Source organism: Nocardia sp. NPDC005825 (assembly GCF_040630175.1).
Taxonomy (GTDB): domain Bacteria; phylum Actinomycetota; class Actinomycetes; order Mycobacteriales; family Mycobacteriaceae; genus Nocardia.
The window spans coordinates 171,964-213,722 of sequence record NZ_JBEXXC010000013.1 but is presented as its reverse complement, the minus strand read 5'-3'; the positions used below and the strand labels follow the sequence as shown (position 1 = coordinate 213,722).

Here is a 41,759-nt window from a genome sequence, read left to right as displayed (position 1 = left end):
GCCCGGTCCCATTCCGAACCCGGAAGCTAAGGCCACCTGCGCCGATGGTACTGCACTCGACAGGGTGTGGGAGAGTAGGACACCGCCGGAACATCCTTCGCGATAAGGGGACCCTCTTGGGTCCCCTTATCGGCGTTTAAGCACCCGGTGCCGCGTTGACGCTCGAGGCAGCGTGATTGAATTTGGGGTAGGTGGATCGCCCACCCGCCCTCCTCACGCGCTCTCCAGCGCCGTGGCCGGGTACCGCAGGCTACAAAGTACAGAGAGGGATCACCGTGGCGGAGCAGAACGACGGCCGCAAACCCTTCCGCCGCAATGACGGTGGATCCGGACAGGGCGGCTACGGTCGGCGCGAGGATGGCGGACGCCGCGACCAGGGCCGGCCGTCGTACGGCGGTGGTCCGCGTCGCGAGGGCGGCGGCAGTCGTGAGGGCGGCTTCAACCGTGGTGGCGGCGGTGGCTTCAACCGCGGCAAGGACAATGAACGCGGCGGCTTCAACCGCTCCGAGGGCGACCGCGATCGCGGCGGCTATCGGGGCGAGAGCCGGACCGGTTCCGACCGTGACGGCGGAAGCCGGGGCGGTTACAGCCGCGGCGACCGCGACGGTGGTTTCAACCGGGACCGCGGTGACCGCCGTGAGGGCGGGTCCAGCCGTGGTGGGGAGCGTCGTGAGGGCGGTTTCAACCGTGGCGGCGGTGACCGCCGCGAAGGTGGCTTCAACCGTGGCGGGGAGCGCCGCGAGGGCGGCTTCAACCGCGGCGGTGGCGATCGTCGCGAAGGCGGTTACGACCGTGGCGGCGAACGTCGCGAGGGCGGTTTCAGCCGTGGCGGCAGCGATCGTCGCGAGGGCGGTTTCGATCGCGGTGGTGACCGTCGTGAGGGCGGTTTCAATCGTGGTGGGGAGCGCCGCGAAGGTGGATTCAGCCGCGGTGGCGGCGAACGTCGCGAGGGCGGCTTCAACCGTGGCGGCAGCAGCGATCGTCGAGAAGGTGGGTTCAACCGCGGTGGGGAGCGCCGCGAGGGCGGTTTCAGCCGTGGCGGTGGCGATCGTCGCGAGGGCGGTTTCGATCGCGGTGGCGATCGTCGTGAGGGTGGCTTCAATCGTGGTGGCGGTGACCGTCGCGAGGGTGGCTTCAGTCGTGGCGGCGGTGAGCGTCGCGAAGGCGGTTTCAACCGTGGCGAGCGTCGTGAAGGTGGATTCGACCGTGGTGACCGCGGGGATCGTCGTGAGGGCGGGTTCAACCGCGGCGGCGAGAACCGTGGTGGCGGACGGGGATTCGATCGCGATCGTGGTCCGCGCGAGGAGAAGAAGAGCTTCGCGCGCGACGAGGTCGGCGCGACCGGCGGTGCGGACGCCCGCGAGGACAAGGGTTTCGAGCGGGCCGGGAACGGTTCGGGCGAGCGGTCGTTCGATCGCGGTGAGGACCGTCGCCGGGGCGGCGAAGGCGCGCGGGCCGGTGGTGGCCGGCCGGGCGAGCGGCGGTCGGGTCGTCCCGACGAGCCGGGTCTGCCGGACGACGTGCAGCCCTCCGATCTCGAGCCGGCGGTGCGGCGCGATCTGCTGAGCCTGGACAAGAGCAATGCCGAGACGGTGGCCCGGCACCTGGTGATGGTGGCGCAGCTGCTGGACGAGGATCCGGAGCTGGCGCTCGAGCACGCGCGGGCGGCGCGGCAGCGGGCCGGCCGGATCGCCGTGGTGCGCGAGACCGCCGGTGTCGCGGCCTATCACGCGGGTGAGTGGGCCGAGGCGCTGTCGGAGCTGCGGACCGCGCGGCGCATGTCGGGTGGTTCGGGTCTGCTGGCCGTGATGGCGGATTGCGAACGCGGCCTGGGCCGTCCGGAGCGCGCCATCGAGCTGGGCCGCAGCGACGAGGCCCGTGCCCTGCAGGGCGACGAGGCGACCGAGCTGCGCATCGTGGTGGCGGGCGCGCGCATGGACCTGGGGCAGTTCGACCAGGCCGTGGTGACGCTGCAGACCGCGGAGCTGGATCCGGCGCGCTCGGGTTCGGCCGCGGCGCGGCTGTTCTACGCCTACGCCGAGGCGCTGCTGGCCGCCGGTCGCGAGGACGAGGCGCTGACCTGGTTCATGAACGCGGCCTCCGCGGACCACGACGGCGAGACCGACGCCGAGGAACGCGCCGCCGAACTCTCCGGCGAGGGTGACGACGACGGCGCGGACTGGACCGCGGCCTTCGACGAGGACGCCGAAGACGATGCCGAGGACGCCGAGGACGAATCGGATTCGGCTGCGGCGGAGCGGGATTCCGAAGACGATGGACCGGAGAAGTCGGCGAAGCCCGCCGAGGGCTCCGAGAACTAGGACCGGCAAGTGAACTCGACCGTGCGGCAGCGCCACAGCGCAGCCGCACGGTCGTTTCTGTTTCTGTGCACAGTGAGAGGGACGGCGTCATGCGATTGCGGGATCGGTTCGAGGCCCTGCTACTGGATCTGGACGGGACGCTGTTCCGCGGCCACGAGCGGATTCCCGGTGCGCCGGAAGCGCTGTCGGCGGGCGCGCCCGAACAGCGGCTGATGTATGTCACCAACAATGCGAGCCGCTCGGCGGACGCGGTGGCGCTGCATCTGCGCGAACTGGGTTTCGACGCGCACGAGGACGAGGTGGTGACCAGCGCGCAGGCGGCCGCGCGGCTGCTGGCGCAGCGGATCCCGCCGGGGTCCACGGTGCTCGTGGTCGGCACCGACGACCTGATGTCGGAGGTGGAGAACGTGGGCCTGCAGGCGATCCGTCGCTTCGACGGCGCGCTGCCCAGCGCGGTGGTGCAGGGCCATTCGCCGCAGACCGGCTGGCCGGATCTGGCCGAGGCCGCCTACGCGCTGCAGCAGGGCGCACTGTGGGTGGCCGCCAACACCGATGCCACCCTGCCCACCGAACGCGGTCTGGCGCCGGGCAACGGGTCCATGGTGGCGGCGTTGCGGCACGCGTCGGGACTGGAGCCGATCGTGGCGGGCAAGCCGTACGCACCCTTGATGGAGGACGCGCTGGAACGCGCGGGCACCCGGGACGCGCTCGTGGTCGGCGACCGCCTCGACACCGACATCGACGGCGCGCACACCACCGGGCTGGAGTCGTTCATGGTCCTCACGGGCGTGAGCACGCTGGAGGATCTGCGCACCCAGCCCGCCGATCGCATGCCGACCTATATCGCCGAATCCCTGGATGCCCTGAACCATCCGGTGGCCGACCTCGACCCGGTGGTGCCGGGGGAGGGCGATATCGCCGAGGCGATCGCCGACTGCCTGGCGAAGGCGCCCGGCCGCGCGATCACCATCCGGTCCGTCTGATGCGCCGCGAGGTATAAAGCCTCACAATGGTTTTCGCGCCTCGAACAGGGTGCGTGCCGAATGCGCGACGAAGGGTCCGTCCTGCACCATCTGCCGATGCAGGTCGTGCAGGCGGTCCCGATACTCCGCGACGGTGAATCCGGGCACCATCCAGATGACCTTGCGCAGGAAGTACACCACCGCGCCGATGTCGTTGAACTCCACGCGAAGTCGTTCCGGCCGGGCCTGCAGGATCTCCAGCCCCGCAGCCCGAGCCGCGGCGGCCTCGGCGTCGGGATCACGGGTGCGGCGGGCATCGGGCTGCGGGCCGAGGAAGTACTCGACGAGTTCGAACACACTGGCCGGGCCGACATGCTGCGCGAAGTAGGTGCCGCCGGGTTCGAGCACCCGCGCGATCTCGCTCCACCAGACGGTGGCGGGATGCCTGCTCGTCACCAGGTCGAACGCCGCATCGGCGAACGGCAGGGGCGGCTCGTCCGGGTCGGCGACCACCACCGCGCCGCGCGGATGCAACAGCCGGGTCGCCTTGGCCAGGTTGGGCGGCCACGACTCGGTGGCGACCATGGTCGGCGGGAACACGGCGGCCTCGGCGAGCACCTCGCCGCCGCCGGTCTGGATATCGAGGGCGGCCCGCGCGACCGCCAGGCGCGCCGCCTGCTGCCGCTGGAATCCCCAGGAGGGCCGCTGTTCGGTGGCGCGCCCGGCGAGCCAGGAGAAATCCCACCCGTCCACCGGGGCCGCGTCGGCCTCGGCGATCAGTTCCTCGAAGTCGCTGTCCATTTGCCTCATCCTGTCAGCCGCCCCCGACGGTGGTCGGCGCGGCCGCCCCGGTCGGCGGGTGGATCGGGATGCGGCGGGGTACGTGTGTTCGAATGCGGGTTCGGGTAGCGTTATCGCCACGATGACTATGCCCATGCCTCGACCGCCGATTCCCGCGCCGGGACAACACCCCGGCACGCCCGGAGCGCAGCCCGGTATGCCGGGTCCCCGCCCGGGCGCGCCGCTGCCGGGACAGCATCTGGCGGGCGCGAATCAGGAGTTCGCCGACCCGGATCGGGTCCGGACCGAGGTGGACGCGCTGCTGGCCGAATTGTCGGCGGGCGCGCCGAATCCCGGCTTTCCGGGTGCGCCGAGCGTGCATTCGGAGGGCACCGACATCGTGCGGCGGGCCAAGATTCTGGAGCAGGCGCACGAGGTGCTGGTGCAGGCGCTGGCCACGGTGGACAAGATCTGAGGTGGCCAGGCGCGCGCGGGTGGACGCGGAACTGGTTCGCCGCGGATTGGCGCGGTCGCGGGAACACGCGGTCGAGCTGATCAACGCGGGCCGCGTCCTGATCAATGGGTCGGTCGCCACCAAACCGGCGACCGGAGTCGAAACGAGCACCCCGCTGCTGGTGCGGGAGCAGCCCGACGAGGTGCAGTGGGCCTCGCGGGGTGCGCACAAGTTGCTGGGCGCGCTCGAGGCGTTCGAGCCGCAGGGCGTGTCGGTGGACGGCAAGCGCTGTCTGGACGCGGGCGCGTCCACGGGTGGTTTCACCGACGTGCTGCTGTCGAAGGGCGCGAAAGAGGTGGTGGCCGCCGATGTCGGCTACGGCCAGCTGATCTGGCGGCTGCAGAACGACGACCGCGTCCAGGTGCACGATCGCACCAATGTGCGGGCGCTGACGCCCGAACTCATCGGCGGCACCGTCGATCTGGTGGTCGCGGACCTGTCGTTCATCTCGTTGGGGCTGGTGCTGCCCGCGCTGGCCGCCTGCTGCGCGCCGGGCGCGGATCTGCTGCCGATGGTGAAGCCGCAGTTCGAGGTGGGCAAGGAACGGGTGGGTTCCGGTGGCGTGGTGCGGGATCCGGCGTTGCGCGCCGAGGTGGTGCGCGAAGTCGCCGCCGCGGCAGCGGCCCTCGGGCTGCGTACCCGTGGCGTGACGGCCAGCCCGCTGCCCGGTCCGTCCGGGAACGTCGAGTATTTCCTGTGGCTGCGCAAGGAGTCCGCGCCGGTCGGGCCGGATGCGGCCGAACCGGTGGCGACCGGCGACGCCGCGGGCGTCGGTGCGGCCGCCTACGATGCTGACGAGGCGACGCGTGTGGCGGCGCTGATCGAGCGTGCGGTGCAGGAGGGTCCACAGTGAACGCGGCGAGCCCGGCCAGGGAAGTGCTGCTGGTCGCGCATCCGGGACGCCCGGAGATCACCGATACCGCGCATCGGGTCGCGAAGATCCTGTGCGGGGCCGGGATCGGGCTGCGGGTGCTCGAGGACGAGGCCTACAGCACCCGCTTCGACGTCGACGACGACGGCGCCTCCAACGGCTACCCGATGCGGGTGATGACGCACGACCTGGTCGCCGCGGTCGGCACCGAGATGGTGCTCGCGCTCGGCGGCGACGGCACCTTCCTGCGCGCGGCCGAACTCGCGCGCGCCGCGTCGGTGCCGGTGCTCGGTATCAACCTGGGCCGCATCGGTTTTCTCACCGAAGCCGAGGCCGAACACCTCGACGAGGCGCTCTCGCAGGTGGTGCGGCGCGACTACACCGTCGAGGAACGCATGACCATCGACGTCTCCGTGCGCGTCGACGACACGGTGGTGGAACGCGGCTGGGCGCTGAACGAGGCCAGCATCGAGAACGCGGCCCGCATGGGCGTGCTCGAAGTGGTCCTCGAGGTCGACGGCCGCCCGGTGTCGGCGTTCGGCTGCGACGGTGTGCTCATCGCCACCCCGACCGGGTCCACCGCATACGCCTTCTCGGCCGGCGGTCCGGTGGTGTGGCCGGAACTCGAAGCGCTGCTGGTGATTCCGTCCAATGCCCACGCCCTGTTCGCGCGACCCCTGGTGACCAGCCCGGATTCGCTGATCGCGGTGGAGACGGTGGCGACCGGACACGACGCGATTGTTTTTCTCGACGGCCGACGCACCCTCGCATTGCCGCGGGGCGGCCGGGTCGAGACGGTCCGCGGGACCGAACCGGTGCGGTGGGTTCGGCTCGATTCCGCGCCGTTCGCCGACCGGATGGTGCGCAAATTCCAGTTGCCCGTGACAGGCTGGAGAGGCCGACAGCGGACGGAGAGCACGAGTGCTGACAGAGATCAGGATTGACGGGCTGGGCGTAATTTCCACCGCCACCGCACAATTCCACGAAGGTCTGACCGTTTTGACGGGTGAGACCGGTGCGGGCAAGACCATGGTGGTGACGAGCCTGCATTTGCTCAGCGGCGCCCGCGCCGACGCGGGCCGGGTACGCCTGGGCGCGTCGCGAGCCGTGGTGGAGGGGCGTTTCACCGTCGACGAGGTGCACGACGGCGCCATCGGCGAGGTGGAGGATGTGCTGGAATCCACCGGGGCCGAACGCGATGACGACGGCAGCATCATCGCCGTCCGCACCGTCGGCAGCGACGGCCGCTCCCGCGCCCACCTGGGCGGCCGGTCCGTACCCGCCTCGGTGCTCTCGGATTTCACCGGTCCGCTGCTGACCGTGCACGGCCAGAACGACCAGCTGCGCTTGCAGCGCCCCGACCAGCAGCTGCACGCATTGGACCAGTTCGCCTCGGACGCGGTGGCCCCGCTGCTGGCCAAGTACCAGAAGGCGCGAAAGGCCTGGCTGGACAAGCGCAATCAGCTGCTGGAGCGCACCGCGCGCAGCCGGGAACTGGCGCTGGAAGCCGATCATCTGACCCAGTCGCTGGCCGAGATCGACGCCATCGCACCCGAACCCGGTGAGGACGAGCATCTCGTCGGCGAGGTGCGGCGGCTCTCGGACCTGGACTCGCTGCGCGAGGCCGGTTCCATCGCCCACGACGCGCTGGCCGGTCCGGCCGATTCGCCGGGTGAGGCGGCGGGCGCGCTGGATCTGCTCGGCACCGCCCGCGCGCGCATCGAATCCTCCGACGATCCGAAGCTGACGGCGCTGGCTCCCCGTCTGGGCGAGGCGATTTCGGTGGTGGTGGACCTGACCACAGAGCTCAGCTCCTATCTGTCGGATCTGCCGTCGGATCCGGGCGCGCTGGAGTCCATGCTGACCCGGCAGGCCGAGCTGAAGACACTGACCCGCAAGTACGCGCCCGATATCGACGGCGTCATCAAGTGGGCCGACGAGGCGCGCACCCGGCTGTCCTCGCTGGACGTGTCCGAGGAGGCCCTGGCCGCGCTGGCCGCCGATGTCGAGACCGCCGCCGAGAAGGTGCGCGAGACCGCCCGCAAGCTGACCGCCGCGCGCGGCAAGGCCGCCGGCAAGCTGGCCAGTGCGGTGAGCACCGAACTGGGCGGCCTCGCCATGGGCCGCGCCCGGCTCGAGGTCGGCGTCGGTCCGATCCTGGCGGGCGTACAGGATTCGGCACCGCTGGTCATCGACGGTCAGGAACTGCACGCCGGATCGACGGGCGTCGACGAGGTGGAGTTCCGGCTGGCCGCGCACTCGGGCGCGCATCCGCTGCCGTTGAGCCGCAGCGCTTCCGGCGGTGAGCTCTCCCGGATCATGCTGGCGCTGGAAGTGGTGCTGGCCAGTTCCGAGCACGGCACCACCATGGTGTTCGACGAGGTCGACGCCGGTGTGGGTGGTCGCGCGGCGGTCGAGATCGGGCGTCGCCTGGCGCGTCTGGCCCGCACCCATCAGGTCATCGTGGTGACCCACCTGCCGCAGGTGGCCGCCTTCGCCGACACCCACCTGGTGGTCGACAAGCTCGATGACGGCCAGGCCGTGAAGTCGGGCGTGAAGGCGCTGACTCAGGACGAACGCGTCGTGGAGCTGGCTCGCATGCTGGCGGGCATGGGCGACACCGAAACCGGTCGCGCGCACGCGTGGGAGCTGCTCACCACCGCGCACTCCGAGAAGGTCGGCGCGGCCGCCTCCGGCGAATAACGCGTCCCCCGAACAGAAAACCGGCCGGGACCCGACAAGGGTCCGGCCGGTTTTTCGTGCGTTGTCGCGTTACTTCACGGCTTTGCGCACGCCGCCGATGAGGGCATTGGTGAGGGCGCGCAGGCCGGGCTCGAGGATCTGGGCCGGCAGCGGGAGGCTCGGCTCGGACTCCATGGTGTAGACGACCCGGGTGCCGCCGGGCGCGTCGGAGAAGGCGATGGTGCCGACGTGCCGCTTGACCGGGGCGCCCGCGATGACGCGGTAGACCATGCGCTCACCGGGGACGAGCTCGGTGGTCTCCTCGGTCGGGCCGATGCCGGCGATGCCGAGCTGATACTGGGCGCCGACGCCGGACGGGCTGCCGATGCCCGGCTTCTTCAGCGAGACCTTGATGGGCAGAAAGGCATTGAGGCTGTCGCGCTCGGAGAAGAGTTTGAACACGACGTCGCGGGGGGCGGGAATGACGGTGTCGACCGTGGTGCTGGCCATGACGGCATTGTCTCCTTTCGTGCCGGTATTCGGAGCATATCCTTACCGGCCGGTAAGAAGATAGCCGCGAACCGGACAACCTGCGGCCACCGGGACTCGAGCAACATTTCGGCGATCAAATGATGATGCTGACCGGCGCGCCTCCACCAGTGGTTGAGAGTTTGGGGTGATCATCGGTCGCTATGAAGATGATGGGCCTGCTGTCGCGCAATACCGAAACGCTGCCGGGTCTGACCGGGATGGCCCGGGTGGACCGCAATACCAGGCGTTTGCTGCAGCGCGTGGGCCCGGGGGATGTGGTCGTCCTCGACGAGTGCGACCTCGACCGGCTCACCGCCGACCGCCTGGTCGAGGCCCAGGTCGCGGTGGTGGTCAACGCCTCACCCTCGATCTCCGGGAGATACCCGAACCTGGGTCCGGAAGTGCTGGTGGCCAACGGCATTCAGTTGCTGGACGCGGTCAGCTCGGACGTGTTCAAGAAGATCAAGGACGGCACCAAGGTGCGCGTCGAGGGCGGTGTGGTCTACGCCGACAAGCTCGCCAAGAAGGAGCCCGAGGCCCTCGTGGAGGGCATCGAACTCACCGAGACGACCATCGCCGAGCGCATGATCGAGGCCCGCAACGGGCTCGCCGACCACCTGGAAGCGTTCTCTGGCAACACCATAGAGTTCATCCGCACCGAGTCCTCCTTGCTCATCGACGGCATCGGCGTGCCCGATGTCGAGGTCGAGATGAAGAAGCGGCATGTCGTGGTGGTGGCCGACGGTCCCGAGCACATCGAGGACCTCAAGCGGATCAAGCCGTTCATCAAGGAGTACGCCCCGATCCTGATCGGCGTGGGCCGCGGCGCGGACACGCTGACCCGCCACGGGTATCGCCCCGACCTGATCGTCGGCGATCCGGAGGAGATCACGGCCACCACGCTCAAGTGTGGTGCGGAGGTGATCCTGCCCGCCGACACCGACGGCCACGCCAAGGGGCTCGAGCGCATCCAGGATCTGGGCATCGGCGCGACCACCTTCCCGTCCTCGGGCGCACCCTCGGATCTGGCGCTGCTGCTGGCCGACCACCACGGCGCGTCGCTGATCGTGACCGTCGGCGCGGCGGCCTCATTGGACGACTTCTTCGACCGCGGTCGCCGCGACTCCAACCCGGCGACCTTCCTGACCCGTCTCAAGATGGGCACCAAGCTCATGGACGCCAAGGCCGTGGCCTCGCTGTACCGGCACCGGGGTTCCGGCTGGGCGATCGCGCTGGTGGCGCTGGCGGCGCTGGTGGCCCTGGTGGTCGCGGTGCTGGCCACGCACATGGGCGGTGAAGCGGTGACCTGGATGTCCGACACCTGGGATCGCGGATGGCACTGGGTGGAGCGGCTATTGGACCGGCAGAGGTAGAGGACCGAATGATTTCTTTTCGCCACCACGCGATTTCGATCGCCGCGGTATTCCTGGCCCTGGCGGTGGGCGTGGTGCTGGGCACCCGGGCGCAAGGCAACGGGTTGTTCTCCGGCGAGCGGCAGCAGGTCGGCGACCTGCGAGCCGAGAACGGGCGGCTGACCGAACAGGTGAAGGCGGCCGACGCCTTCCTGTCCGGCGCGTCCGGCAAGCTGCTGACCGGGGCTCTGGCCAATCGGTCGGTGCTGATCTTCACCACGCCCGACGCCGACAGCGGCGACGTCGACGCGGTCAGCGCGGCGCTCACCACCGCCGGGGCCGCGGTCACCGGCCGGGTCGGCCTTTCCGGCGCGTTCACCGACTCCTCCGAAGGCGATCGGCTGCGCACCGCGCTGGTGAACATGGTGCCCGCGGGCGCGCAGCTCAAGGTCGACGCCGTCGACCAGGGCAGCCTCGCGGGCGATCTGCTCGGGCAGGTGCTGCTGGTCGATCCGGGGAACGGGCAGCCGCGCGGCACCCAGCAGGAGCGCGGCCTGGTCCTGGAGACGCTGCGCGGCGGCGGCTTCCTGACCCCTGTCGGGGACGTGCAGCCCGCCCAGCTGGCCGTGGTGGTCACCGGGGACGGTGCGCGGGCCGAGGAGAACAACCGGGGCACCATCATCGCCCGATTCTCGGCTGGGCTGCGGTCTCACAGCGCCGGTGTGGTGCTAGCGGGTCGCTACGGGGCCGCCGAGGGGCCGGGCGCGATCGCCGTGGCCCGGTCCGAGCTCGGGCTGTCGGCCGTCACCACCGTCGACAACGCCGATCGCGAGATCGGGCGGATCACCACCGTGCTCGGGCTCACCGAGCAGCTGAACGGCGGTACCGGTCGTTACGGCACGGGTGCGAAGGCGACCTCGCTCACAGTCGCCGCCATGCCGCACTGACCGCGGTGAACACAAAGCCAACGCCGAGCACCGGAAAGGTTGCCCGCGACACGCGGAACCGAGTCGATCGCGCGCGGCCGAACACGCGTGGCATGCGATCAGCCTCCGCAATCCGTGTTACCGTGAAGACCCGTGGGTAATTCACGGATTCCGGCGCGCGCGGCCACGAAACACATCTTCGTCAGCGGCGGTGTCGCCTCTTCACTCGGTAAGGGTTTGACCGCCTCCAGCCTCGGTCAGCTGCTGACCTCGCGCGGTCTGCGCGTCACGATGCAGAAGCTGGATCCGTACCTGAACGTCGATCCCGGCACCATGAACCCCTTCCAGCACGGTGAGGTGTTCGTGACCGAGGACGGCGCGGAGACGGACCTCGACGTCGGCCACTACGAACGGTTCCTGGACCGCGATCTGTCCGGGGACGCCAATGTCACCACCGGCCAGGTGTACTCGAAGGTGATCGCCAAGGAGCGTCGCGGCGAGTACCTCGGCGACACCGTGCAGGTGATCCCGCACATTACCGACGAGATCAAGAGCCGCATCCTCGCGATGACCGGTCCCGATCTGCACGGGCAGGCGCCCGATGTGGTGATCACCGAAATCGGTGGCACCGTCGGCGATATCGAGTCGCAGCCGTTCCTCGAGGCGGCGCGTCAGATCCGCCACGAGGTGGGTCGCGAGAACTGCTTCTTCCTGCACGTCACGCTGGTGCCCTACCTGGGCCCCTCGGGCGAGCTCAAGACCAAGCCGACCCAGCACTCGGTGGCGGCGCTGCGCAATATCGGTATCCAGCCCGACGCGCTGATCCTGCGCTGCGACCGCGATGTGCCGCAGCCACTGAAGAACAAGATCGCGCTCATGTGCGACGTGGATGTGGACGCCTGCATCTCGACGCCGGACGCGCCGTCGATCTACGACATTCCGAAGGTGCTGCACCGGGAGGGCTTGGACGCGTACGTGGTCCGCAAGCTCGGGCTGCCCTTCCGCGACGTGGACTGGACGGTCTGGGGCGATCTGCTGGACCGCGTGCACAACCCGCGCGAAGAGGTCACCGTCGCGCTGGTCGGCAAGTACGTGGACCTGCCCGACGCCTACCTGTCGGTCACCGAGGCGCTGCGCGCGGGCGGTTTCGCCTCGCGGGCCAAGGTGAACATCCGCTGGGTGCAGTCCGACGAGTGCGAGACCGAGGCCGGCGCCCGCTCGCACCTGGCCGATGTCGACGCCATCCTGATCCCCGGCGGCTTCGGCATCCGCGGCATCGAGGGCAAGGTGGGCGCCATCCGGTTCGCCCGCGAGCACAAGATTCCGCTGCTGGGCCTGTGTCTGGGCCTGCAGTGCGTGGTCATCGAGGCGGCGCGCTCGGTGGGCATGAAGGACGCCAACTCGGCGGAGTTCGAGCCCGACACCAAGTTCCCGGTCATCTCCACCATGGCTGATCAGGAGCAGATCGTGGCCGGTGAGGCCGACCTGGGTGGCACCATGCGCCTGGGCGCGTATCCGGCTGTGCTGCAGAAGGATTCGCTGGTCGCGCAGGCGTACGGCGAGACCGAGGTCTCCGAGCGGCACCGCCACCGCTACGAGGTCAACAACACCTACCGCGACAAGATCGCCAAGAGCGGCCTGAAGTTCAGCGGCACCTCCCCGAACGGCCACCTGGTCGAGTTCGTGGAATACCCGCAGAACCAGCACCCGTTCCTGGTCGCCACCCAGGCGCACCCGGAACTCAAGTCCCGCCCGACCCGCCCGCACCCGCTGTTCGCGGCGCTCATCTCGGCGGCGCTGGATTACAAGGCCGCCGAACGGCTCCCGGTCGAGATCCCGGCCGAGGCCCCGGCCCCCGAAGGCGAGAAGGTCTCCAAGTAGCCCTCCGCCGGCTTGCCACCCGACACCGCCCGAGCGTCCAGTACGCCCGGGCGGTGTCGTTTTCCGGGCCTGCCCGAGCTTCCGCTCGGATCGAGAGCCCGGCTCCGAGTGGCTCGTGGGCAGTCCCATTCGGTTGACGGGCCGTGGTAATCGCCGGAGTGGCGTCGGCCACGGCAGCGCGGGTGGCGGGCCGAGTGTGGCCGGGCGGGGCGGGGATTCGCGCTACGGTTCTGGGATGACGTCCTCCGGTCCGGTTCCCGGTTCACACGAATTCGATGTTCTGTCCAGTCGCACCGTGTATTCGGGGGCGATTCTCGCGCTGCGGCTGGACCAGGTGGTCATGCCCGGCGGGAAGGTGGCCGAGCGGGAGGTGATCGAGCACCACGCGGCGGTCGCGGTGGCGGCGCTCGACGAGGACGAGAATCTGGTGCTGATCAATCAGTATCGGCATCCGATCGGGCGGCGGTTGCTGGAGTTGCCCGCCGGGTTGCTGGACAAGCAGGGGGAGGATCCGCTGGAGGCGGCCAAGCGGGAGCTGGCCGAGGAGACGGGGCTGGCGGCGCGGGAATGGGCGGTGCTGGTCGATGTGGCGCTGTCGCCGGGGTTCACCGATGAGGCGCTGCGAGTGTATCTCGCCACCGGGCTGTACGAAACCGACCGGCCCGACCCGGAAATGGAGGAGGCCGACCTCCAATTGCTGCGGATGCCCCTGGCGGAAGCCGTGCAGGCCGCGCTGGCGGGGGAGATCACCAATGCCACCGCGGTCGCCGGAGTCACCGCGCTGATGACGGCTCGCGCCTCCGGGGCGGTGCTGCGGCCCGCGGACGCGCCGTGGCCCGGCATGCCGACCGCGTTCCTGGACCGCAAGGCGCGGGGGCACGCGGAGTAGATCCCGATTGGGAAACTTGTTCTGTTTGCCGGGGTTTGGCTGGGGAAGTTCGTCGGTGGCTGCTGCAATGATGTGACCCGTGCTGAAGCGGCAGATCGACGCGTACCTCGACCACATGGCGGTCGAGCGCGGCGCCGCGCGCAATACGCTCAGCGCCTACCGCCGCGATCTGGGGCGATATCGGCACTTCCTGTCCGAGCGCGGAGTGGAAACGCTTGCGCGCGTGGCCGAATCGGACATTGCCGATTACATGGTGTCATTGCGGTCCGGCGACGCCGAGCATCCCGCGCTGGCGGCGTCCTCGGCGTCGCGGGCGCTGGTCGCGGTGCGCGGGCTGCACCGGTTCGCGACGGCGGAGGGGATCACCGACGCGGATGTGGCGCATCCGGTGAAACCGCCGACGCCCGCCCGCAGGCTGCCGAAAGCCCTTCCTTACGACCAGATCTCACGGCTGCTCGACGCGGCCGGCGGTGATATCGCCGACGGTCCGCGCGGGCTGCGGGACCGGGCCTTGCTGGAATTGCTGTACTCCACGGGCGCGCGCATCTCCGAAATCGTCGGCCTGGACGTGGACGACATCGACACCCCCGAGCGCGCGGTCGTGCTGCGCGGCAAGGGCGGCAAGCAGCGCATGGTCCCGATCGGCCGTCCCGCCCTGGCCGCCCTGGACAACTACCTGGTCCGGGGCCGCCCCGAACTGTCCGCGCGCGGCCGCGGCAACAGCGCCCTGTTCCTCAACCATCGCGGCGGCCGGCTGTCGCGCCAGACCGCTTGGCAGGTCCTGCAATCCGCCGCCGAGCGCGCGGGCATCGCCGCGCAGGTGTCGCCGCACACGCTGCGCCACTCGTTCGCGACCCACCTGCTCGACGGCGGCGCGGACGTCCGGGTCGTGCAGGAACTCTTGGGCCACGCCTCGGTCACCACCACGCAGATCTACACCCTGGTGACGGTCGGCACGTTGCACGAGGTCTGGGCGACCGCGCACCCGCGCGCCCGGTGAGAGTGCCGCACGGGTCCCGAAGGACGGCGCATTTGCGCCATACCCGTATCCTCCAATTCCGCCGATTCCGGTTTATCCGGTGCTTCGGGCGCGGAACATGACCCTGAACCCGTAACCTGCTGTGCCACAGTGCAACGAGAGGTCCCGGACCGGTCCTCGGCCCGGCTCGGGCGTCTGTACCGGGTCTGAAGTGCAGGTTTAGGGTGCGTGTCCGAACGTTGGTCTCGCGCGAACAGGCGGTAGCGTCTAGGAGGAACCCGATCGCACACGCGGCCGGGTGCTTCGTCCATTCCAGGCCGGTGGGCGAGGCAAGGGCAGGAACGTCGAAGGAGCAGCGGACGTGACGACTACCGGTGGTGCGGGCCAGCGGATCGAAACCGCCGCGCAAACCCTGTGGGAGGCACCCGATGTGGTGCACGACGCGAAGCAGGTCGGTCCCACCGGACGCCCGCTGCGCGAGATCCCCGAACCGCCCGAACCGGACCACACCGGCCCCGCGCTGATCGTCGCCATGTGCAATCAGAAGGGCGGTGTCGGCAAGACCACCTCGACCATCAATCTCGGTGCGGCGCTGGCGGAATACGGGCGCAAGGTGCTGCTGGTGGACCTCGATCCGCAGGGCGCGCTGTCGGCGGGACTCGGTGTGGCGCATCACGATCTGAACGTGACCGTGCACAACCTGCTCGTCGGGCCCGGCAAGGTGAATCCCGACGACGTGCTGATGAATACCAAAGTCGACGGCATGGATCTGCTGCCCAGCAATATCGACCTCTCGGCCGCGGAGATCCAGCTCGTCAACGAGGTCGGCCGCGAGCAGACCCTGGGCCGCGCCCTGGCGCCGCTGCGCGACCGCTACGACTACATCCTCATCGACTGCCAGCCGTCGCTGGGCCTGCTCACCGTGAACGCCCTGGCCTGCGCCGACGGCGTCATCATCCCCATGGAGTGCGAGTACTTCTCGCTGCGCGGACTGGCCCTGCTCAACGACACCGTGGAGAAGGTGCGGGACCGGCTGAATCCGGCGCTGACCCTGTACGGCATCGTGGTCACCATGTTCGATGCCCGCCTATTGCATTCGCGCCAGGTCATGACGCGCGTGGTCGAGGTGTTCGGCGACCTCGTGTACGACACCGTGATCTCACGGACCGTCCGCTTCCCCGACGCCAGCGTCGCGGGTGAGCCCATCACCACGTGGGCGCCGAAATCCGGTGGCGCGGAAGCCTATCGGGCCATGGCCCGGGAAGTCATCCAGCGGTCGGGCCGTTGAGCGATCCTCTCGACTCGGCGTCCGGCCACGACCCCGCGGACGCGGATACCGGCATGCCCGGGGACGGGTCGCCGGTCGTAGGCGACATCGTCGGTGCTGGTGAGGATGTTTCCGGTGAGGACCTCGCGGATGCGGACCTGACCGGTGAGGACCCGGCCGGTGTCGTCGCGGACATCGCCGGAGCGGGTGCGGACGAGACCTCCGAGAACGCGGCCGCGCCCGGTTCGTCGGTGGTATCCGATATCGCCGGATCCGGCGCTGTGGCGAAGCCCGCCGCCCCGGCGGGCACCGCTGTGGCATCCGAAAGTTCGGACAACGCGGGCAAATTCCATCTGAAGCTGGCCAATTTCGAGGGCCCCTTCGACCTGCTGCTCCAACTGATCAGTTCGCGACGCCTCGACGTCACCGAGATCTCGCTGCACAAGGTGACCGACGAGTTCATCGCCCACACCAAGGCCCTCACCGCCCGCTTGTCCGAGGTGAAAGGCCTGCGCGCGGACAAGGTCCTGGACCAGACCACCGAATTCCTGCTCATCGCGGCCACCCTGCTGGATCTGAAGGCGGCCCGGCTGCTGCCCTCGGGCGAGGTGTCCGACGAGGAAGACCTGGAGTTGCTGGAGGCGCGCGACCTGCTCTTCGCGCGGCTGCTGCAGTACCGCGCGTTCAAACAGGTCGCGGAACTGCTGGGCGAGCTGGAGGCGGCGGCGCTGCAACGGTATCCGCGCGCGGTGTCGCTGGAGGAGCGGTATCTGGCGCTGTTGCCCGAGGTTACGCTGGGGGTGGACGCCGCGGGATTCGCGGAGGTCGCGGCCACCGTGTTCCGGCCACGTCCGCGACCGCGGGTGGGGCTGGATCACATCCACGCCCACGCCATCTCGATCGCCGAGCAGGCCGCGCTGGTGCTGGAGATGCTCAAGAACGCGGGCGCGGGCGGTTGGACGACCTTCCACGAACTCTGCGCCGACTGCGAGCTGCCGATCCAGATCGTGGCCCGCTTCCTCGCGCTGCTCGAGCTCTACCGCGGCAAGACCATCGAGTTCGACCAGCCCGACCCGCTGGGCCCGCTGTCCGTCAGCTGGATCGGCGAGCTCGAGGACCAACCCGCCCAACCGGTGACGATTGAAGAGGACTACGGGTGACCGAGGTGCACAACATGGATGACGACGTGCAGGACCAGCCCGCCGGCAGCCAGCCCGCACCCCAGCCGACCCTGGCCGAGCAGATCATCGCCGAAGCGGCCGCGGCAGCCAAGGCCCGCGCGGCCGGACCGGAGACGACCGAGTCCGAGGCCGTCGCCGACCCCACGCCCGAGGTTGCCGCCGAGACCGCCGAGTCCGCGCCGGACGCCGATATCACCGGGACAGCGGCCGACATCACACCGGCCGAGGCCGAAGTCACAGTGACCGCGACCGAGGTCACAGTGCCCGCGGACGAAGTCACGGCACCGGCGGACGATGTCGCCGCGCCCGCGGAGGCGGAGCAGGCCCCCGCGCCACCCGCCCTGGCGGTCGATCCTCAGGAGTTCGACGACGAGGACGAGCTGTCGGAGGCGGAGTTCCGGTCCGCGCTGGAGGCCATGTTGCTGGTGGTCGACGCGCCCGCGCCGACGGAACTGCTGGCCTCGGCATTGCGGGATCACCCGGTCCGGGTGGAGGCCGCGCTGCGGGAGATGTCGGCGGAGTTGACCGCGCGGCGCAGTGGCATGGATCTCAGGTTCGTCGGCGACGGCTGGCGGTACTACACGCGGACGGAATTCGCTCCCTACGTGGAACGTATGCTGTTGGACGGCGCACGATCGAAACTGACTCGCGCGGCTTTGGAAACCATGGCGGTGATCGCGTACCGTCAACCGGTTACCCGAGCACGCGTGAGCGCGGTGCGCGGCGTGAACGTGGATGGCGTGATCAGGACCCTGCTGGCGCGGGGGCTGATCGCGGAGGCCGGAGCGGACCCGGAGACCAACGGCACTCTGTACATCACCACCGAGCTGTTCCTGGAACGGATCGGGCTTGCGTCACTGGCGGATCTGCCGCCATTGGCCCCGCTGCTCCCGGGCGTCGACCTGATCGACGAGATCAATGAGAGCTTGGAGACCGACCCCCGGTACACCAGGCTGAAGAAACCGGCCGAGGCGAATATCGACCTCGGCACCGAAGACTGAAACAAGGACAACGTGAATACACCCGCTCGCCGAGATGGCACACCGGATCGTAGGAAACGTGGCAGCGAACCGCCCCGTGGCGGTTCCCGCGCCGCCCGAGGCCGGACCGGAGACGACCGGTCCAGCGGCGGCAATTCTTATGACGGAGCCCGTGGCGGCTCCACGTCGCGCGGCTCGCGCGGCGACTCGCCCTCCTGGGGCGGCAATTCCCGCGGTGACTCCCGCGGCGGCTCGGGTTCGTACGGCCGTGACTCGGATCGCTCGCGCGGTGGCGCCGGTTCGTACGGTCGTGATTCCGACCGTTCGCGCGGTGGCGCTGGTTCGTATGGCCGCGACTCCGACCGTTCGCGTGGCGGTGCCGGTTCGTACGGTCGTGATTCCGATCGCTCGCGTGGCGGTGCGGGTTCGTACGGCCGCGACTCCGACCGTTCGCGCGGTGGTGCTGGTTCGTACGGCCGTGACTCCGATCGCTCGCGTGGCGGTGCCGCTCCCCGCGGCGAAAGCCAGTGGGGCGCAAGCGGTTCCCGTGGCGGCGCGCCCGCTCGCGGCGGCTCGGGCTCCGGCGTCGGCGGCCCGGGCGGTAACTCCGCGCGCGGCAACCAGTCTCGCGGTATCGGCGGCGGTCGCCCGCTGGCCCCGCACACCTCGCCGAACACCACCGGCAAGAAGAAGACCCCCAAGCCGGAGCGCAAGATCGTCGCGCCGGTGCTGATCAGCAATGCCAAACCCGCCCGGCACCAGCACGTGGACTTCGAGGAGCGGGCTCCGAAGAAGCTGCCGTGGGGTGAGGGCGAGCGTCTGCAGAAGGTCCTCGCCAAGGCCGGTGTGGCCTCGCGTCGCGTGGCCGAGGACATGATCGACGCCGGTCGCATCGAGGTGGACGGCAAGATCGTGCGTGAGCAGGGTCTGCGCATCGATCCCGAGACCGCGGTGGTCCGGGTCGACGGCGTGCGCGTGGTGATCCGCTCCGAGCAGGTGTACCTGGCGCTGAACAAGCCCAAGGGCTGGCAGTCGACCATGTCCGACGAGATGGGCCGCCCGTGCGTGGGCGATATCGTGGCCGAGCGGATCGCCGCCGGTCAGCGCCTGTTCCACGTCGGACGCCTGGATGCCGACACCGAGGGCCTGCTGCTGCTCACCAATGACGGTGATCTGGCGCATCGGCTCATGCACCCCTCCTTCGAGGTATCCAAGACCTACCTGGCCACCGTGAACGGCGAGGTCCGCAATCGCGAGGTCGGCAAGCAGCTCAAGGACGGCATCGAGCTCGAGGACGGGCCCGCGTCGGTGGACAAGTTCCAGGTGCTCGAGGTCGGCAACGGCAAGTCGCTGGTGAAGGTGGTGCTGCACGAGGGTCGCAAGCACATCGTGCGCCGCCTGCTGGACGCGGTCGGGCATCCGGTGACCGCGCTGGTGCGCACCCACGTCGGGCCGATCGCGCTCGGTGATCAGCGGCCGGGCACGCTGCGCGTGCTGGGCCGGGACGAGGTCGGGAAGCTCTACGAGGCGGTGTCGTTGTGAACGGTGTGGGATCTCTGATCGATGCGGCCGGCGTGCTGACCGGTTCCGCGCAGCTGGTCGTGGCCATGGACGGCCCGTCGGGCACCGGCAAGTCGAGTGTGTCGCGCATGCTGGCGACCCGGCTCGAGGCCAGCTACCTCGACACCGGCGCCATGTACCGGGTGGCGACGCTGCGCGTGCTGCGCAGCGGCGTGGACCTGGACGACGCGGCCGCCATCGCGATCGCGGTGAAGGAACTGCCGCTGACCATCGGCACCGATCCGAGCCGGGAGGTCATCCTGCTCGACGGTGAGGACGTCTCCGGTGAGATCCGCGGCAACGCGGTCACCCGGGCGGTGTCGGCGGTGTCGGCGGTGCCCGAGGTGCGCGAGCAGCTGGTCGCGTTGCAGCGGGAGCTGTCGGCGGCGGCGGGTCGAATCGTGGTGGAGGGCCGGGACATCGGCACCACCGTGCTGCCCGCGGCGGACGTGAAGATCTACCTGACCGCGTCGGCCGAGGCCCGCGCGCAGCGCCGCAACGCGCAGAACATCGCCGAGGGGCGGGGTGACGATTTCGCGGGTGTGCTGGCCGATGTGCAGCGCCGCGACACCCTGGACTCGACGCGCAAGGTGTCGCCGCTGCGTCCCGCCGAGGACGCGGAGCTGGTCGACACCAGCGAACTGAACAAGGACGAGGTCATCGACGAGCTGTATCGCGTGGTGGCCGCACGGATTTCGGCGGGAGGCGCGCAGTGACGCAGGACACCTTCGCCGGTGATGGGATCTGGTCGGACGAATCCGACTGGGACATCGCCGAATTCGAGGGCGAGCAGGACGCCGAGCACGTTCCGCTGCCGACGGTGGCCATTGTCGGCCGCCCCAATGTCGGCAAGTCGACCTTGGTGAACCGGATCCTGGGCCGCCGCGAGGCGGTCGTGGAGGACATTCCGGGCGTGACCCGGGACCGGATCTCCTACGAGGCCACCTGGGCCGGTCGCCGATTCCTGGTGCAGGACACCGGCGGCTGGTCGCCCGATGCCAAGGGGCTGCAGCAGTCGGTGGCCCGGCAGGCCGAGGTCGCCATGAACACCGCCGACGCGATCGTCGTGGTGGTGGATGTGACCACCGGCGCGACCTCCGCCGACGAGGCGGTGGCGAAGACGCTGCGGCGCAGCAAGACTCCGGTCATCCTGGTCGCCAACAAGGTCGACAACCAGAAGCTGGAGGCCGACGCCGCCGAGCTGTGGTCGATGGGTCTGGGTGAGCCGCACATGATCTCGGCCGCGCACGGTCGCGGTACCGGTGATCTGCTGGACGAGATTCTGGCGAAGCTGCCCGAGACTCCCCGCGAGGGCACGGGTCTGCACGGCGGTCCGCGCCGTGTGGCGCTGGTCGGCAAGCCGAACGTGGGCAAGTCGTCGCTGCTGAACAAGCTCGTCGGCGAGGAACGGTCGGTGGTCCACAATGTCGCGGGCACCACCGTCGACCCGGTCGACTCGCTGGTCGAATTGGGCGGCAAGCCGTGGCGTTTCGTGGATACCGCGGGTCTGCGCCGCAAGGTGAGCAATGCCTCGGGCCACGAGTTCTACGCCTCGCTGCGCACCAAGGGCGCGATCGAGGCGGCCGAGGTGGCGGTCATGCTGATCGACGCCTCCGAGCCGGTCACCGAGCAGGACCTGCGGGTGATCTCCATGGTGGCCGAGACCGGCCGCGCCCTGGTGATCGCCTACAACAAGTGGGATCTGGTCGACGAGGACCGCCGCGAGATGCTCGAGCGCGAGATCGACCGCGAGATGGTCCAGGTTCGCTGGGCCCAGCGCGTCAATATCTCCGCGCACACCGGTCGCGCGGTGCAGAAGCTGGTCCCCGCCATGGAGACCGCGCTGGACTCCTGGGACAAGCGCATCTCCACCGGCCGCCTGAACAACTGGCTCAAGGAGGTCATCGCCGCCACGCCGCCGCCGATGCGCGGCGGCCGCCTCCCGCGAGTCCTGTTCGCCACCCAGGCGTCGACCCGGCCGCCGACGTTCGTGCTCTTCACCACCGGCTTCCTCGAGGCGGGCTACCGCCGCTTCATCGAGCGGAAGCTGCGCGAGGAGTTCAACTTCGACGGTTCTCCGGTCCGGGTCAATGTGCGCGTCCGCGAGAAGCGCGACCGCAAGAAGTAACCCGACCCACCCTCGGCATCGGCCCGGGCGACGGCATCCGCGTCGCCCGGGCCGATTCGTCTGTCTAGAGGGCCATTTTGCCGTTGTCGACGGTGTAGACGGCGCCGTGCACGGCGGAGGCTTCCTCGGAGCAGAGGAAGCTGATGATATTGGCGACCTGCGCGGGCTCCATGAGGCCGCGGGGGCTGGCGGTCTTCAGGATGAGCTGGTAGTCGGGCTCGTCGGGGAAGGTGAAGTTCTCGAGCATCGGCGTGATCATGCCGCCGGGGCAGACGGCGTTGATGCGGATGCCGGCGCCGTCGAACTCCAGGGCCATGGCCCGGGTGAGACCGATGAGGCCGTGCTTGGCGGCGCAGTAGCCCGCCGAGTAGGCCTGGCCCTCCACGCCCGCGATCGAGGCCACGTTGACGATGCAGCCGGTGCGTTCGAGCAGGTGGGGGAGGGCGGCGCGGGACAGGAAGAAGGGCGCGCTGAGGTTGACGGCGAGGTCGTGCTGCCATTCCTCGTCGGTGACCTGACCGGTGTGGCGCATGGTGTGCGCGCCCGCGGCGTTGACCAGGATGTCGAGGCCGCCGAAGCGGTCGACGCAGGCCCGGACCACCTGATCGGCCGCCGCCGGATCGGCGAGATCGGCGGCGTGCCAGGCGGTTTCGGGTCCGTCGAAGGTGTCCTTCAGACGCGCCTCGTCGCGGCCGACGCCGAGCACGCGCGCCCCGCCCGCGATCAGCTGCTGCGCCACGGCCCGGCCCAGACCGGAGGAGGCTCCGGTCACCACCGCGACCTTGCCGTCGAATCGACCGCCACCATTGCCCGACATACCCGTCTCCCATCGATCGCCGGGTGGCCGGAAGCCGCCGCCCGCTGAAACGGGTTCTAAATTAGCCGGGTGGCGCGGCCGGGGCGACCGCGCCATCCGGGGTGTGGGTCAGACCAGTTCGGGGACGCGGAGATGGGCGAGGGCCAGTTCGAACTCGGCGACCTCGGTGACCGCGATACCGGCCTGGGCGGCGGCAGCGGCCCGCATGTCCGCGGCTGCCTGGGCGGTGCGGGCCAGGGCCTCGGCGCTCTCGAAGGTGGCGCAGGAGACGCCGCGCCCGGCGGTGCGGTCGACCAGCAGGCTGACGCTGCAGAAGCCGTCCATCTGTTCCATCGCGGGCATGGCCATCGAGCGGAAGACGTCGATCGCCGAATCGATGCGATCGGCGTCGGCTCGGGTCCAGGTCAGGCGGGCGCAGGCGCCCTCTTGCGCGTGGTGGAGTCGGTGCAGCGCGGCGATCTCCCACTCCTCGATGAGCGGGCCGTCGCCGCCGAAGTAGTCCCGTGCGCGGTTGCGCAGCGGGCGCACCCGGCTGGCGCTGTCGTGCATCGCGTTCTCGGAGTCCCACGCCGTGGTGAGGATGCAGCGGCCGGACTCGCGGTCCAGCAGCAGCGACAGACCCACCCAGCCGGGTATTTCGGCCAATTCTGGCATCACTTCATCGCGCATGAATGCAATCCCGGCATCGACAGAGGACAGCTGCGCCTGAATCGTGTTAGAGCGTGCGAACACGTTCGATCCACCTCCTCGGTTACGGGGGCAGCGCCCGGGGTGACGCCACCGACGCCTCCAGCCTGCTCCAGCCCGTTCGCCGTGGCAATACCGGGGCATACCTGGAGCAACCGGACGGGGTGCGCGGTCTGTCGCAGGGTGTGCCGGGTGAGCGCCGGACGGTAGCGTCGCCGCGGTTCGCGGCGACGAGCGAACCCCGTCCCGGGCGTTGAGCGAACCCGTGCCGGGGAGCTGAGACGGCGGTTTCGAGCGGGTAAGGTTCGGGGGAATGTGCGGGGTGTGAAGGACCGAATTGTGCGTGCGGGTACGGAATTCGCGGGGTATCTGATCGAGCGGAGGCTCGGCGGGGGCGGGATGGGGGAGGTCTTTCTCGCCCGGCATCCGCGGCTGCCCCGGTTGGTGGCGATCAAGGTGCTGGCGCGGGAGCTGGTGACGCAGCTCGAGACGCGGTCCCGGTTCGAGCGGGAAGCCGAACTCGTTGCGCGGCTGGACCATCCGAATATCGTGGGCGTACACGATCGGGGCGTGTCGGGCGGGCGGTTGTGGATCGCCATGCAGTATGTGGACGGCGGCGACGCCTCCGCGCTGGACCCGTTCACCCTGCCCGCCGCCGAGGCCGTGCGGATCATCGGGGAGACGGCCAAGGCGCTGGACTACGCGCATTCGATGGGCGTGATCCACCGGGACGTGAAGCCCGCCAATATCCTGCTCAGCCGTGATGCCGCGGGGCAGGAGCGTCGAATTCTGCTGACCGACTTCGGAATCGGGCGGTTGCGCGACGACTCCGCGCAGATCACCCGCACCGGGATGCTGGCCGCGACCATCACCTACGCGTCACCGGAGCAGCTGTCGGGGGCCGCCCTGGATCAGCGATCGGACCAGTACTCGCTGGCCTGCACTCTGTTTCGGCTGTTCACCGGGTCCACGCCGTATCAGGCGGAGACGGCGGCGGCGGTGGTCGCGGGGCACCTGCAGCATCCGGTGCCGAAGGTGACCGATCGGCGGCCCGAGCTGCCCGCCGCGCTGGACGCGGTGTTCGCGCGGGGGCTGGCCAAGCGGCCGGAGGACCGGTTCGACACCTGCCGGGACTTCGCCGACGCCGCGGCGCAGGCGCTTTCGAGCGTCTCCGCGTCGACCATGCCGCCGCTGACGGTGGCCGGGACGCCGCGGCCGGGAGCGGCGACGATCGGATCCGAGGGCGCCACGGCCGCGACGGTCACGCTGTCGCGCGGCGGCGACCCCACCGTGCTCGACGACCCGCGACTGCGGCCGGAACCGGCGACCGCCGCCCGGGTGCGGTCCGGTCGATGGTTGGCGGCGGGAGTCGGCGCGCTGGTGGTCGCCGTCGCCGCCGCGGCGGGAATCATCTGGGCGGCACAGGGTTCCGGGCCGTCCGGTCGCGCCGATCCGGTGAGCGTGGCCGGTCCCTACCCGGCCACGTACCCGGGTTTCGTGCCGCTGACCCAGATCGACGGGCTCGGCGCCAAGGTGGTCGCGCCGGTGTCGGTGGCCGACCCCGCCAATGACGGCCGTCTGCCGTGCGACCCGGCGACCATCGCGGCGGCGCTCCCGCTGACCGGCCCGGACGCCGCACTCGGCCGGACGGTGCTGGGCGCGGTGAAGCTGGCCGTCGATCAGTTCGTGAAGGGCGGAAACCCGCAGGGCGGCAACAAGATCTGCCCCATCACGGTGCGCGAGTTCGACACCGCCGGGGACCAGGCGAGGGCGGCGCGGGTCGCCGAGCAGATCGCCGCCGACGACTCGGTGGTGGCGGTGATCGGTCCCGCGCTGTCGAAGGAGGTCATGGCCGCCGGGAAGACCTTCGACGCGGCCGGACTGCCGTTCCTCACCCCGGTCGCGACGAATCCGCTGCTGGCGCAGTCGGGCTGGAGCGGTTTCTTCCGCGGCCTGGCCAACGACAATGCCGAGGGCCCGGCGCTGGGTCGCTACCTCACCAATACCGCCCGGTTCTCCCGGGTCTGCGTGGTGCGGGACAGCGGCGGCGGTTTCGGGGTGTCGCTGGCGGGCGCGGTGGTGGAGGGCCTCGGCCCGGCCTCGGTGCCGGCGTGCGAGGTCAGCGTCGATCTCGGCGGCGACACCGAGCAGGCCGTGTCCGCCATCGCCGCCGTGAACCCGGACGCGGTGTTCTACGCGGGCTATCCGGCCGCCGCCGCGACCCTGCTGGCCAAGCTTCGGAAAGCCGATGTCACAGCGACTTTCGTACTCGGCGACGGGAGTTACGACCCCGCGTTCAAGTCCGCCGCCGGGTCGGCGGCCACCGGCACCCTGGTGGCGTGTCAGTGCGGTCCGGCCACGCAGCGCTTCCTCGACGAGTATCGCGACGCCACCGGGACCGCCGCCAATCCGTACGCCGTCGAGGCCTACGACCTCACCGCGATCGTGCTGCGGGGCATCGTGTCCGGGCACGGCGGCCGCACCGAATTGCGTGACTATCTGCACGGCTACCACGGCGACGGCCTGGCCCACACGTATGCCTGGTCCACCGGCGGCGAACCGGCCGAGCCGCGGATCTGGCTGTACCGGCTCGCCTAGTCCGTTCGCTCGGACTCGGGGGCAAGGGGTTTCGGCTGTGCCGGCTCGTCGTGTTCCGGCCGCAGGCGGCGCAGGAGCAGCATGGCCGCCAGGCAGCCGGCGCCGAGGCCGATGGCCGTCCACGCCGCGCGATCACCGGCCGTGCTGACGCGGTCGGGCAAGGACGGCAGCGCGTCGCAGCCCCGGTATTCCAGGGTGAGCGCCGCGGTCGGGACCATCACGACGCCCAGCCCCAGGACGGTGCTCGCGGCCAGGCGGGTGGTGACCGCGCCGAAGCTGTATCCGGCCAGTCCCGCGTAGAGGCATCCGCCGAGCAGCGCGGCCCACGAATCATGGTGCTGCGCGCCGGAAGCCAGCAGCGCGAAGACCGACAGCCCGATGCTCGCCGCGGCGGCGGCCACCGGCTGCGGGCGGGGCAGCAGGATCCCGGCGAACAGTCCGAGCGCCATGATCGCGAGCACCGGCGCGAGCTTCCAATGGGCGTGGACGGTCGCGAGGGCGCCACCGGTCGCGGTGAGTGACACCGCGAGCAGCGTGAGGGTGCCGTCGCGGCCCGGCAGCAACAGGGCCGCGATGAGGGCGGCCGCGACCACGACGACGAGCCAGGCGGTGATGGCGATCCAGCTCTTGGTGCCCGGGGTGAGGCGTTCGGAGACCACCGCGATGGTCGCGATCACCACCGCCGCGGCCACGATCGGCGCGAACGGCAGCTGCACGGACGTCGGATGCGTGGTGCTGGCCCGCCCGCAGACCACCGCGCACACCGCGAGCAGCACCGCCGCCAGCACCGCCAGCCAGTCCGGCGGCAGATCCACGAAGGCGCGTTCGAGCACCGACAGGTTCCCGTTCTCGGCGGCGATGGTCTCGATGTGGCGTCCGAGCAGGACACCGGTGAGCCCGCCGAGCAGGTAGCCGACCGCGGGCGGCCGATACCGCAGCGCCGCCGCCCCGGCCGCGCCGAGCAGCACGCCGCCGGCGAGCGAGTCGAGGAAGTTGGCGGTGGCCAGGGTGGCGGAGGTGGAGGTGACCAGCACGTGGTCGGTGGCGAGGACCAGCGCCGCGGAAGCGCCGGTGGCCCACGCGGTCCGGTCGCCGAGCATGCGCACGAGAACCGCTGCCACCACGGCGAACACCGCACCGGTTGCGGTGGCCCGGGGCACGGTGATGGTCAGCAGCGTCATCTGCATGGCGGACGAGTCGGTGCCGCACCCGGCGTCGTAGGGCACGATCAAGGCCATGCCCGCGACCGCGGCGGCGATGCCTCCGCCCAGTGTGTCGAGGGCCGCGCGATAGCGCTGCACGGGCGGCTCCCTGGAGTCGAGGTGACAGAACAGTTACCGTGCGGCAACCGTAACAGTGCGTGGGCTCGCCGGGACAGTGCGCGGGCTCAGCGGGCGGGGCGGCGGGCCGCCCGGTCCACCGCGAAATCGCGGAACCGGCGTACCGCCTCCGACGGTGTCGCGGTCGCCGACCAGATCAGCCCCACATCGCGCGACGCCCCGGCGTCGGCGAGCGGGACCACGGCCAGGTCCGGCGGCGGCGGTTCCTCGGCGGGCACCAGCGCCACCCCGAGCCCGGCCGCCACCAGTCCGTGCACCGTCACCAGGTCACTGGCCTCGAAGGCGATCCGCGGCCGGATCCCGGCCGCCGCGCACAGGTCGTCGAAGATGCGCCGCATCCCGAATCCCGGATGCATGGTGATGAATTCGGCGTCGGCCAGCTCGCTCAGCCGGGTCCGGCGCTGCCCGGCCAGCCGGTGATCGGCCGGGACCGCCAGCACCAGCGGCTGATTCAGCAGCGTGTGCCACCCGATGCCGGGCTCGCTCGGCCGCGGTGAGACCAGGGCCAGATCGGCCTCCCCGTCGAGGACCTGGCGCGTGATCGTCTCGGCCGCGCCCTGGAACAGCCCGAAGTCGACCCGCCCGGCCACGCGCCGGAATTCGGCGATCAACTCCGGCGCCAGCCGACTGCCGAAGGAGTGCAGGAACGACAGCCGCACCACCCCCTTGGCCGGATTGACCCGGTCGGCGACGGCCTGCTCCCCGGCCCGCAGTTCCGCGCGGGCGCGGCGGGCGTGCTCGTAGTACAGGCGGCCGTACTCGTTGAGCCGGATGCGCTTGCCGTGCCGATCGAACAGGGGAGCGCCCAGTCGCCGCTCCAACCGGGCCAGCATCCGCGACAGCGTCGGCTGGGCCAGATGCAACCGGTCGGCCGCCGCGCTCACATTCTCGGTTTCGGCGAGTGTCGTGAACCACTCCAGATCCGCGCCGAGCACACCGCCTCCTCGCTATATACCGCAGCAGCATGAGCCTACCGACCATGATGCATTTCCGATCTAAGCGCCGGTCACGCACCCTGGATCCCGTACCCGATCCATCCTGGAGGCCCCGATGACCAGCGCCGATCAGCCAGTGCGCACACCGCGTCCGATCGCCGCGCTCACGCCCGCGGCGTCCGTCGCGCCGCGGCCCGCGACCGATCCGGAGCTCACGGCGCAGCGCGAATTCACCCTGCCGGACGAGCAGGCCGCCCCCGCCGATCGCCGGGAGCCGGACGGGTCCGCCGAGTTCGCCGGAGCCCACGAGAAGCGGGTCACCGTGGCGCTTTTCGCGGCCGGGCTGACCACCTTCGCGGCCATGTACTCCACCCAGTCACTGCTGCCGAGTCTGTCGGCGGCGTTCGGGGTGTCGCCCGCGCACGCGGCGCTGGCGGTCTCGCTGACCACGGGATTCCTCGCGCTGGCGATCATTCCGGTGGGTGTGTTGTCGGAGCGGATCGGCCGGACCCGGGTGCTGATCGGGTCGGCGGTGGCGGCCGCGGCGCTCGGGCTGCTGCTGCCGTTGTGCCCGACGATGGACGCGTTGCTGGCGGTGCGCGCGGTGCAGGGTGTCGCGCTGGCCGGGGTGCCGGCGGTGGCGATGGCGTATCTGGCCGAGGAGGTCGGCGCCGGCGGGCTGGGTTCGGCGATGGGGGTGTACATCGCGGGGACGACCATCGGCGGACTGTCGGGCCGGTTGATTCCGTCGCTCGCGCTCGGGCTGACGTCGTGGCGGTGGGCGGAGTTGACGGTGTCGCTGGCGGTGGCGGCGGGCGCGGTGTGGTTCGCGCGGACCCTGCCCGCCTCCCGCCGATTCGCCGCTCGCCCGGCCGGTTTCGGGACGCTGCTCGGCGATCTCGCCCGGCAGGTGCGCGCTCCGCGCCCGGCCGCGCTGTTCGGGCTGGCCTTCCTGCTCATGGGCAGTTTCGTATCGATCTACAACTACCTCGGCTACCGGCTGACCCACCGCCCGTTCGGTCTGTCCGAGGCAATGGTCGGCCTGGTGTTCGTGCTGTACCTCGCGGGCACGGCGGCCTCGGCCTACGCGGGCCGGCTCGCCGATCGCCGTGGCCACCACCGGATCCTGGTCGTGTCCCTGGCCCTGATGGTCGTCGGCCTGGCCGTGACCATCCCGGATCACCTGAGCACGGTGCTGATCGGCATCCTGCTGCTCACCACCGGATTCTTCGGCGCGCACACCGCGGCCAGCGCCTGGGTCGGCGCGCTGGCCGAGAACCGCGGCGCCGCATCGTCTCTCTACATGTTCGCGTACTACCTGGGCAGCGCGGTGGTCGGCAGCGCGGCCGGGATCGCCTACGCGGCGGGCGGCTGGATCGGCCTGGTGGGCTGTGTGGCAGTGCTTTTCGCGGTCGCCGCGCTGCTCACCGCCACGCTGTCGCCCCGGGGCCCCGAGCGTGGCGGGACCCCGGAGCCGCGGCTGTCAGGGCAGCGGGTTGGCGTTCAGCAGTGACCACATGCGGTTGTTGACGTCGGTCGCGGCCGCCGAGCCCGGGGTGGGCCACAGGTGAGCCTTCGTCGCGTCATCGGTGGTGTGGTACAGCCGGTACAGCACCTGGGTGCCCGACGCGCACGAGTAGCGCTCGCCCTTCACCACCGCGGTCCCTGTCTCCGCGGCCGGGGTGGCTCCGCAACCGTCCTTGGTACGCCACAGGTCTCGATGCTGCTCGGCGACGATCTGCCACACGATGGGGTCGTTGTCGTTGAGCATCACGCCGAACGACAGCTTGCGGGTGGTCGGGCAGTCGTTGGCGTCCCACGCGCCGCTGGGCCCGGCCCACACGGCGGCGGAGGCGACCAGATCCGAGGCGGAGCACGCCATCCGGGAGGTCATCTGCCCGCCGTTGGAATGTCCGATGAAGTGCACGCGCTTGGGGTTCACGCAGTAGTCGTTGCCGATGGCGTGGACCAGGCTGCGCAGGAACGGAACGTCATTGGCGGGGTTGGAGGCGCTGAACTCCCAGGCCCATTTGTCCGCGGCGCCGTCGTTCTTGCCGCCCTGGGGGTAGGCGACGATGAACTTCTTGCTCTGCGCGACCGCGGTCCAGCCGGTGGCGGTCTCGAAGTGCGTCGGGTTGTCCTGGCCGCCGTGCAGCGCGACCACCAGCGGCGCGGCCCCGCTCAGCCCGGAGGGCACGAAGAGCCGGAAGGGACGGTTGACCCCGTTCTTGTCGGGCAGGGTCAGCGCGAGGGTGCCGCCGGTGGCCGCGCTCGAGCATCCCGCGGGAGATGGCGGCAGGGGGTCGTCGCAGGTCAGGCCGCACGGGGGCAGGCCGACCGCGTTCGCGGGGGCGGCCGCGACACCGGTCATCGAGAGTGCGAACAGTGCTCCGACCGCGGCCATCGCCAGCGCTCTGAATCTGAGCCTCACTGTAATCACCTGTCTGTCAAGCAGTTTCGTGGGACTGTAGCGACAAGAGATCTTTTCGTTCAGGCTCTCGAGCTGATATAGCTGGAATCTGCTAGCGCGCCGGCACGAACCGGTGGCCTACCGTGCGCCGGTGTTCGCGTCGATGAAGACCTGGTAGCCGTCCAGCAGCCGGTCCAGCGCGAACCCGAAATCGGCTTCCTCCCAGTGCATGTCGTCGCTCTCGAAGGCGCGATTGGTGAGCGCGCTGGTGACGGCGGGGAAGCGCTGCGGGTCGAGGACGGAGATGAGGATGCCGGTGTAGTCCTGGTCCTCGCTCTGGCGGATGGCGTCGCGCAGGAACCGGGTGCGGCCGATCACGTAGATCGAGAGATTCACCAGCAGTTGGAGTTTGAGCGCCTCGGGGATGTCGACCTCGGCGAGAGCGTTCATGCCGGTCTCCAGCCAGGCCATATTGTTCGGGCCGAGCGGGGGAGTGGTCATCGGGATGTCGAGCCACCAGTCGTGGGCGCGGATGGCGTGGAACTCGGCCCAGGCCCAGGCTTCCAGTCCGGCGCGCCAGCCCGCGGGCAGTTCCGGGGTGTGGTCGAAGATGCGGTCGTGCAGCAGCACCACGAGGGTGTCCTTGCTGTCGACGTAGCGGTACAGCGACATGGTGGTGAAGCCGAGCTCCTTGGCGACCCGTGCCATGGAGAGCGCCGCGTAGCCCTCGGTGTCGGCGATGGTCATGGCCGTGTCGAGGATCTGCTCGAGGCTCATGCCGCGCCGGGGGCCGCGGCTGCCCGCCTCGTCCAGATCCCAGAGCAGTTTCACCGACTTGGGCAGGGCTTGCGGCTCGGGCGTCATCGGACCTCCTGTCGTGGGTTCGGTTTCCATCTTGCGCCATCGAAGAAACTGTGTAGCCTATAAACAGAGTATATGGCATACACAGTTTCTGAACGGAGCTCTCCATGACCACATCCGGATCGGGGCCCGCCATCGAGGTGAGCGGCCTCGTCAAAGCCTTCGGCGACCAGCCCGTGCTGCGGGGCATCGACGTCACCGTGCCCGCCGGGACGGTGTTCTCCCTACTCGGTCCCAACGGCGCGGGCAAGACCACCATGGTCCGCATCCTCACCACCCTCGAACGCGCCGATGGGGGAGTGCTGCGGGTCGGCGGCCACGACCCCGTGCGCGCGGCCGACACCGTGCGCGCGGCCATCGGCGTCACCGGGCAGTTCGCGGCGGTCGACGAGATCCTCACCGGCTCGGAGAACCTGCGGCTCATGGGACGGCTGCTGCACCTCGGATCACGCGAGACCGCCCGGCGCACAGCGCGATTGCTGGAGCAGTTCGAGCTCGGCGAGGCCGCCGGCAAGCGCGCGGGCTCCTATTCCGGCGGCATGCGGCGACGCCTCGACATCGCTATGAGCCTGATGGGGCAGCCCCGCATCGTCTTCCTCGACGAGCCCACCACCGGACTGGACCCGCGCAGCCGCCGCGAACTGTGGCGGGTGATCCGAGGCCTGGTGGCCGACGGCGTCACCATCTTCCTCACCACCCAGTACCTGGAGGAGGCCGACCAGTTGGCCGACCGCATCGCGGTGCTCGACGGCGGCCGCATCGTGGCCGAGGGACGCGCCGAGGAGCTGAAGCGCCTGGTGCCCGGCGGGCACCTGCGGTTGGGCTTCGCCGACGAGCACGGGCTGGCGGCGGCCGCGCGAGCGCTGCCGGTGGCCGAGATCGACGGCGAGGAGCTGGCCTTGCGGGTGCCCTCGAACGGCAGTGTCGGCGATATCCGCAAGCTGCTCGGCCATTTCGACGATCACGCCGTGGCCATCGACCACTTGTCCATTCACACACCCGATCTCGACGACGTCTTCTTCGCCCTCACCGGCAATACCGTGAAAGGTGCTGCGTAATGCGTACTCTCGTGCACTCCGCCCAGGACTCCGCCACCATGGTCGGCCGCAATCTGCGCCACACCCTGCGCAGTCCGGACACCATGATCATGACCATCGCCGTGCCGGTCAGCATTCTGCTGATGTTCGTGTACGTATTCGGCGGCGCGATGAATGTCGGCGGCTCCTATATCGACTACGTCGTACCCGGAATCATTCTGCTGTGCGCGGGATTCGGCTCGGGCGCGACCGCGGTGGCGGTGGCCACCGATACCCACAGCGGCATCGTGGACCGGTTCCGCGCGATGGCGGTGTCCCGCAACTCGGTGCTGACCGGGCACGTGCTGGAGAGTGTGCTGCGCAATCTGCTCACCAGTTCGCTGGTGGTGCTGGTGGCCGTGGCGCTCGGCTTCCGGCCCACCGCGGACCCGCTGCGCTGGCTGGCGGTGGCGGGGGTGCTGGCCTGCTTCGTGGTGGCGCTGTCCTGGATCGCGGCCGCGCTCGGGCTGCTGGCCTCGAATCCCGAGGCGGCCAACGGTTTCATGTTCTTCTTCATGTTCCTGCCGTACGTGAGCAGCGCGTTCGTGCCGACCCAGACCCTGCCGAGCTGGCTGCGCGGTTTCGCGGCGCACCAACCGGTCACCTCCGTCACCGAAACCGTGCGCGGTTTGCTGATGGGTACGCCGGTGGGGGATTCCGCGCCGACCGCGCTGGCGTGGTGCGCGGGTCTGGCTCTGGCCGGGTACCTCGCGGCGGGCGCGCTGTCCCGTCGCCGGACGGCCTCCTGAGATATGTCTACGCCGATATGCGCATCTACGCATGGCATCTCGGGTGAGCCATCTTAAGACGAATGCGGTGTGCGGAACCGGGGCAGTGAGATGAATGTTGGGTTTCGCACACTTCCTAACAAGCAAACGCTTGGGTTGATAACGTCGATGGTGCAGGAGGACGGTGACGGGCATCTGTCGCAACGCAGCGACGTCCGTACGCTGAACCGGACCGCGCATGCGCGGCCGTCGGAGCTAATCAATGGGGATCTGACCCGGGGGCAATTCAATTCGGCTCGACGTTGTTTCGAAAGCGTCGCGCGATGTCGTTGCGTGCTGCCCGTCCCCGGCAAAGCAATCGACAGGAATGGCTGATGACCGAGAACAAGGTAATCCCCGACCCGAACCACCCGCTGCTGCCGCTCGCGCGGGCCTACACCGACTACTTCACCCCCACGGTCGTCGGCGTGGAGAATCTGCCGACTTCCGGGCCGGCGCTGGTGATCGGCAATCACTCGTCCATCTACTGGGCCCCGGAGGTGTGGATCACCTTCATGGCCATGCTGGAGCACCGCCCCGACGAGCCCAGCTACGGCGTCGCTCACGACATCCTGCTGCGCGCACCGGTTCTCGGTGACAGCCTGCGCCAGTTCGGCGTCATCGCGGCCTCGAAGGAATCCGCAGCCAAGGGGCTCAAGGACGGCGGCGCGGTCATGGTCTACCCCGGCGGCGACTGGGAGGCGTGCCGCCCGTGGACCGATCGCGGCAAGATCGACTTCGCCGATCGCAAGGGCTTCATCCGGCTCGCACTGGAATTGGGGGTTCCGGTGATTCCCGCGGTCGCCAACGGCGGTCACGACTCGATCTTCGTGCTCAGCCGCGGCGAGCGCACCGCCAAGCTGCTGCAGCTCGACAAGCTGGTGCGCGCCAAGGTGTTTCCGTACACCCTGGGCCTGCCCTTCGGCATCGCCCCGATCCTGCCGCAGCTGCCGCTGCCGGCCTCGGTGACGGTGAGCTTCCTGCCCGCCCTGGACTGGTCCACCGAGCCCGGCGACCCGGACGACTCCGCCCTGGTTGACGACTACTACACCCGCACGGTCTCGACCATGCAGACCGAGCTGGACCGGCTGCGCGCCGAGACCCCGAACCCGGTGGTCGCGGGCCTCAAGAAGCACGCGGCGGGCTTGCCCGGACCGCTGAAGGGTCTCGCCGACCTGCTGTGAGCGCGCGGATTCGCTGTAGGGGGACAGCGGATTTCGCCGGATGAGCCATCGAGGATGCCGCACGCGGGCCGAAGCCGCGGGCGGCATCCTCGTTCCGTATCCGGCCGCGATATCCCTCCGGCGCTGCGGACACGCTTCGGCCGCCCGATGTGGTTAACTCGCGGCAAGCGCCCGGGCGGCGACTACCCGGGCCTCGAGCCGGGCGTCCGGAACGCATCCACCGTCCCCGGACGTTGCCTCAGGGAGCCGAGAGGGTGGAAGACATGGCGCGCCTTGTGCATTCGGTAGGTCCCGCGGTGGCGGCGGTGGGGGCGCTCGCGGTGGCGCTGGTGGTGCCGCCCCTGTTGTCGGACGCGGTGCCGACCCGGGTGACCGACCTGGACGAGGGGACCGGCATCACGCTGACCGCGTCCGGTATCGGCGCGGTGCACGGCGGCGAGGATCCCGCCAATGCCGTCTTCTTCCGGGTGCCCGAGCCGATGCGGCGGCAGGCCACCGGTGACGAATCGGTGGTGATCCTGAAATCCGTGGACGGCGAGCGGCGGCTGTCGGTGTCGGTGACCGACGGCATCACCGATTTCCCCACGGCCGCACCCCGCATGCTTCTACCCCTGCGCGCGGCGGGGGTCGCTGCGCGCTTTGACGGAGGAGTCGTCGACGAAGGCGAATTCCACGGTCTCACCTGCGAATTGCCCGATAAGCCGGGCGGCGTGTGCGCGGTGGTCGCGAGCGGCGACGTGGGCGTCACCCTGCTGGCCACCGGACCCACCCGCGAGGCGGGCCTGCAGCTGATCACCGAGGTGCTGAGCTCCGGCAAGGCGGTGGAGGCATGAGCTGGTTCCAGCCGCGTTCGGCATTGTTCTGGGTCTACTGCGTGGCGGTGGTGATGGGGCCGTTGCTGTTCCTGACGCAGGCGGCGGGGCAGGTGTGGTTCGCGGGTGCGGCGGCGCTGGCGGCGCTGCCGATCACGGCGCTCACCCTGCTGGTCATCGGGCGGATCCTGTTCGCGCTGGACCCTTTCCGGGCGCGGCGGCACCTGATGGCTCCGCTGGTGATGGGCGCGATCTGGGGTGCGACGGTGTGGACCGGGCTGGCCATGTGGGCCAACGATCATCTGAGCCGGGCGGTCACGAATCTGTTCGGGGACCGGTTCGCGATCAGCTGGAGTGCTGCGATCACCGCGCCGATCGACGAGGAGTACATCAAGGCGATCGGTATCGCGGTGGTGGCAGTGCTGTTCCGGTCGCGGCTGACCCGGCCCATGCACGGGCTGCTGCTGGGCGCGGCGGTCGGGCTGGGCGCGCAGATCGCGGAGGACTGCCTCTACAGCACGCAGACCGCGTTGTCGTCGCCGCAGACGCCGGTGGCGGACGTGCTGCTGGTGGCGGTGCTGCGGCTGGTCACCGCGCTCACCTCGCACTGGGCCATGTCGGCGCTGGCGGGGGTCGGGATCGTGGTGGCGCTGGTCCGTACGGACCGGTCGTGGCTGTGGCGGTTCGGGATGTTCGCCCTGTTCTACGGACTGGCGTTCACCATGCACGTGCTCTTCGACGCCCCGCGCCCGCCGGGTCCGCCCTTGGTCTCGACCTACCTGCCGATCCTCATCGACCTGGTCATCTTCGCCCTGGCGTACGCCTGGGTGCTGGCGAGCGAGCGGCGCTGGTTCCGCGGGCTCATCGCCCGCCCGGCCGCGCGCGCCATCGGGTCGGAGGCGGCGCTGGCCCCGCTGCTCACCTACCGCCGCCGCCGCGAAGCCCGTGCGGCGCTGCGGCATTCGACGGGCTGGACGCGCAAGCAGGCCCTCGCCTACGAACGTGATCTGGTGGATCGCATCACCGATCTGGATATCTCCGGGCAACCGGGGTTGACGGGTGATGTCGGTCCCGGATCGGGCGGGATCCCGCAGGGGCGGGTGGTCCGTTACCACTGGTAGGTGATTTAACGCGTGCCGGTTACCTGCGTCGAGATAACTGGACGCTAGCGTGGGTCAGTATGAGTGAGGGTCAGACGCCGCCCGCCGACCCCGCGCGTCGGCCGGTGGACGCGTTGCTGGAGCGTCGTCAGCAAGCGCTGTGCAACTACCTCGACGCGAGCGCCGACATCGCCGGCACCCGGATCCGCGCGAACCTGAACGGGTGGCACAAGTGGCTGGCCAAGCTGCCCGGCTCGCCGACCGCTCGTGCCACGGCCCGCCGCGACGCTCTGATGCGGGATCTGGCCGTGCACGGTGTCGGCGCGGACGATCATCGCTGGGGTGTGCTGTCGGGCGGATTCGTGCGCAGTCTCGGCGCGCCGCTGTGCCTGGAGGACACCCTCGCCGAGCTGACCGAGCGCCACAGCGCCGAGCACCCGCACTGGACGCGCCGCTTGGAGGAGCTGGCGCGCGCGACCGGGGAGGCTCGCCCGATGGCCGCGGTGGGGGATCGGGCCGTGGTCGCCGACCTCACCGAGGAGCTGCTCGCCATTACCCGCTCCGCCCCCGATGAGGCCGCGCGGCAACGGCTTTCCGATCATCTGCCCGGCGTCCTGCGGCCGGTGCCGTCCGACATCGAGTCGCTGCGCCGCGACGACAAGCTCGCCGAGGTGGTCTTCGACATCTACGCCGACACCATCAAGCTCGACAACATCACCGTGAATCCGGAGCTGCGCGGCACCGGTCTGGGCACCGCGATCCTGCAGCACCTGTGCCGCGCCGCGGACGCCCATCACCTGTGCATCGTCGGCCAGCTGGTCCCGACCTTCCGCGACGACGACTCCGCCGTGCCGGTGCTGGCGAAATGGTGCCGCCACCAAGGGTTCTCGGTCAACGAGCGGCTGGGCGGCCGCATCGTCCGCACGCCCATGAGCGTTCCGGGCGCCGCGGCCATGTAGCCGCCCCGAAACGCCGAACGCCGCATACCGATCGTCGGTATGCGGCGTTCCGCGTGGAAGCCTGGGTCAGATGCCCATGCCCGAGGCCAGCATCGGCCACGAGTCGTGCAGGGCCTCTTCCCAGTACGGCCAGTAGTGGGTGCCCACCGGGTCGTAGCGGAAGGTGCCCGGGATCTGCAGCGAGTCGAGCTTGCTCTGCAGGTTGTGGGTGCAGGCGTTGACCGCGCCCTCGATGATCATGCCCAGCGCCAGGTTCACGTCACCCTGCACGCCGGGGGCGGACTTGGTGTAGAACTCGACGTCGCGCATGAGCGGGATGCCGCTGCCGCTGGAGACGTAGAGCTGGGTGCCGCGCAGCTTCTCGGCATTGATGACCGGGTCGTTGGCGGCCCACAGCGGGCTGTCGGCCGGGCCGTACATGTTGGCGGTGTTGCCGCCCGCCCAGGTCTCGACGGCCAGCTTCACGAACTGGCGGCCCATCGGGTCGGCGATCTGCGCGCATCCGCTGTAGGCGGCCACGGACTTGAACAGGCCCGGCTTGGCCTCGGCCAGCTGCAGCACCGAGGTGCCGGAGGTGGACAGGCCCGCCAGCGAGTTCAGGCCGGTGGAGCCGAGGGTGGCGTCCAGCAGCGGCGGCAGTTCCTGGGTGAAGAACGTCGTCCACTTGTTGACGCCGAGCTGCGGGTCGGTCTGGATCCAGTCGGCGTAGTAGCTGCCGCGGCCGCCGATCGGCTGGATGACATTGACCTGCTTGTCGGACAGGAAGCCCAGCGCGTTGGTCTGCGCGGACCAGCTGGCGGTGCCCTCGCCGGCGTCGAGGCCGTTGAGCAGGTACAGGTTGGGGGCGGGCTGCGATTCGTCGACCGGACGCTGCACGTCGACGGTGATGTCCCTGCCCATGGCCGCCGAGTAGACCTTCAGATGCCAGGTGCGGCCCTCCTTGGTCACCGAGGAGACCGAGGAGGCCTTGTCCTGGTCGGCCGATCCGGTGCCGGCGGCGAGGCCCACGGACAGGATGGCGGAGAGGGCGACCGCGGCGGTGCGCAGGGCGGTCCGGTTACGTAGTGCAGAGAGCTTCATCGAAGAGCTGATCCCAGTTCTCGGGCCGTGCTCGGCCGCATGTAGATCGGTGCCGGGTCCCGGATGTCCCGGTTTCCCCGCACGCTATGTCTTGTGTCAAGGCAAAACTGTTACCTGACAAATCGTCCGGGCGGTAGTCCCCAATCCGCCGGGCACGTCGTCACGGGGCTGTCGGCCCAGCGTGCGACCATCGAGGGGTGACGAGCAAACCCGACGAGGACCAGCGCCTACGGGACCTGGCGCGCCTGCGGCGGGTGCGGGACCGGATCGATCGCGAGTACGCGCAGCCGTTGGACGTGGAGGCGCTCGCGCGCGACGCGCACATCTCGGCCGGGCACCTGAGCCGGCAGTTCCGGGCCGCCTACGGCGAGTCGGTGTACGCGTATCTGATGACGCGGCGCATCGAGCGGGCCATGGCGCTGCTGCGGCGCGGGGATCTGAGTGTCACCGAAATCTGTTTCGCGGTGGGTTGTTCGTCGCTGGGCACGTTCAGCACCCGATTCACCGAACTGGTCGGTGTGCCGCCGAGTGTGTACAAGCAGCAGATGGCCGACGCGCCCGAAGGCATGCCGTCGTGCGTGGAGAAACAGGTGACTCGACCGATCAGGAATCGAGAAGCCCAGGCAAGCGGCTCGCAACTAGCCTGATCGACATGGACATCACCATTCTCTCGAGCTTCCTCCCGCACAATGACGCGGACGCGGCGCTCGCGTTCTACCGCGACGCGCTCGGCTTCGAGCTGCGCAAGGATGTCGGCTACAACGGCCTGCGCTGGCTCACCGTGGGCCCGCCCGATCAGCCCGGAACCTCCATCGTGCTGCACCCGCCCGCCGTCGATCCGGGCATCACCGAGGACGAGCGCAAGCTCATCGTCGAGATGATGGCCAAGGGCACCTACGGCAGCGTCCTGCTGGCATCCAAGGACGTCGACGCGGCCTTCGAGGCGTTGCAGGCGAACGACGCGGTCGAGATCGTCCAGGAGCCGACCGACCAGCCCTACGGCGTGCGCGACTTCGCGGTGCGCGACCCCGCGGGCAATATGGTCCGTATCCAGCAGGTGCCCTAACCGCTTTTCCGCCCGACCGGTCCCGCCCCGCAGATGGAGACACGCATGGCCTCGAGCAAGTCCACGAAGAACGCCCTGCCCGCCGCCGACGCCCACGATCTGATCCGGGTGGTCGGCGCCCGGGTGAACAACCTCAAGGACGTCTCCGTCGACCTGCCCAAGCGGCGGCTCACCGTGTTCACGGGCGTGTCCGGTTCGGGCAAGAGCTCGCTGGTCTTCGACACCATCGCCGCGGAGTCGCAGCGGCTGATCAACGAGACCTACAGCGCGTTCGTGCAGGGCTTCATGCCGAGCCTGGCCCGCCCGGACGTGGACGTGCTGGAGGGCCTGACCACCGCGATCAGCGTGGACCAGCAACGCATGGGCGGCGATCCGCGCTCCACCGTGGGGACCACCACCGACGCCATGGCCATGCTGCGCATCCTGTTCAGCCGCCTGGGGCAGCCGCATATCGGTTCGCCGCAGGCGTTCTCGTTCAATGTGGCCTCGATCAGCGGCGCGGGCGCGGTGACCGTGGAGAAGGGCGGCAAGCAGGTCAAGGAGCGGCGCACCTTCTCGGTGACCGGCGGTATGTGCCCGCGCTGTGAGGGCCGTGGTTCGGTCAACGACATCGACCTGACCCAGCTCTACGACGACTCGAAGTCGTTGCGGGAGGGGCCGTTCACGATTCCGGGCTACAGCATGGACGGCTGGTTCGGGCGCATCTTCATGGGCAGCGGGTTCTTCGATCCGGACAAGGCGCTCGAGAAGTACAACAAGCGTGAGATCGCCGATCTGTTGTACAAGGAACCGACCAAGATCAAGGTCGAGGGCATCAACCTGACCTACGAGGGTCTGATCCCCAAGATCCGGAAGTCGATGCTGTCCAAGGACATCGACTCGCTGCAACCGCACATCCGCGCCTTCGTCGAGCGCGCGGTCACCTTCCAGATCTGCCCCGACTGCCACGGCACCCGGCTCAGCGAGCTGGCCCGCTCCTCGAAGATCGACGAGATCAGCATCGCCGACGCGTGCGCCATGCAGGTCAGCGATCTGGCCGACTGGGTGCGCGGGCTGCGCGATCCGGGCGTCGCGCCGCTGCTCGAGGCGTTGCGGCAGGTGCTGGACTCGCTGGTGGAGATCGGGCTGGGCTACCTGAGCCTGGACCGCGCCTCGGGCACGCTGTCGGGCGGAGAGGCCCAGCGCGTCAAGATGATCCGCCATCTCGGGTCCGCGCTCACCGACGTCACCTACGTGTTCGACGAGCCGACCGTGGGCCTGCACCCGCACGACATCCAGCGCATGAACGATCTGCTGCTGCGCCTGCGCGACAAGGGCAATACCGTGCTGGTGGTCGAGCACAAGCCGGAGACCATCGCCATCGCCGACCACATCGTCGACATCGGCCCGGCCGCGGGTTCCGGCGGCGGCACCGTCTGCTTCGAGGGCACCGTCGACGGACTGCGCGCCAGCGGCACCATCACCGGCCGCCACTTCGACGACCGGGCCGCGCTCAAGGACGCGGTGCGTGAGTCGAAGGGGGCGCTGCCGATTCGCGGCGCGACCGCCAACAACCTGCAGCAGGTCGACGTCGACATTCCGCTGGGCGTGCTGGTGGTCATCACCGGTGTCGCGGGCTCGGGCAAGAGCTCGCTGGTGCACGGCTCGATTCCCGCCGGTGAGGGCGTGGTGTCGGTCGATCAGGGCGCGATCAAGGGATCGCGGCGCAGCAACCCGGCCACCTACACCGGCCTGCTCGAGCCGATCCGCAAGGCCTTCGCCAAGGCCAATGGCGTGAAACCCGCACTGTTCAGCGCGAATTCGGAGGGCGCGTGCCCGACCTGCAACGGCGCGGGCGTGATCTACAGCGACCTGGCCATCATGGCCGGGGTCGCCACCGTGTGCGAGGAATGCGAAGGCAAGCGCTTCCAGGCCGCGGTGCTCGAATACAAGCTGGGCGGGCGCGACATCAGCGAGGTGCTGGCCATGCCGGTCGCCGAAGCCCTGGGCTTCTTCGCCGAGGGGGAGGCGAAAATCCCTGCCGCCCACAAGATCCTGGAACACCTCAACGAGGTCGGGCTGGGCTATGTGAGCCTGGGCCAGCCGCTGACCACGCTCTCCGGCGGCGAGCGGCAGCGTCTGAAGCTGGCCACCCACATGGGCGAGAAGGGCGGCGTCTACGTCCTGGACGAGCCGACCACCGGTCTGCACCTGGCCGATGTGGAGAACCTGCTCGGATTGCTGGACCGCTTGGTCGATTCCGGTAAGACGGTCATCGTGATCG

36 protein-coding genes, 1 rRNA gene and 1 pseudogene (1 of these 38 running past the window's edge) are annotated in these 41,759 nt (G+C 69.9%); 29 read left to right on the top strand and 9 right to left on the bottom strand.

Annotated features, from left to right (window positions below; translation table 11 throughout):
• The 3 genes and pseudogenes from rrf to ABZ382_RS29940 all read left to right on the top strand — a co-directional run.
• Positions 1–91 (top strand): 5S ribosomal RNA (rrf, locus tag ABZ382_RS29950); the annotation flags it as partial.
• Positions 92–1,430: 1,339 nt separating this feature from the next.
• Positions 1,431–2,159, top strand: a pseudogene (locus tag ABZ382_RS29945) (hypothetical protein); the annotation flags it as partial.
• 251 nt (positions 2,160–2,410) lie between these two features.
• A complete protein-coding gene (locus ABZ382_RS29940) occupies positions 2,411–3,304 on the top strand; it encodes an HAD-IIA family hydrolase (RefSeq protein WP_357095756.1) in 894 nt (297 codons plus the stop codon).
• 21 nt (positions 3,305–3,325) lie between these two features.
• Here ABZ382_RS29940 and ABZ382_RS29935 read toward each other — a convergent pair whose 3' ends face one another.
• Positions 3,326–4,084, bottom strand: a complete 759-nt coding sequence (locus tag ABZ382_RS29935; protein WP_357095753.1) for a class I SAM-dependent methyltransferase — start codon at positions 4,082–4,084, stop codon at positions 3,326–3,328.
• A 196-nt stretch (positions 4,085–4,280) separates the two neighbouring features.
• Between ABZ382_RS29935 and ABZ382_RS29930 the strand changes: the two genes are divergently transcribed.
• From ABZ382_RS29930 to recN, 4 genes are read left to right on the top strand one after another with little or no spacing between them, the layout of a single operon-like run.
• Entirely contained in the window at positions 4,281–4,538 is a 258-nt protein-coding gene (locus tag ABZ382_RS29930) for a hypothetical protein (protein WP_357095750.1), read from the top strand.
• A 1-nt stretch (position 4,539) separates the two neighbouring features.
• Positions 4,540–5,430, top strand: coding sequence for a TlyA family RNA methyltransferase (locus ABZ382_RS29925; RefSeq protein WP_357095747.1), 891 nt, complete (start codon positions 4,540–4,542; stop codon positions 5,428–5,430).
• Positions 5,427–6,392: an NAD kinase gene (locus ABZ382_RS29920; protein WP_357095744.1), complete on the top strand. Its 966-nt coding sequence runs from the start codon at positions 5,427–5,429 to the stop codon at positions 6,390–6,392. The genes ABZ382_RS29925 and ABZ382_RS29920 overlap by 4 nt, the downstream gene beginning before the upstream one ends.
• Positions 6,370–8,151, top strand: coding sequence for a DNA repair protein RecN (gene recN / locus ABZ382_RS29915; protein WP_357095741.1), 1,782 nt, complete (start codon positions 6,370–6,372; stop codon positions 8,149–8,151). Before ABZ382_RS29920 ends, recN begins: the two co-directional genes overlap by 23 nt.
• A gap of 69 nt (positions 8,152–8,220) precedes the next feature.
• Here the strand turns inward: recN and ABZ382_RS29910 are convergent, their stop codons facing one another.
• Positions 8,221–8,640 carry an SRPBCC family protein gene (locus ABZ382_RS29910; RefSeq protein WP_357095738.1) on the bottom strand — a complete coding sequence of 140 codons (420 nt, stop codon included), beginning with the start codon at positions 8,638–8,640 and terminating at the stop codon, positions 8,221–8,223.
• 182 nt (positions 8,641–8,822) lie between these two features.
• On the opposite strand from ABZ382_RS29910, the gene steA reads away from it, so the two are divergent.
• The 11 genes from steA (at position 8,823) to der (ending at position 21,804) form a co-directional block, all read left to right on the top strand.
• On the top strand, positions 8,823–10,034 hold the full coding sequence (gene steA / locus ABZ382_RS29905; RefSeq protein WP_357095735.1) for a putative cytokinetic ring protein SteA: 1,212 nt from the start codon (positions 8,823–8,825) through the stop codon (positions 10,032–10,034).
• An 8-nt stretch (positions 10,035–10,042) separates the two neighbouring features.
• The gene (locus ABZ382_RS29900; protein ID WP_357095732.1) at positions 10,043–10,960 is read left to right on the top strand and encodes a copper transporter; all 918 of its coding nucleotides are present in this window, start codon (positions 10,043–10,045) and stop codon (positions 10,958–10,960) included.
• A 132-nt stretch (positions 10,961–11,092) separates the two neighbouring features.
• Positions 11,093–12,820, top strand: a complete 1,728-nt coding sequence (locus tag ABZ382_RS29895; protein WP_357095729.1) for a CTP synthase — start codon at positions 11,093–11,095, stop codon at positions 12,818–12,820.
• A gap of 235 nt (positions 12,821–13,055) precedes the next feature.
• The gene (locus tag ABZ382_RS29890; RefSeq protein ID WP_357095726.1) at positions 13,056–13,709 is read left to right on the top strand and encodes an NUDIX hydrolase; all 654 of its coding nucleotides are present in this window, start codon (positions 13,056–13,058) and stop codon (positions 13,707–13,709) included.
• 79 nt (positions 13,710–13,788) lie between these two features.
• Positions 13,789–14,709 (top strand): site-specific tyrosine recombinase XerD, encoded by a 921-nt coding sequence (gene xerD, locus ABZ382_RS29885; protein ID WP_357095724.1) that lies wholly within the window; start codon positions 13,789–13,791, stop codon positions 14,707–14,709.
• A 370-nt stretch (positions 14,710–15,079) separates the two neighbouring features.
• A complete protein-coding gene (locus ABZ382_RS29880) occupies positions 15,080–15,976 on the top strand; it encodes a ParA family protein (protein ID WP_357095788.1) in 897 nt (298 codons plus the stop codon).
• A gap of 293 nt (positions 15,977–16,269) precedes the next feature.
• Positions 16,270–17,115, top strand: coding sequence for a segregation/condensation protein A (locus ABZ382_RS29875; protein ID WP_357095785.1), 846 nt, complete (start codon positions 16,270–16,272; stop codon positions 17,113–17,115).
• Positions 17,116–17,477: 362 nt separating this feature from the next.
• On the top strand, positions 17,478–18,137 hold the full coding sequence (gene scpB, locus ABZ382_RS29870; protein ID WP_357095782.1) for an SMC-Scp complex subunit ScpB: 660 nt from the start codon (positions 17,478–17,480) through the stop codon (positions 18,135–18,137).
• Between the two features lie 705 nt (positions 18,138–18,842).
• Positions 18,843–19,658 (top strand): pseudouridine synthase, encoded by an 816-nt coding sequence (locus tag ABZ382_RS29865; protein ID WP_357095721.1) that lies wholly within the window; start codon positions 18,843–18,845, stop codon positions 19,656–19,658.
• A gap of 65 nt (positions 19,659–19,723) precedes the next feature.
• Positions 19,724–20,392: a (d)CMP kinase gene (gene cmk, locus ABZ382_RS29860; RefSeq protein ID WP_357095779.1), complete on the top strand. Its 669-nt coding sequence runs from the start codon at positions 19,724–19,726 to the stop codon at positions 20,390–20,392.
• Positions 20,389–21,804 (top strand): ribosome biogenesis GTPase Der, encoded by a 1,416-nt coding sequence (der, locus tag ABZ382_RS29855; protein WP_357095717.1) that lies wholly within the window; start codon positions 20,389–20,391, stop codon positions 21,802–21,804. The genes cmk and der overlap by 4 nt, the downstream gene beginning before the upstream one ends.
• A 64-nt stretch (positions 21,805–21,868) precedes the next feature.
• Here the strand turns inward: der and ABZ382_RS29850 are convergent, their stop codons facing one another.
• Both ABZ382_RS29850 and ABZ382_RS29845 read right to left on the bottom strand, forming a co-directional pair.
• Complete coding sequence (locus tag ABZ382_RS29850) at positions 21,869–22,621, bottom strand: SDR family oxidoreductase (protein WP_357095714.1); 753 nt, start codon at positions 22,619–22,621, stop codon at positions 21,869–21,871.
• 108 nt (positions 22,622–22,729) lie between these two features.
• Positions 22,730–23,353: a hypothetical protein gene (locus ABZ382_RS29845; protein ID WP_357095712.1), complete on the bottom strand. Its 624-nt coding sequence runs from the start codon at positions 23,351–23,353 to the stop codon at positions 22,730–22,732.
• A 354-nt stretch (positions 23,354–23,707) separates the two neighbouring features.
• On the opposite strand from ABZ382_RS29845, the gene ABZ382_RS29840 reads away from it, so the two are divergent.
• Positions 23,708–25,906, top strand: coding sequence for a bifunctional serine/threonine-protein kinase/ABC transporter substrate-binding protein (locus tag ABZ382_RS29840; RefSeq protein WP_357095777.1), 2,199 nt, complete (start codon positions 23,708–23,710; stop codon positions 25,904–25,906).
• Here ABZ382_RS29840 and ABZ382_RS29835 read toward each other — a convergent pair.
• Both ABZ382_RS29835 and ABZ382_RS29830 read right to left on the bottom strand, forming a co-directional pair.
• Complete coding sequence (locus ABZ382_RS29835; RefSeq protein ID WP_357095710.1) at positions 25,903–27,207, bottom strand: hypothetical protein; 1,305 nt, start codon at positions 27,205–27,207, stop codon at positions 25,903–25,905. The two genes, ABZ382_RS29840 and ABZ382_RS29835, sit on opposite strands and share 4 nt — an antisense overlap.
• An 86-nt stretch (positions 27,208–27,293) precedes the next feature.
• Positions 27,294–28,181: a LysR family transcriptional regulator gene (locus tag ABZ382_RS29830; protein ID WP_357095708.1), complete on the bottom strand. Its 888-nt coding sequence runs from the start codon at positions 28,179–28,181 to the stop codon at positions 27,294–27,296.
• A gap of 115 nt (positions 28,182–28,296) precedes the next feature.
• On the opposite strand from ABZ382_RS29830, the gene ABZ382_RS29825 reads away from it, so the two are divergent.
• Positions 28,297–29,694 carry an MFS transporter gene (locus ABZ382_RS29825; RefSeq protein ID WP_357095706.1) on the top strand — a complete coding sequence of 466 codons (1,398 nt, stop codon included), beginning with the start codon at positions 28,297–28,299 and terminating at the stop codon, positions 29,692–29,694.
• Here ABZ382_RS29825 and ABZ382_RS29820 read toward each other — a convergent pair.
• Both ABZ382_RS29820 and ABZ382_RS29815 read right to left on the bottom strand, forming a co-directional pair.
• Positions 29,665–30,612, bottom strand: a complete 948-nt coding sequence (locus ABZ382_RS29820) for a PHB depolymerase family esterase (protein WP_357095704.1) — start codon at positions 30,610–30,612, stop codon at positions 29,665–29,667. The genes ABZ382_RS29825 and ABZ382_RS29820 overlap by 30 nt on opposite strands.
• A 117-nt stretch (positions 30,613–30,729) precedes the next feature.
• Positions 30,730–31,455: a TetR/AcrR family transcriptional regulator gene (locus ABZ382_RS29815; protein ID WP_357095701.1), complete on the bottom strand. Its 726-nt coding sequence runs from the start codon at positions 31,453–31,455 to the stop codon at positions 30,730–30,732.
• 104 nt (positions 31,456–31,559) lie between these two features.
• Here ABZ382_RS29815 and ABZ382_RS29810 point away from each other — a divergent pair, with 104 nt between their 5' ends.
• The 6 genes from ABZ382_RS29810 (at position 31,560) to ABZ382_RS29785 (ending at position 37,350) form a co-directional block, all read left to right on the top strand.
• A complete protein-coding gene (locus tag ABZ382_RS29810) occupies positions 31,560–32,510 on the top strand; it encodes an ATP-binding cassette domain-containing protein (protein ID WP_357095698.1) in 951 nt (316 codons plus the stop codon).
• Positions 32,510–33,277, top strand: coding sequence for an ABC transporter permease (locus ABZ382_RS29805; protein WP_357095695.1), 768 nt, complete (start codon positions 32,510–32,512; stop codon positions 33,275–33,277). The genes ABZ382_RS29810 and ABZ382_RS29805 overlap by 1 nt, the downstream gene beginning before the upstream one ends.
• A gap of 353 nt (positions 33,278–33,630) precedes the next feature.
• Entirely contained in the window at positions 33,631–34,479 is an 849-nt protein-coding gene (locus ABZ382_RS29800) for a lysophospholipid acyltransferase family protein (RefSeq protein ID WP_357095692.1), read from the top strand.
• A gap of 263 nt (positions 34,480–34,742) precedes the next feature.
• A complete protein-coding gene (locus ABZ382_RS29795) occupies positions 34,743–35,312 on the top strand; it encodes a hypothetical protein (protein ID WP_357095689.1) in 570 nt (189 codons plus the stop codon).
• Positions 35,309–36,412: a PrsW family glutamic-type intramembrane protease gene (locus ABZ382_RS29790; RefSeq protein ID WP_357095686.1), complete on the top strand. Its 1,104-nt coding sequence runs from the start codon at positions 35,309–35,311 to the stop codon at positions 36,410–36,412. The genes ABZ382_RS29795 and ABZ382_RS29790 overlap by 4 nt, the downstream gene beginning before the upstream one ends.
• Positions 36,413–36,471: 59 nt before the next feature.
• Positions 36,472–37,350, top strand: a complete 879-nt coding sequence (locus ABZ382_RS29785; RefSeq protein ID WP_357095683.1) for a GNAT family N-acetyltransferase — start codon at positions 36,472–36,474, stop codon at positions 37,348–37,350.
• Positions 37,351–37,416: 66 nt separating this feature from the next.
• Here ABZ382_RS29785 and ABZ382_RS29780 read toward each other — a convergent pair whose 3' ends face one another.
• On the bottom strand, positions 37,417–38,430 hold the full coding sequence (locus tag ABZ382_RS29780) for an alpha/beta hydrolase family protein (RefSeq protein ID WP_357095680.1): 1,014 nt from the start codon (positions 38,428–38,430) through the stop codon (positions 37,417–37,419).
• Positions 38,431–38,627: 197 nt separating this feature from the next.
• Here ABZ382_RS29780 and ABZ382_RS29775 point away from each other — a divergent pair, with 197 nt between their 5' ends.
• The 3 genes in view from ABZ382_RS29775 to ABZ382_RS29765 are tightly spaced (at most 45 nt apart) and all read left to right on the top strand, a layout consistent with a single transcriptional unit that may run on beyond the window.
• Positions 38,628–39,077, top strand: a complete 450-nt coding sequence (locus tag ABZ382_RS29775; protein ID WP_357095677.1) for a helix-turn-helix transcriptional regulator — start codon at positions 38,628–38,630, stop codon at positions 39,075–39,077.
• A 5-nt stretch (positions 39,078–39,082) separates the two neighbouring features.
• Positions 39,083–39,496, top strand: coding sequence for a VOC family protein (locus tag ABZ382_RS29770; RefSeq protein ID WP_357095674.1), 414 nt, complete (start codon positions 39,083–39,085; stop codon positions 39,494–39,496).
• 45 nt (positions 39,497–39,541) lie between these two features.
• Positions 39,542–41,759, top strand: the 5' portion of a protein-coding gene (locus tag ABZ382_RS29765; RefSeq protein ID WP_357095671.1) for an excinuclease ABC subunit UvrA. Its footprint extends 164 nt past the window's final position; 2,218 of the gene's 2,382 nt are visible here — the first part of the coding sequence; its start codon is at positions 39,542–39,544; its stop codon lies beyond the right edge, outside the window.

Coding starts and splice junctions, on each gene's coding strand:
- ABZ382_RS29770 (WP_357095674.1), top strand. CDS start 39,083: ATGGACATCACCATTCTCTCGAGCTTCCTCCCGCACAATGACGCGGAC.
- ABZ382_RS29810 (WP_357095698.1), top strand. CDS start 31,560: ATGACCACATCCGGATCGGGGCCCGCCATCGAGGTGAGCGGCCTCGTC.
- ABZ382_RS29940 (WP_357095756.1), top strand. CDS start 2,411: ATGCGATTGCGGGATCGGTTCGAGGCCCTGCTACTGGATCTGGACGGG.
- ABZ382_RS29800 (WP_357095692.1), top strand. CDS start 33,631: ATGACCGAGAACAAGGTAATCCCCGACCCGAACCACCCGCTGCTGCCG.
- ABZ382_RS29900 (WP_357095732.1), top strand. CDS start 10,043: ATGATTTCTTTTCGCCACCACGCGATTTCGATCGCCGCGGTATTCCTG.
- ABZ382_RS29930 (WP_357095750.1), top strand. CDS start 4,281: ATGCCGGGTCCCCGCCCGGGCGCGCCGCTGCCGGGACAGCATCTGGCG.
- ABZ382_RS29850 (WP_357095714.1), bottom strand. CDS start 22,621: ATGTCGGGCAATGGTGGCGGTCGATTCGACGGCAAGGTCGCGGTGGTG.
- ABZ382_RS29790 (WP_357095686.1), top strand. CDS start 35,309: ATGAGCTGGTTCCAGCCGCGTTCGGCATTGTTCTGGGTCTACTGCGTG.
- ABZ382_RS29890 (WP_357095726.1), top strand. CDS start 13,056: ATGACGTCCTCCGGTCCGGTTCCCGGTTCACACGAATTCGATGTTCTG.
- ABZ382_RS29935 (WP_357095753.1), bottom strand. CDS start 4,084: ATGGACAGCGACTTCGAGGAACTGATCGCCGAGGCCGACGCGGCCCCG.
- steA (WP_357095735.1), top strand. CDS start 8,823: ATGAAGATGATGGGCCTGCTGTCGCGCAATACCGAAACGCTGCCGGGT.
- ABZ382_RS29815 (WP_357095701.1), bottom strand. CDS start 31,455: ATGACGCCCGAGCCGCAAGCCCTGCCCAAGTCGGTGAAACTGCTCTGG.
- ABZ382_RS29805 (WP_357095695.1), top strand. CDS start 32,510: ATGCGTACTCTCGTGCACTCCGCCCAGGACTCCGCCACCATGGTCGGC.
- ABZ382_RS29795 (WP_357095689.1), top strand. CDS start 34,743: ATGGCGCGCCTTGTGCATTCGGTAGGTCCCGCGGTGGCGGCGGTGGGG.
- cmk (WP_357095779.1), top strand. CDS start 19,724: ATGGACGGCCCGTCGGGCACCGGCAAGTCGAGTGTGTCGCGCATGCTG.
- ABZ382_RS29825 (WP_357095706.1), top strand. CDS start 28,297: ATGACCAGCGCCGATCAGCCAGTGCGCACACCGCGTCCGATCGCCGCG.
- ABZ382_RS29840 (WP_357095777.1), top strand. CDS start 23,708: ATGGGGGAGGTCTTTCTCGCCCGGCATCCGCGGCTGCCCCGGTTGGTG.
- ABZ382_RS29785 (WP_357095683.1), top strand. CDS start 36,472: ATGAGTGAGGGTCAGACGCCGCCCGCCGACCCCGCGCGTCGGCCGGTG.
- ABZ382_RS29910 (WP_357095738.1), bottom strand. CDS start 8,640: ATGGCCAGCACCACGGTCGACACCGTCATTCCCGCCCCCCGCGACGTC.
- ABZ382_RS29780 (WP_357095680.1), bottom strand. CDS start 38,430: ATGAAGCTCTCTGCACTACGTAACCGGACCGCCCTGCGCACCGCCGCG.